Annotated in this window: 58 protein-coding genes (2 of these 58 running past the window's edge); 44 read left to right on the forward strand and 14 right to left on the reverse strand. The window is 36.9% G+C overall.

Features of this window, described 5'->3' with window-relative positions; translation table 11 throughout:
* From glgB to apaG, 7 genes are all read left to right on the forward strand, one after another.
* On the forward strand, positions 1 to 179 hold the 3' portion of the coding sequence (gene glgB / locus AC5YGI_RS10610) for a 1,4-alpha-glucan branching protein GlgB (protein WP_496168269.1). It extends 1,768 nt beyond the left edge of the window; 179 of the gene's 1,947 nt are visible here — the last part of the coding sequence; the start codon falls outside the window, past its left edge; it ends in the stop codon at positions 177 to 179.
* A gap of 3 nt (positions 180 to 182) precedes the next feature.
* A complete protein-coding gene (locus tag AC5YGI_RS10615) occupies positions 183 to 1,589 on the forward strand; it encodes a glycogen synthase (RefSeq protein ID WP_330746581.1) in 1,407 nt (468 codons plus the stop codon).
* Between the two features lie 94 nt (positions 1,590 to 1,683).
* Positions 1,684 to 2,952 carry a glucose-1-phosphate adenylyltransferase gene (locus AC5YGI_RS10620; RefSeq protein WP_330746580.1) on the forward strand — a complete coding sequence of 423 codons (1,269 nt, stop codon included), beginning with the start codon at positions 1,684 to 1,686 and terminating at the stop codon, positions 2,950 to 2,952.
* Between the two features lie 255 nt (positions 2,953 to 3,207).
* The gene (locus tag AC5YGI_RS10625) at positions 3,208 to 4,248 is read left to right on the forward strand and encodes an SRPBCC domain-containing protein (protein WP_202840721.1); all 1,041 of its coding nucleotides are present in this window, start codon (positions 3,208 to 3,210) and stop codon (positions 4,246 to 4,248) included.
* 125 nt (positions 4,249 to 4,373) lie between these two features.
* The gene (locus AC5YGI_RS10630; RefSeq protein WP_330746579.1) at positions 4,374 to 7,190 is read left to right on the forward strand and encodes a 2-oxoglutarate dehydrogenase E1 component; all 2,817 of its coding nucleotides are present in this window, start codon (positions 4,374 to 4,376) and stop codon (positions 7,188 to 7,190) included.
* A 39-nt stretch (positions 7,191 to 7,229) separates the two neighbouring features.
* Entirely contained in the window at positions 7,230 to 8,483 is a 1,254-nt protein-coding gene (odhB, locus tag AC5YGI_RS10635; protein ID WP_110010291.1) for a 2-oxoglutarate dehydrogenase complex dihydrolipoyllysine-residue succinyltransferase, read from the forward strand.
* A gap of 80 nt (positions 8,484 to 8,563) precedes the next feature.
* Positions 8,564 to 8,953 (forward strand): Co2+/Mg2+ efflux facilitator ApaG/CorD, encoded by a 390-nt coding sequence (gene apaG / locus AC5YGI_RS10640; protein ID WP_062675055.1) that lies wholly within the window; start codon positions 8,564 to 8,566, stop codon positions 8,951 to 8,953.
* A gap of 67 nt (positions 8,954 to 9,020) precedes the next feature.
* On the opposite strand, the gene AC5YGI_RS10645 is transcribed toward apaG, so the two are convergent.
* The 3 genes from AC5YGI_RS10645 to AC5YGI_RS10655 form a co-directional block, all read right to left on the reverse strand.
* Entirely contained in the window at positions 9,021 to 9,575 is a 555-nt protein-coding gene (locus AC5YGI_RS10645) for a 3'-5' exonuclease (RefSeq protein WP_062675053.1), read from the reverse strand.
* A gap of 220 nt (positions 9,576 to 9,795) precedes the next feature.
* On the reverse strand, positions 9,796 to 10,773 hold the full coding sequence (locus AC5YGI_RS10650) for a glycosyltransferase family 2 protein (RefSeq protein WP_330746578.1): 978 nt from the start codon (positions 10,771 to 10,773) through the stop codon (positions 9,796 to 9,798).
* A gap of 6 nt (positions 10,774 to 10,779) precedes the next feature.
* Positions 10,780 to 11,664 (reverse strand): lysophospholipid acyltransferase family protein, encoded by an 885-nt coding sequence (locus tag AC5YGI_RS10655; protein WP_227944412.1) that lies wholly within the window; start codon positions 11,662 to 11,664, stop codon positions 10,780 to 10,782.
* 81 nt (positions 11,665 to 11,745) lie between these two features.
* Between AC5YGI_RS10655 and AC5YGI_RS10660 the strand changes: the two genes are divergently transcribed.
* A complete protein-coding gene (locus AC5YGI_RS10660) occupies positions 11,746 to 12,318 on the forward strand; it encodes a thioredoxin family protein (RefSeq protein ID WP_330746577.1) in 573 nt (190 codons plus the stop codon).
* Between the two features lie 82 nt (positions 12,319 to 12,400).
* On the opposite strand, the gene AC5YGI_RS10665 is transcribed toward AC5YGI_RS10660, so the two are convergent.
* A complete protein-coding gene (locus AC5YGI_RS10665; protein WP_496168270.1) occupies positions 12,401 to 13,762 on the reverse strand; it encodes an aldehyde dehydrogenase in 1,362 nt (453 codons plus the stop codon).
* Between the two features lie 190 nt (positions 13,763 to 13,952).
* Between AC5YGI_RS10665 and AC5YGI_RS10670 the strand changes: the two genes are divergently transcribed.
* Both AC5YGI_RS10670 and AC5YGI_RS10675 read left to right on the forward strand, forming a co-directional pair.
* Positions 13,953 to 15,632: a phage tail-like protein gene (locus AC5YGI_RS10670; RefSeq protein WP_496168271.1), complete on the forward strand. Its 1,680-nt coding sequence runs from the start codon at positions 13,953 to 13,955 to the stop codon at positions 15,630 to 15,632.
* A gap of 17 nt (positions 15,633 to 15,649) precedes the next feature.
* Entirely contained in the window at positions 15,650 to 16,159 is a 510-nt protein-coding gene (locus tag AC5YGI_RS10675) for a phage tail-like protein (RefSeq protein ID WP_330746574.1), read from the forward strand.
* Between the two features lie 2 nt (positions 16,160 to 16,161).
* On the opposite strand, the gene AC5YGI_RS10680 is transcribed toward AC5YGI_RS10675, so the two are convergent.
* From AC5YGI_RS10680 to AC5YGI_RS10690, 3 genes are all read right to left on the reverse strand, one after another.
* Positions 16,162 to 17,724, reverse strand: a complete 1,563-nt coding sequence (locus AC5YGI_RS10680) for an MFS transporter (RefSeq protein ID WP_330746573.1) — start codon at positions 17,722 to 17,724, stop codon at positions 16,162 to 16,164.
* Positions 17,725 to 17,997: 273 nt separating this feature from the next.
* Positions 17,998 to 19,044 (reverse strand): HlyD family secretion protein, encoded by a 1,047-nt coding sequence (locus tag AC5YGI_RS10685; RefSeq protein ID WP_330746572.1) that lies wholly within the window; start codon positions 19,042 to 19,044, stop codon positions 17,998 to 18,000.
* Positions 19,045 to 19,049: 5 nt separating this feature from the next.
* On the reverse strand, positions 19,050 to 20,384 hold the full coding sequence (locus AC5YGI_RS10690; protein WP_330746571.1) for a TolC family protein: 1,335 nt from the start codon (positions 20,382 to 20,384) through the stop codon (positions 19,050 to 19,052).
* Positions 20,385 to 20,520: 136 nt separating this feature from the next.
* Between AC5YGI_RS10690 and AC5YGI_RS10695 the strand changes: the two genes are divergently transcribed.
* Complete coding sequence (locus AC5YGI_RS10695) at positions 20,521 to 21,327, forward strand: helix-turn-helix domain-containing protein (protein ID WP_330746570.1); 807 nt, start codon at positions 20,521 to 20,523, stop codon at positions 21,325 to 21,327.
* A gap of 246 nt (positions 21,328 to 21,573) precedes the next feature.
* On the opposite strand, the gene rplI is transcribed toward AC5YGI_RS10695, so the two are convergent.
* The 6 genes from rplI to AC5YGI_RS10725 all read right to left on the reverse strand — a co-directional run bounded on the left by rplI (position 21,574) and on the right by AC5YGI_RS10725 (position 26,848).
* Positions 21,574 to 22,071 carry a 50S ribosomal protein L9 gene (gene rplI, locus AC5YGI_RS10700; protein WP_047429787.1) on the reverse strand — a complete coding sequence of 166 codons (498 nt, stop codon included), beginning with the start codon at positions 22,069 to 22,071 and terminating at the stop codon, positions 21,574 to 21,576.
* A 111-nt stretch (positions 22,072 to 22,182) separates the two neighbouring features.
* On the reverse strand, positions 22,183 to 22,485 hold the full coding sequence (gene rpsR, locus AC5YGI_RS10705; RefSeq protein WP_002979091.1) for a 30S ribosomal protein S18: 303 nt from the start codon (positions 22,483 to 22,485) through the stop codon (positions 22,183 to 22,185).
* A gap of 32 nt (positions 22,486 to 22,517) precedes the next feature.
* Complete coding sequence (rpsF, locus tag AC5YGI_RS10710; protein WP_034695444.1) at positions 22,518 to 22,859, reverse strand: 30S ribosomal protein S6; 342 nt, start codon at positions 22,857 to 22,859, stop codon at positions 22,518 to 22,520.
* A gap of 113 nt (positions 22,860 to 22,972) precedes the next feature.
* The gene (locus AC5YGI_RS10715; protein ID WP_496168272.1) at positions 22,973 to 24,346 is read right to left on the reverse strand and encodes a chloride channel protein; all 1,374 of its coding nucleotides are present in this window, start codon (positions 24,344 to 24,346) and stop codon (positions 22,973 to 22,975) included.
* 303 nt (positions 24,347 to 24,649) lie between these two features.
* On the reverse strand, positions 24,650 to 25,957 hold the full coding sequence (locus tag AC5YGI_RS10720) for a dihydrolipoamide acetyltransferase family protein (RefSeq protein WP_330746567.1): 1,308 nt from the start codon (positions 25,955 to 25,957) through the stop codon (positions 24,650 to 24,652).
* A 63-nt stretch (positions 25,958 to 26,020) separates the two neighbouring features.
* Entirely contained in the window at positions 26,021 to 26,848 is an 828-nt protein-coding gene (locus AC5YGI_RS10725) for an SAM hydrolase/SAM-dependent halogenase family protein (RefSeq protein WP_496168274.1), read from the reverse strand.
* Between the two features lie 133 nt (positions 26,849 to 26,981).
* Here AC5YGI_RS10725 and AC5YGI_RS10730 point away from each other — a divergent pair, with 133 nt between their 5' ends.
* From AC5YGI_RS10730 to AC5YGI_RS10755, 6 genes are all read left to right on the forward strand, one after another.
* A complete protein-coding gene (locus AC5YGI_RS10730; RefSeq protein WP_002979097.1) occupies positions 26,982 to 27,941 on the forward strand; it encodes a PhoH family protein in 960 nt (319 codons plus the stop codon).
* 118 nt (positions 27,942 to 28,059) lie between these two features.
* Positions 28,060 to 28,725, forward strand: coding sequence for a porin family protein (locus AC5YGI_RS10735; RefSeq protein WP_227944317.1), 666 nt, complete (start codon positions 28,060 to 28,062; stop codon positions 28,723 to 28,725).
* A gap of 132 nt (positions 28,726 to 28,857) precedes the next feature.
* Complete coding sequence (locus AC5YGI_RS10740; protein WP_330746565.1) at positions 28,858 to 29,355, forward strand: hypothetical protein; 498 nt, start codon at positions 28,858 to 28,860, stop codon at positions 29,353 to 29,355.
* Between the two features lie 462 nt (positions 29,356 to 29,817).
* On the forward strand, positions 29,818 to 30,474 hold the full coding sequence (locus tag AC5YGI_RS10745; protein WP_114821338.1) for an outer membrane protein: 657 nt from the start codon (positions 29,818 to 29,820) through the stop codon (positions 30,472 to 30,474).
* 76 nt (positions 30,475 to 30,550) lie between these two features.
* Entirely contained in the window at positions 30,551 to 31,213 is a 663-nt protein-coding gene (locus AC5YGI_RS10750) for an outer membrane beta-barrel protein (protein WP_496168277.1), read from the forward strand.
* A gap of 85 nt (positions 31,214 to 31,298) precedes the next feature.
* The gene (locus tag AC5YGI_RS10755; RefSeq protein ID WP_496168279.1) at positions 31,299 to 31,952 is read left to right on the forward strand and encodes a porin family protein; all 654 of its coding nucleotides are present in this window, start codon (positions 31,299 to 31,301) and stop codon (positions 31,950 to 31,952) included.
* 68 nt (positions 31,953 to 32,020) lie between these two features.
* Here AC5YGI_RS10755 and ffh read toward each other — a convergent pair whose 3' ends face one another.
* A complete protein-coding gene (gene ffh, locus AC5YGI_RS10760; RefSeq protein WP_330746562.1) occupies positions 32,021 to 33,382 on the reverse strand; it encodes a signal recognition particle protein in 1,362 nt (453 codons plus the stop codon).
* A gap of 176 nt (positions 33,383 to 33,558) precedes the next feature.
* Here ffh and AC5YGI_RS10765 point away from each other — a divergent pair, with 176 nt between their 5' ends.
* From AC5YGI_RS10765 to AC5YGI_RS10895, 27 genes are all read left to right on the forward strand, one after another.
* Entirely contained in the window at positions 33,559 to 33,930 is a 372-nt protein-coding gene (locus tag AC5YGI_RS10765) for a hypothetical protein (RefSeq protein WP_330746561.1), read from the forward strand.
* Positions 33,931 to 33,989: 59 nt separating this feature from the next.
* On the forward strand, positions 33,990 to 35,087 hold the full coding sequence (gene atpB, locus AC5YGI_RS10770; protein ID WP_496168282.1) for a F0F1 ATP synthase subunit A: 1,098 nt from the start codon (positions 33,990 to 33,992) through the stop codon (positions 35,085 to 35,087).
* Positions 35,088 to 35,147: 60 nt separating this feature from the next.
* Positions 35,148 to 35,339 carry an ATP synthase F0 subunit C gene (gene atpE, locus AC5YGI_RS10775; RefSeq protein ID WP_027384648.1) on the forward strand — a complete coding sequence of 64 codons (192 nt, stop codon included), beginning with the start codon at positions 35,148 to 35,150 and terminating at the stop codon, positions 35,337 to 35,339.
* Positions 35,340 to 35,428: 89 nt separating this feature from the next.
* Complete coding sequence (locus tag AC5YGI_RS10780) at positions 35,429 to 35,926, forward strand: F0F1 ATP synthase subunit B (protein ID WP_110366266.1); 498 nt, start codon at positions 35,429 to 35,431, stop codon at positions 35,924 to 35,926.
* A 2-nt stretch (positions 35,927 to 35,928) separates the two neighbouring features.
* Entirely contained in the window at positions 35,929 to 36,468 is a 540-nt protein-coding gene (atpH, locus tag AC5YGI_RS10785) for an ATP synthase F1 subunit delta (RefSeq protein WP_110010269.1), read from the forward strand.
* A 16-nt stretch (positions 36,469 to 36,484) separates the two neighbouring features.
* Positions 36,485 to 38,062 carry a F0F1 ATP synthase subunit alpha gene (gene atpA / locus AC5YGI_RS10790; protein WP_227944406.1) on the forward strand — a complete coding sequence of 526 codons (1,578 nt, stop codon included), beginning with the start codon at positions 36,485 to 36,487 and terminating at the stop codon, positions 38,060 to 38,062.
* A 76-nt stretch (positions 38,063 to 38,138) separates the two neighbouring features.
* Positions 38,139 to 39,002 carry an ATP synthase F1 subunit gamma gene (atpG, locus tag AC5YGI_RS10795; RefSeq protein ID WP_227944405.1) on the forward strand — a complete coding sequence of 288 codons (864 nt, stop codon included), beginning with the start codon at positions 38,139 to 38,141 and terminating at the stop codon, positions 39,000 to 39,002.
* Between the two features lie 268 nt (positions 39,003 to 39,270).
* Positions 39,271 to 40,629, forward strand: coding sequence for a hemolysin family protein (locus tag AC5YGI_RS10800; protein ID WP_330746559.1), 1,359 nt, complete (start codon positions 39,271 to 39,273; stop codon positions 40,627 to 40,629).
* A 10-nt stretch (positions 40,630 to 40,639) separates the two neighbouring features.
* Positions 40,640 to 40,945, forward strand: a complete 306-nt coding sequence (locus AC5YGI_RS10805; RefSeq protein ID WP_099049883.1) for an ATP-dependent Clp protease adaptor ClpS — start codon at positions 40,640 to 40,642, stop codon at positions 40,943 to 40,945.
* A gap of 210 nt (positions 40,946 to 41,155) precedes the next feature.
* On the forward strand, positions 41,156 to 41,770 hold the full coding sequence (udk, locus tag AC5YGI_RS10810) for a uridine kinase (RefSeq protein WP_002979122.1): 615 nt from the start codon (positions 41,156 to 41,158) through the stop codon (positions 41,768 to 41,770).
* Positions 41,771 to 41,773: 3 nt separating this feature from the next.
* A complete protein-coding gene (locus tag AC5YGI_RS10815; protein WP_002979124.1) occupies positions 41,774 to 42,130 on the forward strand; it encodes an FtsB family cell division protein in 357 nt (118 codons plus the stop codon).
* A 103-nt stretch (positions 42,131 to 42,233) separates the two neighbouring features.
* Positions 42,234 to 43,397 carry a methylmalonyl-CoA mutase family protein gene (locus AC5YGI_RS10820; RefSeq protein WP_330746558.1) on the forward strand — a complete coding sequence of 388 codons (1,164 nt, stop codon included), beginning with the start codon at positions 42,234 to 42,236 and terminating at the stop codon, positions 43,395 to 43,397.
* 173 nt (positions 43,398 to 43,570) lie between these two features.
* Positions 43,571 to 43,852 carry a GxxExxY protein gene (locus tag AC5YGI_RS10825; protein ID WP_330746557.1) on the forward strand — a complete coding sequence of 94 codons (282 nt, stop codon included), beginning with the start codon at positions 43,571 to 43,573 and terminating at the stop codon, positions 43,850 to 43,852.
* Positions 43,853 to 43,885: 33 nt separating this feature from the next.
* Positions 43,886 to 45,034, forward strand: a complete 1,149-nt coding sequence (locus AC5YGI_RS10830) for a class I SAM-dependent methyltransferase (RefSeq protein WP_496168284.1) — start codon at positions 43,886 to 43,888, stop codon at positions 45,032 to 45,034.
* A 140-nt stretch (positions 45,035 to 45,174) separates the two neighbouring features.
* Complete coding sequence (locus AC5YGI_RS10835) at positions 45,175 to 45,429, forward strand: hypothetical protein (protein ID WP_330746555.1); 255 nt, start codon at positions 45,175 to 45,177, stop codon at positions 45,427 to 45,429.
* Between the two features lie 157 nt (positions 45,430 to 45,586).
* A complete protein-coding gene (locus tag AC5YGI_RS10840) occupies positions 45,587 to 46,966 on the forward strand; it encodes a dipeptidase (protein WP_330746554.1) in 1,380 nt (459 codons plus the stop codon).
* Between the two features lie 210 nt (positions 46,967 to 47,176).
* Positions 47,177 to 48,097 (forward strand): T9SS type A sorting domain-containing protein, encoded by a 921-nt coding sequence (locus tag AC5YGI_RS10845; protein ID WP_330746553.1) that lies wholly within the window; start codon positions 47,177 to 47,179, stop codon positions 48,095 to 48,097.
* A 211-nt stretch (positions 48,098 to 48,308) separates the two neighbouring features.
* Positions 48,309 to 49,232 carry a T9SS type A sorting domain-containing protein gene (locus tag AC5YGI_RS10850; protein ID WP_330746552.1) on the forward strand — a complete coding sequence of 308 codons (924 nt, stop codon included), beginning with the start codon at positions 48,309 to 48,311 and terminating at the stop codon, positions 49,230 to 49,232.
* An 80-nt stretch (positions 49,233 to 49,312) separates the two neighbouring features.
* The gene (locus AC5YGI_RS10855) at positions 49,313 to 50,020 is read left to right on the forward strand and encodes an SDR family oxidoreductase (RefSeq protein ID WP_330746551.1); all 708 of its coding nucleotides are present in this window, start codon (positions 49,313 to 49,315) and stop codon (positions 50,018 to 50,020) included.
* A gap of 198 nt (positions 50,021 to 50,218) precedes the next feature.
* Complete coding sequence (locus AC5YGI_RS10860) at positions 50,219 to 50,965, forward strand: electron transfer flavoprotein subunit beta/FixA family protein (RefSeq protein WP_047429867.1); 747 nt, start codon at positions 50,219 to 50,221, stop codon at positions 50,963 to 50,965.
* Between the two features lie 40 nt (positions 50,966 to 51,005).
* Positions 51,006 to 51,953: an electron transfer flavoprotein subunit alpha/FixB family protein gene (locus tag AC5YGI_RS10865; protein ID WP_227942253.1), complete on the forward strand. Its 948-nt coding sequence runs from the start codon at positions 51,006 to 51,008 to the stop codon at positions 51,951 to 51,953.
* Between the two features lie 190 nt (positions 51,954 to 52,143).
* A complete protein-coding gene (locus tag AC5YGI_RS10870; protein WP_330746550.1) occupies positions 52,144 to 52,743 on the forward strand; it encodes a bifunctional nuclease family protein in 600 nt (199 codons plus the stop codon).
* A 22-nt stretch (positions 52,744 to 52,765) separates the two neighbouring features.
* Complete coding sequence (locus tag AC5YGI_RS10875; protein WP_137904919.1) at positions 52,766 to 54,148, forward strand: nucleoside permease; 1,383 nt, start codon at positions 52,766 to 52,768, stop codon at positions 54,146 to 54,148.
* A gap of 298 nt (positions 54,149 to 54,446) precedes the next feature.
* On the forward strand, positions 54,447 to 54,851 hold the full coding sequence (locus tag AC5YGI_RS10880) for a hypothetical protein (RefSeq protein WP_110010253.1): 405 nt from the start codon (positions 54,447 to 54,449) through the stop codon (positions 54,849 to 54,851).
* Position 54,852: 1 nt separating this feature from the next.
* On the forward strand, positions 54,853 to 55,263 hold the full coding sequence (locus AC5YGI_RS10885) for a hypothetical protein (protein WP_330746549.1): 411 nt from the start codon (positions 54,853 to 54,855) through the stop codon (positions 55,261 to 55,263).
* 56 nt (positions 55,264 to 55,319) lie between these two features.
* On the forward strand, positions 55,320 to 56,498 hold the full coding sequence (locus AC5YGI_RS10890) for an acetyl-CoA C-acyltransferase (protein WP_227942249.1): 1,179 nt from the start codon (positions 55,320 to 55,322) through the stop codon (positions 56,496 to 56,498).
* Positions 56,499 to 56,793: 295 nt separating this feature from the next.
* Positions 56,794 to 57,671, forward strand: partial view of an MFS transporter gene (locus tag AC5YGI_RS10895; protein WP_330746548.1) — the 5' portion only. Its footprint extends 613 nt past the window's final position; the window shows 878 of its 1,491 coding nt (coding positions 1-878); it begins with the start codon at positions 56,794 to 56,796; its stop codon lies off the right edge, out of view.

A 57,671-nucleotide genomic window follows, 5' to 3' on the forward strand; every position in this document is an offset into this window, starting at 1 on the left:
CAGATGATGAAAAGTACAGTGGAAGCGGAGTAGAACCTGAAATCCTGGGAGAGAAGTATGAAGAATGGAGAAATTATCCAAAAACAATGACCGTGAAGCTGCCGCCATTGGCCGGAATAGTTTTACGTCAGAAGAAAGATAAAAAATATAAATTACACAGAATTAAACATAAGAGATAAAGAATGGTTATTTATCATTTAAGTACAGAATGTTATCCCGTAGCAAAAGTAGGCGGTCTGGCAGATGTGGTGGGAGCGTTACCAAAATATCAGAATAAAATAGCAGGAGTAGAAGCCAGGGTCGTAATGCCGTGGTACAACAAATCCTTTGTATATGATCATGAATTTGATCTGGTTTTTGACGGGTTTATTCATCAGTCAGCCAATATGCTGCAGGTTCAGGTATTGAAAGAGAAGACCAATGTTCTGGGATTTGAGCTGTATATGGTAAGAATTCCGGGATTATTGGACAGGGACAACCCTTATGGATACCAGGATGAAAACTTCCAGTTTCTGGCTTTCCAGCATGGCGTTTTGCATTGGCTTTCTGCGATGAAAATCCGCCCTGATGTACTTCATTGCCATGATTATCATACCGGTCTCGTTCCTTTTATGGTAGAAAACTGTTATGAATTTGAATTCTTAAAAGGAGTAAAAACAATAGGAACTATTCATAATGGCGAATATCAGGGCATGATGAGCTGGACTATGGCACAATATATGCCTTCTTTCGATGCATACAAATGGGGACTGATGGATTGGAACGGATTGATGAATCCTCTGGCCAGCATGATCAAATGTGCCAATGCTTTCACTACTGTTTCGGAAGGATATCTTGAAGAACTCTTCATCAGCTTCCGCGGACTGGAAAGTCTGGTTCGCCAGGAATTCGGAAAAGCGTACGGAATCATCAACGGTATTGACACAGAAGTCTGGAATCCGGAAACCGATCCGATGCTGGATTTTAATTTTAACAGTACAAATGCAGTCGCTCAAAAGAAAAAAAATAAAGAAAATCTCTGTAAAGAATATGGATTAAAACCCGAACTTCCCTTATTTGCTTTTATCGGAAGATTCGCTACAGAGAAAGGTGCAGATCTGCTGCCGGATGTTGTATGGAGAAGTATTAAGCAGAGTTATGGCGCTTTAAATATTATGATTCTCGGATCAGGAAATACCTACATAGAAAATAAGCTGAAAGAATACGATTATACGTATACCAATTTTGCATTGGATCTCGGATATAAAGAGCATCTTTCCCATAAGATATATGCCTCGGCAGATTTTCTTCTGATGCCTTCAAGAGTAGAGCCATGCGGACTGAACCAGATGTATTCTATGAGATACGGCACCGTTCCTGTGGTAAGATATACAGGAGGGCTCAGAGACACGGTGGAAGATATTTCAACCGGCGGAGCAGGACTGAACTTTACTTATCCGGGTGTAGATGATGTTGTACATGCGATGAACAGGGCATTGGCGATTTATAATCAAAAAGGGGTTATGGAAGATCTTATCCATGCCAATATGAATTTTGATTTTGCATGGGAGAAATCTGCAGAAAAATACATAGCTTTATATAATAGCTGATTTGAATTTAATATGAAAACAAAGAATGCTTTAAAGTAGCAGTAAACACTAAAAACAGAACAGTAAACTTAATAAAATAAAACGCAAGATATTTATGAATCGAAATGTAATCTCTATTGTTTTAGGAGGAGGCAGAGGAACAAGATTATTCCCGTTAACGTATACGAGATCTAAACCGGCTGTTCCTATTGCAGGAAAATACAGACTGGTAGATATTCCTATCTCAAACTGTCTGAACTCAGGATTGAATAAAATTCTGGTGTTAACGCAGTTTAATTCTGCTTCTCTCAATTCACATATTAAAAATTCTTATCACTTTGACATCTTCAGCAAAGGCTTTGTCGATATTCTGGCAGCCGAGCAGAATGTGGAAAATGACAGCTGGTACCAGGGTACTGCAGATGCTGTCCGCCAGTCGATGAAGCATCTTGAAAAATATGATTACGACTATATCCTGATTCTTTCAGGAGACCAGCTGTATCAGATGGATTTCAGGGAAATGCTGGATTTCCATATTGAAAACGGGGGAGATCTTACCATCGCTACCATTCCGGTCAATGCAAAAGATGCCACCGGTTTTGGAATCTTAAAATCCGATGACGAAGGAAATATCACTTCTTTCCATGAAAAACCGGATTTTGATATGCTGGGAGGTATGAAATCCGAAGTTTCAGAAGAAAATAAGCGCACCGGAAAAGAGTTTCTGGCTTCCATGGGAATCTATATTTTCACAAAGAATATTCTTAAAAAGATGTTTGATGAAGGAGCAGGTGATGATTTCGGAAAAGATATTATTCCAAGTTCCATTGGAAAATACAAGACATTAAGCTATCAGTATGAAGGCTACTGGACGGATATCGGAACGATTGAATCTTTCTACGAAGCCAATCTTGACCTCTGCCTTGATCTGCCGCAATTTAATCTTTTTTCTTCATCTCCGATCTACACCAGAGCAAGGATGCTTCCGCCGTCAAAAATCAATGGTTCCTATGTAAGCAAAGCTGTTTTTGGGGATGGATGTATCATTATGGCAGATAAAATTGAAAATTCCGTGATCGGAAACAGAACCAGAATTGACAAAGGAAGTACCATCGTGAATTCCTATGTTATGGGAGCTGATTTCTACCAGAATACGACAGAAATTGTCATCAATGACAGAGGAGGACGTCCCAATATGGGAATCGGAAAATACTGCTATATAGAAAAAGCAATCCTGGATAAAAACTGTTATATTGGGGACAATGTGAAGATTATCGGCGGAAAACATATTCCGGATGGAGATTATGGAACCTATTCTGTTCAGGATGGGATTGTGGTAGTAAAGAAAGGCGCTGTCATTGCCCCCGGAACACATATCGGGTAAGAGAAGGGAAGTTGGGTGCTGGAAGATGGAAGTTATTGAAGAACGGAGTATAAAAGTAGACTCTTCATATAAACGTCAGGTTTATTGGGTAAGTTCGGATGTTTTAATCAAAAAAAATAGTAATGATCTGCACAATAGTAACTTCCAGCTTCCCTCACCCCGCTTCCAGCCTATAACAAGGTTAATTATTGTTAAACATATAATCAGAGTGATCAGCATATTGGTCACTCTTTATATTTGTATTATTTTTGTACGATGCGTATTTTTAAAATCTTAGCGGTAATTATTATCCTTTTGGGAGGAGCTTATGCTGCTTCCATGTACTATTTTGTGGACGAAAGTAAAAACTTTACGATTGAAAAAGAGATTGATTATCCCGTGGATAAGGTTTTTGCCCAGTTTAATAATCTTCAGAATTTTACAAGATGGAATAACTTTTTTACCAGCTCACCATCCATAGATATTGATTATTATACGCCTTACGAAGGACAGGGAAGTGCCATCAGCTATGCAGACCCTAAAAATGATACTGATGGAGAAATGTTCATCAGGTATGAGAACCTCAATAAGACATTGAAATACCAGCTTTTTGAAGATAAAAACGAAAATCCGACATTGGTTGATGTTAAATTCAAACCGGTTTCTGCAGAAAAAACAAAAATTATCTGGTATGTTCACACCCCCAAATTAGCGGTCTGGAGAAGAGTGCAAAATTTCTGGACTGAAGACCGTTTTGCTGAAAATATCAACAAAAGTATGGTGAATCTTAAAAATTCTTTAGGAAATAAAGTAGAAAAAGATAACCAGATGGCGGCTATCAAATATGATAGTCTAATGGTGGAAAATGAAGAAGACAAGCTGTTGTTGGGAATTAATGTAAGTACTTCAAACAAGAAAGATGCTCTTTACAAAAATATCGTCATGAATTATAACAAAGTCTATAATTTTGTGACGATGGATCTCGGGAAAAGAGACGATGAATTCGGGTACCCGATCCTGATTACAGACGCCGATAATTACAAAGACAAAGAGGTTTCTTATTTCCTCGGAATTCCACTTTCCAAGAAAATCGGAGTGTCTGATAATAATTTCAATTTTAGGTCCGTAAATCCGTCTCAAAATTATGTAATTTACTACAAAGGGAACTACGAGGGGCGAATTCGGGCAATCCAGCAGCTCATTCAGAAAGCCAAAAAAGACGAGATGCGCTTCGGAGATATCCGCCAGACCTTTATTGAACGTCCTATGGAAGGTCAGGAGGTAAACGTTAAGCTCTCATTATCAGTGTATAAGTGATTTTTTTTTAATTTATTTTTTCTTAAGTTTTTTTAACGGTTTCAGACTGTTCTAACTCGGTTTTTTTTATTAAATTTGAAGATTAATTCTACAAATAAATTTTAATAAATAGATAAACTGTAATAATGGACAGATTTTCATTCCTAAACGCAGCTCATTCTCAGTTAATTGAGGATTTATACCAACAGTACTTAAAATTCCCGGACTCTCTTGAACCATCATGGAAAGCTTTCTTTCAAGGCTTCGATTTTGCTTTGGAGAACTACGGAGATGACGATAACACTCAATTTATTCAGGCGTCAGCCAACGCTGCCCCGGCAGTTCAGCAACAGATTTCTCAGGCAGTATCCAACGGAGAAGTTCCTGAGCACATCAAGAAAGAATTTAAAGTAGTAAACCTTATTGAGGCTTACAGAACGAGAGGACACCTTTTTACAAAGACTAACCCGGTTAGAGAAAGAAGACATTATACCCCTACTTTAGACATCGAAAACTTCGGCCTTTCTAAAGAAGATTTAAATACAAAATTCAACTGTGCGGTTGAAACCGGAATGAAAGAGCCTGCTACGCTGGCAGACCTTATCAAGCATCTTGAAAACATCTACTGTGATTCTATCGGGGTAGAATACATGCACATCAACAACGTTGAAGAAAAAGATTTCATCAAAAGATGGCTTCAGGTAAATGAAAACCACCCAAGTCTTTCTGCCAACGAAAAAACAGAAATCTTATTAAAATTAAATCAGGCGGTAGCTTTTGAAAACTACCTTCACACAAAATTTGTAGGACAAAAAAGATTCTCATTAGAAGGAGGTGAAACATTAATCCCTGCTTTGGATCAGCTGATCTCAAGATCTTCTCAGTTAGGAGTAGATGAAGTGGTATTAGGAATGGCTCACAGAGGAAGACTGAATGTCCTTACCAACATTTTCGGAAAATCTTACAAGCAGATTTTCTCAGAATTTGAAGGAAAAGAATTTGAAGAAGATGTATTCTCAGGTGATGTTAAATATCACTTAGGATCCTCTAAAAAGATCAAAACAGCTTCCGGAGAAGAAGTGTCTATCAACCTTACTCCGAACCCGTCTCACCTTGAAACGGTTGCTGCCCTTGTAGAAGGTATCTGCCGTGCAAAAGTAGATGACAAATACAAAGATTATTCTAAAGTATTGCCAATCATCATCCATGGTGACGGTGCTATTGCAGGACAGGGAATTGCTTATGAGGTTGCTCAGATGATGACGCTGGAAGGATACAGAACAGGAGGTACTGTTCATATCGTTGTCAATAACCAGGTTTCATTTACAACCAACTATATGGACGCAAGATCTTCAACATACTGTACAGACATTGCGAAAGTTACAGAATCTCCTGTAATGCACGTAAATGCTGACGATGCTGAAGCGGTTGTTCACGCCATCCACTTTGCTGCTGACTTCAGAGCGAAATTCGGTAAAGACGTTTATATCGACCTTTTAGGATACAGAAAATATGGTCACAACGAAGGGGATGAGCCAAGATTTACTCAGCCTAACCTCTATAAAACCATTTCAAAACACCCGAATCCAAGAGAAATTTATAAAGATAAATTGCTTAAGGACAGCATTACTTCAAACGATGTAATCGCTAAAATGGAAACGGAATTCAAAGCGCTGCTGGATAAAGATTTTGATGCTTCCAAAGAGATTGAGAAAAACGTTATGGATGTGTTCATGGCTGAAGATTGGGTAAATTATCCAATTGGTAAGAGAGGAGCAGTTCAGTCTCCGGTAGACACAAAATATGATCTGGCAAAACTGAAAGAACTGGCACTTAAAATGTCTACACTTCCGGCAGACAAAAAGTTCATCAATAAAATTACAAGACTTTTTGAAAACCGTATCAAAGCTATTGAGGCCAACTCATTAGACTGGGCGTTAGGAGAGTGGTTAGCCTATGCAACACTTCTTGTGGAAGGTCACAATGTAAGAATCTCCGGAGAAGATGTGGAAAGAGGTACATTCTCTCACAGACACGCTGTAGTAAAAACAGAAGATACAGAAGAAGAATATATCCCGTTAAGACACGTTTCTGAAAACAGATTTGATGTATTCAACTCTCACCTTTCAGAATATGGTGTACTTGGTTTTGATTACGGATATGCAATGGCTTCTCCAAATACATTAACCATCTGGGAAGCTCAGTTCGGAGATTTCGTGAACGGAGCTCAGATTATTGTTGACCAGTATCTGGCAGCTGCAGAAGAAAAATGGAAAATCCAGGACGGATTGGTAATGTTATTGCCTCACGGTTCAGAAGGTCAGGGAGCAGAGCACTCTTCAGCAAGATTGGAGAGATTCCTTACTCTTTGTGCTAACGAAAACATGGTAGTAGCCAATATTACTTCACCTGCCAACTATTTCCACTTATTGAGAAGACAGTTGAAATGGTCATTCAGAAAACCATTGATCGTAATGAGCCCTAAATCTCTGTTGAGACACCCTAAAGTGGTTTCTCCGCTTGAAGATTTTGCAAACGGTGCATTCCAGCCGGTATTAGACGATCCTGCTGCAGATCCTAAAAAAGTAGAGAAATTAGTTCTTTGTTCAGGTAAACTGTACTTCGAATTATTGGCGAAGAAAGAAGAACTGAACTGTGAAAACATTGCTTTGGTAAGATTCGAGCAGTTATATCCGCTTCAGACAGATGCTATTGAAGCGATCTTCAACAAATATGAAAACAGAAAACAACTGGTGTGGGCTCAGGAAGAACCTGAAAACATGGGGGCATGGTCTTATATCCTGAGAAACTTCAGAGATACAGGAATCCAGGTAGTTGCTCCGGTACCAAGCGGTGCTCCGGCTCCAGGTAGCCACAAAATGTTTGAGAAAAACCAGAATGCAGTGATCAACAGAGTTTTCGACAGAGACGATGCTCCTGCAAAAAGACCCGTTACAGCTTAATTTAAATAATAATCAATTAAAAAATAAAAAATACTCGATATGTCAGTTTTAGAAATGAAAGTTCCTTCACCGGGCGAATCAATTACAGAAGTTGAAATTGCAACTTGGCTTGTAAAAGATGGTGATTATGTAGAAAAAGATCAACCTATCGCCGAAGTGGATTCAGATAAAGCAACTCTTGAATTGCCTGCAGAACAAAGTGGTGTAATCACTTTAAAAGCAGAAGAAGGTGATGTGGTACAAGTAGGTCAGGTAGTTTGTTTAATTGATATGGATGCTAAAAAGCCGGAAGGTGCTGCACCTGCTGCTGAAGCTCCAAAACAGGAAGAAGCTCCGAAAGCTGCTGAACCTGCTAAACAGGAAGCTCCAAAACCTGCTGCTCCGGTAGCTGCACCACAAACTTATGCAACAGGAGCTCCATCTCCGGCTGCTAAGAAAATCCTTGATGAAAAAGGAATGGATGCTGCTCAGGTTTCAGGAACAGGAAGAGACGGAAGAATTACTAAAACTGATGCTGAATTAGCAGCAGTACCTGCATTAGGAGGAAGCCCTCTTACTGCAACAGGTTCAAGATCTACTACGACTACTAAACTTTCAGTTTTAAGAAGAAAAATTGCTCAGAGACTAGTTTCTGTGAAGAATGAAACAGCGATGTTAACTACTTTCAACGAAGTTGACATGTCTGAAATCTTCAGATTGAGAAAACTATATAAAGAAGAATTTGCTCAGAAACACGGAGTTGGACTTGGTTTCATGTCTTTCTTCACAAAAGCTGTTACAAGAGCATTACAAATGTATCCTGATGTAAACGCATCTATCGATGGTGATTTCAAAGTAAACTATGATTTCTGTGATATCTCAATTGCGGTTTCAGGTCCTAAAGGATTAATGGTTCCTGTATTGAGAAATGCAGAAAACATGTCTTTCAGCGCTGTTGAAGCCAACATCAAAGATCTTGCTACTAAAGTAAGAGACGGTAAAATTACAGTTGATGAAATGACTGGTGGTACTTTCACCATTACAAACGGTGGTACTTTCGGATCTATGATGTCTACACCAATCATCAACCCTCCTCAATCTGCAATCTTAGGAATGCACAACATCATCCAGAGACCGGTTGCTGTTGACGGACAGGTAGTAATCAGACCAATGATGTATGTTGCAATGTCTTATGACCACAGAATTATCGACGGTAAAGAATCTGTAGGATTCCTTGTAGCGGTAAAAGAAGGTATCGACAACCCTGTTGAAATTTTAATGGGAGGTGACGAAAGAAAAGGCCTTGGATTATAGTTTTTAATAAAATTATAACATAATATATGATCTCGCCTTAAAAAAGGCGAGATTTTTGTATTTATTAAGAAAATACTACAATGATGTTTTCAAAAATGACTTCCAATATCAAAGTTTCAGTAATCCCTGAATATGATAGTAAAAACAGTTATCCATCCGAAAACCGTTACGTTTTTAAATATAATATCACGATAGAAAATGACGGAAGCTTTCCTATCAAAGTATTGAAAAGAAAATGGTTGATTTTTGATGTCGGATTCGGGTACACAGAAATTATAGGCGACGGAGTGATCGGATTGACTCCCGAGATAGGAACCAATGAAAATTTTGCTTATTTTTCCAATGTAATGCTCCGTTCCGGAGTGGGGAATATGAGCGGAAAATACCTGGTTAAAAACATGGAGACACAGGAAACTTTTGAAATTGATATTCCAAAATTCAATCTGTTGTCTGAAGTGTTGAGTAATTAATAACAGATGTCCTGTCAGAAAGTACAGGTTTTTACAAAGAACCCGGGTTCTATTGTTTGTAAGATAACTAAAGCTTTTTAATTTTTGCTTTCATATACTCATTTACTTCATCATTACTGGTGAGGAAGAGTTTTTCAAATGCCAGTAGAGATATTTTGGCACATACTTCCGCATCAGCTCCTGCTCTGTGATGGGTAAAATCAATTTGATGATATTCTGCTAATGGCTTCAGCCCATATTTAGGAAGATAATTCCATGATTTCTTGGCAAGCTGAATACTGCAAAGATAGTTCAAGTTGGGAGTAAACATTCCGTAATGCTGCAGGCATCCCCTTAAAACAGAGGCGTCAAAGCCTGCATTATGAGCAATCATAAGACTTCCGTACATCATATCCTGAGCTTCATACCATATTTCATCAAAGGTAGGGGCATCTTTTACATCCTCCGGCTGAATTCCATGCACCGCAATGTTAAATTTACTGAAATAGGGAAAACTCGGCGGTTTGATCAGCCAGGTCTTTGTTTCTACAATTTTAGAATCCTGTACAATACAAATCCCCATCTCACACGCTGAACTTTTCTCGTGTGTTGCCGTTTCAAAATCTATTGCACAGAAATCCATTGTTTTTTTATTATAAGTTGTTAGTTGTTATTGGGTTGATAGTTGCTGGTTCTATAGTTTAGAGTTTAAAGTTTAAGGTTAATTGAAGTTATAAATTTTTACTCTAATAAATCTTAGTTCATGATAAGTAAGAAAGTTGTAATTTTCCTAATCCCTAATCCCTAATCCCTAATCCCTAATCCCTAATCCCTAATTCCTATTACCTGCAACCTATAACCTCTCATCTGCGACCTAAAAAATGCTTAAAAATCAGCCATTTTGATTGATAAAAATCCTTCTTCTGATGACTTTGGCGAAGTTTCCAAGTTCCCGGAATGTGACTATAAAACGCAAAGTGAGCTCTCAATACAGCCCACAGATGGGAAATGCCATACTTAATTCCAAAATACACTCCGGCGATGCCATCTAAGCATAGTCTGATTAAAATTATCAAAATTACCTGTGGAAAGGGAAGATTTTTGAGCATCATGGAAAGATTATTTCTCATGTTTAAATACGTCTTCTGTGCACTCTGCTTGTTAAGTGTTCCACCACCTACATGATAAACTTTGGAGTTTCCGGTATAATAAATCTTTTTTCCTGAATTAATAAGCCTCCAGCAAAGATCAATTTCCTCCTGGTGAGCAAAAAATCTGGCATCAAAACCATTCTGCTCCCAAAAATCTTTTGAACGGATAAAAAAACAGCACCCTGATGCCCAGAAGATCTCTGTTTCATCGTTATACTGGCCTTTATCTTCTTCCAGATCATCAAAAACCCTTCCTCTGCAGTAAGGATACCCAAGATTATCTATCAATCCGCCGGCAGCTCCGGCAAATTCGAAATAACTTCTGTTATGAAAAGATAAAATTTTGGGCTGTACTGCGGATATAGCAGGGGTGTTTTCTAATAGTTCCAACACAGGTTCTGTCCAGTTCTCAGTAACTTCTACGTCAGAATTGAGAAGACAGTAATATTCATGTCTGATGGATTTTAATCCTTCATTATAGCCGCCTGCAAACCCATAGTTCTGATCATTTTTAATAATATGTACCGTGGGAAAGTTCTTTTGTAGAAACTCAACAGAATCATCCGTAGAAAGATTGTCTATCACATAGATGTCCGCATTCTGAGAAAATTGAACTACACCCGGAAGAAATTTCTCAAGCCAGTTTCTGCCGTTCCAGTTTAAGATGGCAACTGCCAGTTTTTTCTGCATGTCAACCTATTTTTTTTCGGAATCAAAGTTTTTGATAGAGTCCTGATATTTCCATTTTCTGTGTGACCAAAGGTAATTGTCAGGATATTTGTGTAAAGTGTTTTCCAATAATTTATGAAATTTTCTCACGACCTCATTTTCTGTAAACTTTTCACCATCCGGATATATTCTGTGATAATTAACCTGATAATAGCCGCGTTTTACCTTTTTCATTTCACAATAAATGAATACAAGATCCATTCTTGTGGCCAGCCTGTCATAACCTATGAAAGCAGGAGTACGTTGGTTCAGAAATTCTAATCCGTAAGTGACATGAGCATGGTGAGGCGTTTGGTCAGCGACAAACATATAAGCTGAGTCACCGTTGTTTTTAGATCTGAAAATATTCAGAATAACCTCATTGGCTTCCAATGCCTCGTTTCCAAATTTGTTCCGGACTTTCTTCATCTGATTTTCCCAGAAATCACTGTTTACTTTTCTGTAAACCGGATGACAGTGCGCCTGAGGAATAATTCTTGCCAGTGCATTGATCCATTCCCAATTGAAAACGTGCCCTGCCAAAAGAATAATATTTTTTCCTTCCGCTTTAGCCTCGTGAAATAAATGCTGATTGATGTGCTGCATTCTCACTCTGGATTCTGTTTCCGAAATGCTGAAAGATTTAATCGTTTCTACCAGATAATCTGAAAAATTAAGGTAGAATTTCTTTCGGATCTTTTTAATTTCTTCTTCAGATTTATCCGGAAAAGAGTTTCTAAGGTTTTGAGTAATAACCTCTTTTCTGTATCCCACAATATAATAATTCAGGAAGAAGATAACATCCGAAAAAACATAGAGTATTTTCAGCGGAAGCTTTGAGATCAGGAATAATATTTTGATTAGAAAATTCATAAAACACGCAAATTTAGTGATAATAAAATTATGGTTCTATTTTTGCTAAAGGATATATGTTATTTTTTTTACTTTTATATTATGAAAAAATTGATAATATTCGCTTTCCTGGGATTAAGTACTTTTGCTTTTTCGCAAAATGCAAAAAATTCGCCCGAAAAAGGAAAACAAAAAACAGCACTTACAGTGCCTGCAGAGGAGGCTAAATTAGAAGCTCAGAAAAAGGCAGCTGAAGAAAAGGCTAAGCTTCCTAAACCTTATGACCCAAAAGCTGATGCTCAGGCTGATATTAATAAACTGGTTGCCCAGGCTAAGAAAGAAGGAAAGAATGTGATGATCCAGGCTGGTGGAAACTGGTGTATCTGGTGTCTTCGTTTTAATAATTACGTACAGACTACTCCTGAACTGAAGGAATTAGTAGATAAGAATTATGTATACTACCACCTGAACTTTTCTCCGGACAATAAGAATGAAAAGGTTTTTGCCCAGTATGGAAATCCGGGTGAAAAATTTGGTTATCCGGTTTTTATCGTTTTGGATAAGGATGGGAAAATGATTAAGGTTCAGCAAAGTGATGTTCTGGAAGAAGGAAAAGGGTACAGTAAAGAAAAAGTAAAAGAATTTTTTACTACCTGGGCCCCAAAGAAAGGATAAAAATATAAAACTGCTTCAGAAATGAGGCAGTTTTTTTATTTTCTGGTTAGTATAAGGGTATAAAAATACTAATCCGTACAAATTATAATAGCTTTTTAATCCAGCTTAATTTTTTATCAGAATAAGGCGGATATTTGATATCCGGTTCTCCCCAGGTTGCTTTTTCAAGAACTGCTTTTGGGTGTGAAAAGGTTTCAAAACCATATTTTCCGTGATAATTCCCAATCCCTGAATTGCCCACTCCTCCAAAAGGAAGATGATCATTGCTTAAATGCATCACGGTATCATTGATACAGCCTCCTCCGAACGACAATTTACGGGTGAAGTTTTCTTTTTCTTCAGAATCATTGGTGAAAAAATAAGCTGCCAGCGGTTTCTCGAGTTCTAAAATGGAGTTGAGTGCTGCATTGTAATTTTTAAAACTGATGACTGGCAGGAGAGGTCCAAAAATCTCTTCCTGCATGATTTCGTCATTCCAGTCTATATGATTCAGAATAGTAGGCTCGATATAGAGCTTTTCTTCGTCAAAATAACCTCCGGAATAGACTTTCTCTTTATCAATAAGACGTACCAGGCGTTGAAAATTCCTTAGGTTAATAATTCTTGTATACTGTTCAGAATCCTGATCATATCTGAACTCTTTAATATATTTTCTCAACATTTCCAGAAACTGCTCCTGAATGGTTTCTTCTACCAACAAATAATCGGGAGCGACACAGGTTTGTCCGGCATTGAGAAATTTGCCCCACACAATTCTTTTGGCTGCTATTTCGAGATTGGCATTTTTAGTGACAATAGCCGGAGATTTTCCGCCCAGTTCAAGGGTTACCGGAGTAAGGTGCTCTGCTGCTGCCTTATAAACAATCTTTCCGACTTTTGTACTTCCGGTAAAGAATATTTTATCAAACCTTAGTTTTAAAAGAGCTGTGGTTTCATCAATACCACCTTCATACACATACAGATATTCAGGCGGAAAGTTTTCATTGATAATGGAGGCCATTGCTTTCATTGTATTTTCAGCGATTTCACTGGGCTTCAGAATACAGCAGTTTCCGGCAGCCATTGCCGCAATAATGGGAGAAAGTGATAGCTGATAAGGATAATTCCAGGCTCCGATGACGAGTACACAGCCAAGCGGGTCAGCGTAAATTTTACTGCTTCCCAATTGGTTAACAAGATTGGTTCTGACCTTTTTAGGCTTTGAAAGGGATTTTAGGTTCTTAAGATAATAATTGATATCATTCAGAATAAAAGATAATTCGGTAGTGAAAGTATCGAATTTTGATTTTCCAAAATCTTTGTTAATCGCTTCATACAGCTTATTTTCATTGGAAATAATAAGGCTTTTAAGCTTTTCAAGATACATTTTCCTGAAAGCAATGCCTTTGGTTTGCTGTGTTTTGAAAAAATCTCTTTGCTTCAGTAGAATACTCTCAATTTCCATCGGTGACTTTTATATTATTAAACGTTCTTATTTTCTGGATCGTATAGGTTGGAAATTTATTAATAATATTTAAATATTGATTTGAATAAAATCATCTTATATTATTTTTAAATTAATATAGTGATAAATATTATGAAATTCATTATTTGGTGATAAAAATTTTGTAGTTTTATTTATATAAAATCTAAGGATGAGAAAATTACTCTATTTATTCCCTTTATTCTTTTATTATTTCAGTTACGCACAATGTACAGGCTGCGGTGTTCAAAACCCTACCGATCCCAATTATCATTTTCCTGATAATACAACAGTCTGCTTTACTTCCGATATGACATTCAATAATCCGACGTTCGGGACAAATGCTAAGATTTGCGTTGCTTCCGGTGTTACCTTGCAGTTTCAGAATAGTATAAGCGGAGCGGCCAATGCTCCTGTAAGCCTTGAAGTGCATGGAACACTTAATTTTAATCAGACCATAACAAGTGTTGCCAATCTCAATGTTCATGTTTATAATACCGGAAATATAACAGTAGGAGGAGGGAATGGAAATCTCACCATAGACGGACAGATTAATGAAATTGTCAATGAGGGACTTATAGAAATGGGAGTTTTGCAATTAGGAGATAATTCCACCAATAAGATTGATAATTTTGGAAATCTGAATATTAACGGCAACCTGAATATGAGCAGCTCTGCTACCACTTTATTCAGGAACGAAGGGGGCGGATTGATATTTATTGGCGGCAACTACGGGAATAACGAACAGAGTGTGTATGTCAATTGTGGAACCATAATCTCTCAGAACGGATTTAATATTAATGGCGGTAAAATTATCAATACTGGAATTTTTACAGTCGGGGGAGATATTAATTTGTCCGGAAGCAGCAGCGAAATTTACAATTTTGGACTTTTTACCTCTACGGGAAATATAAATAATGCCCCTGCTGATGCGGTTATTTATAATGAAGGGGAACTGGCGCTGAACCAGTATCAGGGAGGGAATGCTGCCATTCAGGGACCTGCTTCATCCACAAAAAAAGGATATATCGTGTTGCAAAATCCTATTCAGGTGGGAAATGTGGCTGTAGGACCCAATCTTGATTTCAGAAGAACAACAGGTGTTTCTGACCCGGGCACGGTTTTCATGAACAGTAATCCAGGTCTTCTGACGAATGTTACCTTTGATTGCGCTTCTACCAACAGCTGTAGTGCGCCTTTGATTATTAATCCCGGATTTTGTCCTGCCATTAATGGAGATTTTCCCCCAATGGCGGTAGATGATACCTATACTATTGCTGCAGGAGGATCTTCTGTGGGAATTGTACTGGATAACGACTTTGAAACGTATGGCGGAGCACAGGCAACCCTTTCCAATGTTATTTTATCTCAGGTATCCACCTCAAATCCCAATATTTCATTGAATACTACGGATGGACATATTCTGGTAGCTCCGGGAACGCCTCCAGGCAATTATACTTTAGTCTATCAGATCTGTCAGACGGCTTCTCCGTCAAATTGTGATACGGCAACGGTAACCGTTACGATTCAGGGGACTGTACCTTGTTATAAACCTGCAGCTACAGCAGGAACTGTTCTTTCTCCGGATTTTGGAATCACTTCATTAAGCAGGGCAGATAAAGGAGGAAGCAACTGGCCGGGTGTACGAAAAGGTGCGTGGGCTGTACTGGAATCAAAAAATAAAGGCTTTGTTCTTAACAGGCTTACCGATGCTCAGGTAGCAGCCATTCCACAGGCAGATCTTAAAGAAGGAATGATGGTTTACAATACCACACAAAATTGTCTGCAGGTTAATATTGACGGAACAGCTGCAGGCTGGAAATGTTTCAATACCCAAACCTGCCCGGATTAACAAAAAACTGAATCGTTATGAAAAAAATAGCCTTAATCATTATAATAACAGCTTCCGGAATTTTGAATGCACAGGTTGCTTTAGGGAAAACTGTTTTAGAATCGGCTTCATCATCTATTGAATTCGGGAGTGAGAACCGCGGGATTGTTCTTCCCTGGGTAACTAATACCTCGGGCATTCAGAATCCTGAGAATGGTACTCTGGTTTTTGATACTTCGGATATGAAGGTGAAAGTGTATCAGAATACCCTTTGGAAAGATCTTTCCGTAGATACAACAGGTACTGCGGATACAAGTCTGCAGGATAGTCTGGCAGATCAGCCTGATGCAAAAGTTTCCGTAGGCACACCATCTTCCGTTTCAGGAATTCTTGTGCTTGAAGACAGTAATAAAGCCATGATTTTACCGAAAGTAGCTTCTCCTCATCTCAATATTATTTCTCCTGCAGCCGGCATGATGGTTTATGATACCCAGAAAAAGCAATTAGCAGTTTTCAACGGAACTGTGTGGTCTTTTTGGGGCGAGTAATTCTACATAATATTTCGTACTGCTATTTTTACAGGATGATACAACAGCAGCCCAATTGCAGTAATAAGAGCCAGCCAGAACAGACCCGTGAAAATTTCCATATTGGAAAGTAGAATTGACTGAGCGGTTATTTTAGCTTTAAAAGCACCGGCTGTCATGGATAAAGAATCGTTAACCGGTAGTTTGGAAATATTGGCTCCAAAGATTTGATTCCACTGATTATAGAAGACAGGATTCGTATCTGTGAGATTAGCGCTAAGACTGTCGGAATGTTTTAATGTTAAAAATAACATCAGATTTTGCATCAAAGCATAACCGATAGCGGTTGTCCAGAAACGGGTGGTGGTTCCCAGCGCGGTAGCATTGGATACATATTCTTCCGGTGTTCCTGAAATTAAAAAGAAAACAAGCGGCGTAAATAACAATCCCTGAGCAGCTCCCTGCAGAAATAAGGGCGGACAGATGGTAGAAAGGGTAGTGTCAGGATAAAAAGTATAGGTAAACCATGCACAGTCAATGGCCAGTAAAAGAAATCCTGTAAAGAAAACAATCCTTGAGGAAATTCCCCGAACCAGACAGATTCCTGACAACAAAATACCCAAAAGAGTTCCTGCCACATTCCAGTACTGGATGTTCACAATATAATCCCAGGGCCATTTCCATACGGTAGCCATGATGCTGTAGACATTATTCAACCCGGAACGGATCAGATAAAAAATGAAAAACAGGATCATTCCCGCAATGACATTTTTGGAACTGAAAACTTCGAAATGGAACAACGGTCTCTTGGAATTTCTTTGTTTCAACATAAATAACCCTCCGGAAAGAAGAAATATAAACAGACACATGATAATGGTATCAGATTGGAACCACATCAGTCTTTTTCCATAAATAATGGCATAGCCGCCAGCCTGCAGGCATACCCAAAGCAAAAACCAGCTTGTAATATCCAATTGGTACAAAGGTTTTTTAGGAAAGAATCTGTTTCTGTTGAACAGAGCAATACCGATGATCAGTACAAACACATGGAAGTAGACCATCATCAGAACCATATGTTGGAAATCATAATCTTCAATACTTGACTTTAACAGGGAAGTCGTAATAGTTCCTCCGGTCAGCATAATCGTATACATAAAAAGATATGCTAAGACTTTGGCGTGCTTTGTTTTTAATTCTGCAATAATTAAAGGCAGGAAAATAGCACCTTCCAGCAAACCGAAAATTCCTTCCAAAAACCGGATGACCAATATGACATGATAATCATTGGTGACTGATAAAACATAAAGAATAATCACCGAAATCGAGGCCATCAGCAAAACATAGTATTTCACGCTGAAATATGCCATAAATCTCTGTAATACTAAAAGGGTAACCACAAATGTCCCGTACATCAAAATCATTAAATACTGGATGTCATCTGAATCGACATCCATAAAAGAAGATGTGAAGGCGCTGTTCGAATGTAAAAGCGACAACAACATCAGGTGGGGAAACAATGCCAGTATAAGAAGTGGCAGTTTCAGCCATTGTGGTACCCATTTATGATAAACTGAATTGTGTTGCATAATTTTTATGGTGGATAAAAAGCAAAAAATCGTTTTTCTGCTGTTTAATCTGAATGAAAAACGCGAAAAGACAAAGGGCAAAAGGGTGTAAAAGTAAAAGGTAAAACGGCCAATATGCTTAAAGAAAAAATTGGCAGATTTGCTATTTTGCGGTTTGCCTTTTCGCTAAAAAAATAATTTAATTTGAAAATTTGAAAATGAGAGAATTTGAAAATGGTAATAACACCTGATATTTTTATACTCTATAACCCTAAAATGCTCCCACTCTCAAACTTAAATCTTCTTCGCACTCACCAGAACATTCATTCCGGAAAGCAGCTTTTCATTGTTTTTGTTATTATCAAGGATAATTTTTACAGGAAATCTTTGTTCTATTTTTACAAAATTTCCGGTGGCATTATCCGGTTTTACCAAGGAAAACTGGGAACCTGAAGCAGGGGAAACGGAAATTATTTTTCCTTTAAACTCAACATCGGGATAAGCATCCGCAGTAATAATTACTTCCTTGCTCTGATCAATCTGCCCAAGCTGTGTTTCTTTGTAATTGGCTATGATCCATTTCTCTTTGCTGACCATCTGTACCAAGGCCTGACCTTCTTTAATCAACTGCCCCTCCTGAATGGTCTTCTTTCCGACCCATCCGTCATAAGGAGCCGTAATTACAGTATAAGAAAGATAAAGCTTCGCATTGTTAAGACTGGCAGAACTCTGCTGGATCTGGCTTTTTACGGGAGCCACTTTGGTTTGTTGTTCGTTCGCTCCTGCTTTTACGGCATTTTTCTGCTGTTCCAATGCCAAAAGATTGGCTTTTGACTGTTCATAAGAAGCTTTTACATTCTCAAATTCCTGTTCGGTAGCAGCATCTTCTGCCAAAAGGTTTTTATATCTTTTAAAATCCTGCTCCGTTCTCCAGATATCAATTTTTGCAGAGGCAATTTTAGCATCAATAATCTTTGTATCACTTTCTTTGGTGCTGACACCGCTTTCAATAGTGCTGATGGTTGCTGTATTGGCATGAAGATTCGCTTCAGCCATGTGTACCTGATTCACAAACTCTCTGTTGTCGATGACAATTAAAGTGTCGCCTTTATGTACAAACTGATTTTCGCTAAACCGTATCGTTTTGATGAAACCTGATACCTTACTGGATACAGGTGTGATATATTGCTCAATCTGTGCATCATTCGTTGTCACATTCTTTCTCGAAAAAAGATAAAAACTTATCATTCCCGTGATTCCGCTGATGATCAGAATCCAGGCCAGTAAAGTAATGGACTTGTTGATTCTTTTTTCCTTTTGTGTCAATTGTTTCTGTGCCATAGTTTTTATAAGTTTCCAATCGTATATTGGAGTTGGTAATATTTAAGTTGTCTGTTGATTTTAACGGAAATAAGATTAGATTCAGCTTCCAGATAAGCATTGTCTGCATCTATCAGTTCAGTGATGAGACTTAGTTTATTGGCATATTTTGTTCTTACAATGCGGTAGTTTTCTTTAGCCTGATTAATCGCTTCTTCAGCAATTTTTACCTTCTGGTCTGTCTCTTCAAACTTTTTATAAGCCTCATAAACATTGTGTCTTACATTTTCCTCGTTTTCTTCAATCTGAAGTTTGGCAAGATCAATATTTTCCCGTGCTTCCTGCATTCTGTATTTATTTTTGTACAGATTTTCGATAGGATAGGTAAGGTTTACACCTACCATTCCCAAACGATACGCATAAGGTTCCGGAGGGAAAAACATCATGTTCGGATACTTTAGAAAATATTCTCCGCCAGCCGTAATTTTGGGTAAATAATTCGCTTTGGTGATCTTTTGATCCAGTTCCTTAAGAGAAAGATTTTTATGGGTGATTTCAACAGATTCATTTTTGTTTAAAGCTGTTTCTGTAAGCTCATCAACATAGGGAATGGCAGCATTGTCTGAAATAAGATCTTCTGTATTGACATGCATTTCCTGATTTTCCGGAAGCGAAAGAATTGTTTTCAGTTTGTGCTCTGCAATCTGAATATCGTTATCCAGTTCCGTCCAGCTCATTTTATGATTGGAAAGCTGTAAAGAAGTTCTTAAGACTTCATTGACCGTTACAACACCATTAGCTTTCAATGCTTTTACCTGCCTGATGTTGACGGAATCTTCCTTCATTTTATCATTAATAAGGCTCTGCTGCTCTTTTAAATGATGAATCTGTAGAAAAGCCGTAATGATGGACATTTTAAGCTGTCTTTCGTCCAGATGAGTTTTTAAAGCTGAAATTTCAGTATCTATAGCCGCTTTCTTTTCCGTATTTTTAATTTTTCCTCCCATGTACACCGGAATGGAAGCGGATAATGTAAAATCATACATTCCATTAATCACATCGTACTTGGTCGCTTTATTAAATACGCCATTCTGATGCTGGAACAGGTTGGTTACCTGATTATAGCTCGTATGAAATTCAATATCCGGGAGTTTCTCCATCTTGAGGTCTTTCTCTTTGGTCACGGACATTTCCTGTTTCAGATGACTGATCTGTATGTTTTTATTATTTTTCAAACCAATTTCTACAGCTTGCTGCAAGCCGAGATGCTGGTAATCGATCATCTGTGAATGTAAAAAACTGCTCAATAATAAGCACAACGCAATGCACATATACCGGCATGCGTTAAATATGATATTCATAAATTAATTAAAGGATTTTTGCTAAAATGATTTTGATGCAGCAAAGTTACGATGATAAGCTACAGACCCTATTTGTGAAAACAGAAAAATATTTGCTCATTTACGCCAATTTAAAAATTCTTCTTACCTTTAGAGTATGAACGACAGCCATTTTAAAGCGGTAGAAGAAGATGATGCCGAATTTTACATCTATCATGTTCTTACCGGAAATGTAACCACAGAGATTCATTATCACAGTTCTGCACAATTAGTCTATGCAGAAGGCGGTATTGTGCATGTTTTTACGGATCAGAAACACTGGTATCTTCCTGCCAGGTGTTTTATGTGGATTCCTGCCGGTACACCTCATTATATTTTTTCAACCAGCCCCAAAGTCGATTTATATAACTTTTATTTTAAGAAAGAAGAAAATGAAAGTGGCTTTTTTGATGAAATCAATATTTATTCTGTCAATAATCTCCTTCGTGAGATGATTTTCTATACTAAAGACTGGGATGGAAAAATCACAAAAAATGATACCTCAAAATATTATTTTCTCAAAGCTCTTAAAGGAGTTTTACAGGAAAAGAAACATAAACATCTGGCATTTCCGATACAGCACCCTTTTCCAAAAGATGAAACATTGCTGAAGATTGCAAGATATATTCATGCTAACCTTGAGAAACCCCTCACGATTGAATCTACGGCAAAAGAATTCGGAATGAGTACAAGAACCCTTTCCAGGAAATTTAAAGAGATTCTGGGCATGAATTACGTTCGCTTTCTGAGAGCGTTGCGAATTACCCGTTCCCTTGAACTGATGCTGGAAGGGAAATACAATATGTATGAAATTGCCATGATGGTAGGGTACAACAGCCTCTCGTCTTTCAGTAATATCTTCAAAAAGGTAATCGGAATGGCACCTACGGAGTATCAGCATAAATTGAGAGGGGATAAGTTGTGAGTTGGAGGGTTACGGGGTGCGTGTTACGAGGTAACGGGTTTTATAGTGCGGGATAAACTTTCTTGCCTGTTCTTACAGGTAAGGTTGCGAAAAAGTTAATTTAACGAGTAATAGCTGTTAAGATTTCCTACATTCCCCTTCCCTGAAGGGGTGGATTTTTGCAAAGCAAAAAGACGGGGTAGTTCAATAAAAAACCACCTCAATAAATTGAAGTGGTCTGTATTGTGAGAAATTCTCAGTTGCTTATTAAGCTTCTTCAGTTTTAGCTTCTTCTTTTTTAGGAGCTGCTTCCACTGGAGCATCAGATACGATATCAAACTCGTAGTTGTACTCAACATTTCTGTGAAGTCTGATAAGAGCTGCGAATTTACCAGTTCTCTTGATCGTGTTACCAGGAATTTTGATGTATTTTTTCTCTACAGAAACACCAGCTTTTTCTAAAGCAGCAGATAGATCAGCATTGTTGATAGATCCGAATAATTTGTCACCAGCACCTACTTTTGCAGGGATCGTGATAGAAGTTTTCTTCAATTGCTCAACTACAGCGTTAGCAGCAGCGATTAATTTAGCTTCTTCTTCTTTTCTAGCTTCTAATGTAGCTTCTAAAGCAGCTTTGTTTTTAGGTGTAGCTAAAAGAGCAATTCCTTGAGGAATTAAGAAGTTTCTAGCATAACCTGGCTTTACGTTTACTGTATCAAACTCAAGTCCTAAGTTTTCTACGTCTTTTTTTAGGATAATTTCCATTGTTGTTGTCCTTTTTTAGATTTTAGTTTTATATCTAAAATCAAGTTAGAATTAATGATGTATTCAGCAACAAAAGAAGAGGAAAAGCCTCTTCTCTTATTTATTTTTGTCTTATTTCAATAAGTCAGCTACGTATGGTAGTAAAGCAAGGTGTCTTGCTCTTTTGATAGCAGCAGAAACTTTTCTTTGGTATTTTAAAGAAGTTCCAGTGTATCTTCTTGGTAAAATTTTACCTTGCTCGTTTACAAATTGTAATAAGAAATCAGCATCTTTGTAATCAACGTGCTTAATTCCGTATTTTTTGAATCTACAATATTTCTTTTCAGATTTTGTATTGATATCAAGCGGAGTAAGGAATTTTACTTCTGATTCTCCTCCTGCTGAGGCTTGTTTAGCCATTTCATCTATTGCCATGTCTTGTCTTTTTTAAAAAATAGGGTTAATAATTAAGCTTTAGCTGCTTTTACTTTAGCTCTTCTTGTTACAGCGTACTCTACAGCGTGCTTGTCAAGTTTTGTAGTAAGGTAACGGATTACTCTTTCGTCACGCTTAAATGCTAATTCTAAATCAGCAACTACAGTACCTTCTCCTTTAAATTCGATTAAAGTATAGAACCCATTCTTTTTCAATTGAATCGGGTAAGCTAATTTTTTTAATCCCCAGTTTTCTTTAGCAACGATTTCGCAGTTCTTTTCTTTGATTAGATCTACATACTTGTTCACTGCTTCCTCTACCTGTGCCTCAGATAGAACGGGAGTTAAAATGAAAACAGTTTCGTAATTGTTCATAATGTTAAAAAATTTGTTAATTATTTCGAGGTGCAAAAGTAGAAAATATATTTGTTATATGCAAGAGGATTGGTGAAATAGTTAGCGTTTCCTTAGAATGTCTATTCATCTTTTTATAGATTTCTGGATTCAGTTTCATCATTGGATCTGATTTCCGTCAGAAAATTCACCTTCAAAACATCATACAAAGAATGTCTGCTTACCAGGATGGAAGCAATAGAAGAAACCATTCCGGCAAGCATAAGGTGGAATATCAATGAATGTCTGTCTGTCATTTCCAGCACAATAATCGCTGAAGTAAACGGTGCTCTTGTAATTCCGGTAAGGAAAGCAACCATTCCGCCCAGAATCACCACATTAGTTTCGTTGGGTGTTAAATGAATAATTCCTGAAATAACAGAACCTATACTTGCTCCCGCAGTAAGAGCCGGAGCAAAAATTCCACCGGCACCTCCGGAAGTAAAGGAAAGGGCAGGACCCAGCATTCTGAGAATGGGAACATACCAGTCTTCATGTTTATCTTTAGTAAAAAGAACACGCTCCATAATTTCTTTTCCTGATCCCAGAACTTCTCTGTTGATGAAATAAGCGATGGAAGCAATAATTAAGGCACAAATGATCAGAAAGACCACGTTGGCTTTATCTGTTTTCAGTTTTTTCTTCTTCCAGCTATTGATTTTAAGCATGGTGACCGATAGCTGGCTTGCCAGAATGCCGGCAGTGGCAGCTACCAGTATAATAGGAAACATCACCATTAAAGAAACATCATTGGTTTTAGGATAGCCGAGATATAAATAAGATCCCGCTAATGTTTGAGCGGTAAGACCTGCAATGATTACTGCTGTAAATAAGGCTGTTTTAAAGTAATTGATATGGGTTTTTGACAGCTCTTCCACAGCGAAAACAATTCCTCCCAACGGAGTATTGAATGCTGCTGCAAGTCCTGCTGCCGCTCCCGTCATAATCATGTTTTTTTTGGAAATCTTTGGCCACCATTCGGGAAGGTATTCATTCACTTTTCTGAAAACTGAACCTGCAATCTGAATCGTTGGTCCTTCACGTCCAACAGCACCTCCTCCGATTACAAGAATGACGGAAGAAAGTATTTTGAAAAAAATGATTTTAATACTTAAAAGATTCCGGATTTTCCTATGTTCTTTCGGATTGGCCAGTTCTACCGCCGCCATCACCTGAGGAATCCCGCTTCCTTTGGCATTCGGCGCAAATTCTTTCACCAGCCACCAGGAAAGTACAAATCCAACAGGTGCAATAATAAAGATCATCCATGCGTGCCAGTCGAAAATAAAATTCATGAGGTGTTCACCCCATGCAAATACCTGTGCGTACATCACGGCAAAAAAGCCTGTTATGACAGATCCTATCCAAAAGGGAATGGCCTGAAGCAGATTATGCTTAAGCTGTTCATTCCGGATATTGTCGAAGGAATTTTTGAGAGATCTTTTTATGAGGGCGAAAATTTTCAGCATTTGTCAGTTTAGAGATGTAAAAATACGTGATCTTCTATAATGAGTATCTATTTCAAATAATATTTGTTTTAAAATTAATACTAATACCTTAAACTTCCAAAAAATATTTAAGTGTTAAATTGTCATATTGATAAATAAAAGCTGTTTTTATTAAATTTTCATCGCTTGCTTTGTGTAATTTTTAATCTTATGAGTTTTAATAAGTCTAATTAATAAAAACAAAAAACCTTCGATTTAACCGAAGGTTTTCATTTTATATGATCAACAATAAGCAAAAATTACTTATTACTGATTATTTATTACTTATATTTCTGTGTTCAGATCCCAGTTTTCAAGGTAGTCGTGAACGTGCTTCAGCATCATTCCTCCCAGGGAACCGTCTACCACTCTGTGGTCATAAGAGTGAGACATGAACATTAAGTTTCTGATAGCGATTACGTCGCCATCAGCTGTTTCAAGAACTGCAGGCTTCTTAACGATCGCTCCGATGGCTAAAATAGCTACCTGAGGCTGAGGAATAATCGGTGTTCCCATAAGGTTTCCGAAGCTTCCTACGTTAGAAATTGTATACGTTGCCCCTTGAGTATCTTCTGGTCTCAATTTCTTGTTTCTTGCTCTGTAAGCTAAGTCATTGATTGCTTTTGCAAGCCCTGAAAGAGATAACTGATCCGCATTTTTGATAACAGGAACGATAAGGTTTCCGTCCGGAAGGGCAGTCGCCATACCGATGTTGATGTTTTTCTTTTTAATGATGTTTTCACCATTGACAGAAACATTGATCATCGGGAAATCCTGGATGGCTTTCACCACAGCTTTAACAAAAATAGGCATGAAAGTCAGTTTTTCACCTTCACGTTTTTCGAATACAGCTTTGTTTTTATTTCTCCATTTTACGACGTTGGTAACGTCTGTTTCAATGAAAGAAGTAACGTGTGGAGCAATTTGTTTTGCTTTCACCATGTTTTCAGCGATGATTTTTCTCATTCTGTCCATTGGAATGATCTCATCACCTGCACTTACCGGAATAGTAGCTGCCGGAGCTGATACTGCAGGTTGTGGAGCAGAAGCTGTCTGTACCGGAGCGGCCTGCTGAGCTGGCTGGCTTCCTCTGTTGGCAACATAAGCTAATATATCTTCTTTGGTAATTCTTCCTTCCAAACCGCTTCCTTTGATAGATTTCAGTTCAGTTTCAGAAATTTTTTCCTGTTGTGCGATAGATTTTACAAGTGGAGACAGATAAAGATCTCCTGAGAATTCTACGTTTGAAGCAGCTACTGTTTGCAATGGCTCTTCAATCGCTTTTAAAGTTTCAGCATCCGGAGCAGCTGCAGGAGTTTCAGTTTTTACTTCTTCTGAAGCTGAGCCTTCTCCTTCAATTTCTAAAATAGCAATGGCTTCACCTACTTTTGCAACTTCATCTTTTTGCTTTAAAATTTTCACAATTTTCCCCGAAACTGGTGTCGGTACGTCTGAATCTACTTTATCTGTTGCAATTTCTACTACGGAGTCATCCTCCTTTACGTTATCACCTTCATTGAATAACCAAGTGATAATTGTCGCTTCCATAACCCCTTCTCCCATGGAAGGAAGCAATAATTTGTATTCTGCCATTTTTGATTTTTAGATTTTGACAAATATATAAAAAAAATCGGTTTTTTTAAGAAATATATAATCTTAGCTGAATTCGATATAAATATTTTCTCCCACATTCAGTCCAAACAGGCTTTTAGCGCCGTTTTTCTTGCTTCCTTTGTAGATGGTAAGCTCCAATAACTGACTATCATTGAAGATGGCCGCAGACTGTCCGTGAAATTCGGTCTCCCTTTTCCAGTCTGAAACAACTTCCGTGTGGCTGGAAAATATTCTTGAAAGGCTTAAATTTCTGAATTTTATGGTAAAACTGTTGTAACCTTTACTGATGTTCTCAAAAAAATCTTTATTGATATTTGATATTATATTTCCGAAATTATCAATATAAGTCACTTCGCCAATAATCATCCCTTCCGATTCATTATAAACCGCCCGCGGGACCATCAGCTGTTTTGCTGTGCTGATTTTTCTTCCTATAACTTCAGGAAGTCCGCCATTGGCAAGATGTACTGCTGCAGGAACAAAAATGTCTGTAGAAGTGAAGTTGATAACGTCATCAAAACGGTTATTCAGCGTAAGCTCGTAGATGGCTTCCGGTTTTATATCAAAAAATATAAGGCTCAAAAGGCCGTTGTCTGCCGCCAGGAAGTAAGATCCGTCTGCTTTATAGAGGATGTTCTTTCTTGATTTGCTGTAAAAACTGTCTACAGAAAGAATGTGAATGCTTCCTTTGGGAAAATATTTATAAGCATTTCTTACAATATATGAAGTCTGTATAAGATTGAATGCCTGGATTTCGTGGGTGATATCAATAATATTAACCTCAGGGTTTAGAGACAGAATTTTGCCTTTCACAGCGGCAACTCTGTAATCTAAATTTCCGAAATCCGAAGTAAGGGTAATAATTGACATGAGCAATTTATAGAATAGTGTAGTATTGCAAAGTTATTTAAAATAAAAAGAAAGCCCGAAAGATTGTTGAAAAGAATTTGATATAAATTTGAAAAAAAGCTTTAATTTTAAAATCTAAAAATAAAAATACTGCATGTTTGAATTAACATATGATTTGGAAGATATCGACGCGAAAATCTTCTATGGAGTTAATAACCAATATTTCAACTTAATAAAATCAAGCTTTCCAACCATAAAAATTACAGGAAGAGATCATTTTATCTTTGCCATGGGAAATCAGGAAGCTTTAGACATACTGAAGCAAAAACTTGACGATATTGTCAGTTTTATCTCCAAAAACAATTCAATAGGACTGAAAGATGTTGAAAATATATTGAATATTAAAGACGAAAACGAAAAACAATTGGTATTCGATCAGGATATTATCGTAAAAGGAGTCAACGGCAAAGTAATTAAGGCTAAAACGACCAATCTTAAAAAACTGGTAAAGGAAACAGAAAAAAAGGATATGGTTTTTGCCATCGGCCCGGCAGGTACAGGAAAAACATATACCAGTGTGGCATTGGCAGCGAGGGCTTTAAGAGATAAAGAAGTGAAAAGAATTATTCTTACCAGACCGGCCGTAGAAGCAGGAGAAAGCCTTGGATTCCTTCCTGGTGACCTTAAAGAAAAGCTGGATCCGTATTTACAGCCTTTGTACGATGCACTTCGTGATATGATTCCCCATGAGAAACTGGAAGGTTTCATGGAGAAGAAAGTGATTGAAGTAGCACCATTGGCTTTCATGAGAGGACGTACTTTGGATGATGCTTTTGTGATTCTGGATGAAGCACAGAATACCACTCATGCCCAGATGAAAATGTTCCTTACCAGAATGGGAATGAATGCCAAGTTCATTATCACGGGAGATCCAAGTCAGATTGACCTTCCGAAAAATCAACAGTCCGGACTAAAAGAGGCTATGAGAATTTTAAATGGAGTAAAAGAAATAGGGTTTGTACACCTTACAGAAGAAGATGTGGTAAGGCACCCGGTGGTAAGAAAGATTATCCTTGCCTATAACGACGAAGAGAAAAGATTAAGGAACGACTAGTAAAAATGGGTAAAAGTTTCTATTAACCTTTTATTAACCTTAAATAAGTTGGTTAAAATTTGTTAATTTGAAAAAAATAGTTAGCTTTGCACACCTTAAATGTAAAAACTAACTAAACATGAAAAAACTTTTACTTGTTGCAGCAGTCGCTGCTATGGGAATTTGTGCCAACGCACAGGAATTTCGATTTGGTCCAAAAGCCGGATACTCTTACTCTACAGTTAAATTGAAAGGTGACAATCAGTCTGAAACTTCAGATCCTTTACATACATTTTATATCGGTGGTATCGCTGAATATAAACTGAGTGATAAATTTGCCCTACAGGGAGAACTGTTATATTCTCCGCTTGGAGGAAAGGTAAATGTGGCTGAAGCTGATCCGGAAGATCCGACCACCTTTTTAAATGTAAAAGCAAAGCAGACTTATCATACTTTATTAGTTCCTATTTCTGCCAAGTATTTTATTACTGAAGGATTATCAGTTTCTGCAGGGGCCAGCTTCGGAGTGATCCTTTCTGCAAAGCAAAAGCTTACTGCTGATTTTGGATTCGGAATTCCTGGATTCGAGATTGATGCTAATGACGAAAGAGATATTAAAGATCAAATGAATACTTTGAATATTGCTCCATTCCTTGGTGCTGAATATGCATTGGAAAACGGATTGTTCTTTGATGCGAGATACAACCTTGGAGTTTCTAACCTTGCGAAACACGCTGAAGGGAATGAAAAGTTAACCAACAGCTTCGTACAGGTAGGCGTAGGTTTCAAATTCGGAGGAAACTAATTCTGAAAATTTAATTTTAAATGATCATAAAAGCAGGGCAAAATTTGTCCTGCTTTTTCTGTTATAAGGCAATTTTATTCTAATGATGAAAATAATTAGTATTTTTGCAGGGTAAAATTTAAACTTAAAAAAATGAAAAAACTATTATTACTAGGTGCTTTTGCACTTTTAGGAGGTGTTGCTCAGGCACAGGAAGGTTTCAAATTGGGTGGACATATTGGGGTTCCTGTATCTGATGCAAGTGATGTATCTTCATTTACATTAGGAGTGGATGCTGCTTATATGTGGAATATTGCCAAAGGTTTCGACCTTGGTGTAACAACAGGATATTCTCATTTCTTTGGAAAAGATAACTTTGATGATTTCGGATTTATTCCTGTAGCTGTTTCAGGGAAATATAAGTTTAAAGGTGCTCCTATTTTTGTAGGATTAGACCTTGGATATGGTATTTCTACAAAAGATGGGGTAGATGGAGGTTTCTATGCACAACCTAAATTTGGATACCAGATGTCTAAAGGAGAGTTGTATATCGGATATCAGTCTATCAGTAACACACGTGATTATGGTTGGTACAAACATAATTGGAACGTAGGAGCTGTAAACTTAGGATTTAATTTCTTTTTGAAATAAGAAAAAGCAATTGCATATGAGAACTCCGGCCGAAGGCCGGAGTTTTTTGATTATTTAGATAAAGACTTTATCGATTTTTCTCTCAGTAATTTCTTATAAAGAGGATTTTGAACGGATTGGAAAAAAGAAAAAACAACCTCAAATAATAAACGTTTGTTTAAGTTTTAAGAGTTAATGGCTTTGAAATAAGCATTTTAAGTTAATAGGCTTTAGCATTTCACCTGAATTTATGGGCTTTTGGTAAAAAATACAAAATTTAAAAAACTAAATATATTCAGCTCTTGTTGAAAAAAAGTGATTTTTTTATTCATAAAATTGTGAAAAACTTAATAACATCTCTTAACTAGGATTTATTTTTATAAAACCCTATATTTTAGTAATGATATTAATCACATTAACAAATTTTAATATTACTGGGGACCACTGTAAATTTGCCCTCAGAAAGTATTAAAATTTTTTACAATGAAAAAAATATTATTAGCGGGTGCTGTTGCACTTTTTGGTTTATCAAACGCTCAGATTGCTAAAGGAACTACATATTTATCAGGATCTGTTGGTTATTCTCAAGTAGAAACGAACAACGGTAACCTTAAAACTGAAAACTTCAACGTATTACCTACAGTTGGATATTTCGTTAACACTAACTTAGCAATCGGATTAGGTGTAGGATACCAAACTGAAAAAACTACAGCTACTACGACTACTACCATCGGAAACGCTACAACTGTAAGCGAAAATGTAGTTAAGCAACCAGCTTTCGTTGTTGCTCCATTCGTAAGAAAATACTGGACTTTGTCTGACAAGTTGTATATCTTCGGACAATTAGCAGTTCCAATGCAGTTCGGAAAAACTGAAACTGAAACTAGCTCTGTAACTACAGCTGGAAACACTACAATTTCTAACTCTACTTCTACTGAAGCTAAATACACTCAAATCGGTGTAACTGTTAAGCCAGGTTTAGATTATTTCTTAAACAAAAACTGGTCTATCGAAGCTACTATCGGTGAGTTCGGTTATAACAACTACAAGCCAAAAGATGGTGATGCTACAAACAACTACAACTTCGGATTGAATTTATCTTCTGTAACTTTCGGAGTTAAATATGTATTTGCAAAATAATAAACAAAGCATATAGCAAGAAAGCCCTGAGAAACCCTTAGGGCTTTTTTTTCTATACAAAACTAATATAATAATCATGAAAAAAATCGTATTGATGGGCGCTGTTGCGCTTTTTGGTTTATCAAATGCACAGATTGCAAAAGGAACTTCTTATCTTTCAGGACAGGTAGAATATTATCATAATGAAAAGAATGAATTCGAAGCCAAAACAAAGGATGATGTGATCAGAATTCTTCCAACAGCTGGATATTTCGTTAATAACAATTTAGCAGTAGGACTTGGGATAGGCTATAAAAGTGCCGTTACAAAATATACGGTAAGTGGTTTTGGATTCCTTAATACAATTGAAATAAAAAATACAGATAACGCATTTGTTGTTGCTCCCTTTGTGAGAAAATACTGGACTTTATCTGATAAATTATACATCTTCGGACAATTACAGGTTCCATTGGAATTTGGTAAGGAAAAACTGGATTTTAACAGTGAAGATGATGGCGGAGACCCAATACTTTCTGCTCCGTTTACAGAAAAAAATAACTATACTACCATTGGAGTGAATATTAAACCGGGGCTGGATTATTTCCTGACTAAGAACTGGTCAATTGAAGCTACAATAGGAGAATTCGGATACAATACTTATAAAAAAGATCTGGAAGGGGCGAAAAGAACTAATGATTACAAATTGGGTATCAATTTAACTTCCGTGACTTTTGGAGTGAAATATGTATTTGCAAAATAGTAAACAAAGCATATCGCAAGAAAGGCCTGAGGTTTCTCAAGTCTTTTTTTGTATTTTTGCGAACATTTTTTTAATACAATAAATCATGAAAAAAATTTTATTAGCGTCTGCAATCGCTTTATTTGCAGGTTTAAATGCACAAACTACATTCGGTGTAAAAGCAGGTTATGCTTTGTCAACATTAAATTCCGATGCCAATAGCGTCAATTTTGAAGGGATAGGAGCAAGTCTTAAATCCAAATCCGGTTTTTATATCGGAGGTTTGGTTGAGCATAAACTGAACGATAAATTTGCGTTACAGGGAGAAGTGGAGTATGCTAACCTGGGAGGTAAAGCGGTAGTAAAAACTTCCGGAGTTACTGTGACGGAAAAACTGCATTTTAACAGAATTGTTATTCCTGTATCTGCAAGGTATTATGCAACTCCTGAACTAGGGCTTTATGCCGGTCCATATGTAAGTTTCAGAACCAATACAAAAGCTAAAATTGAAGTGAGTGGGGCGCAGTCTAATCCATCTGCTATCAACGAAGGTGAAAAATATCTTGAAAATTATTTTGATAATGGACTGAAGTCTACAGAATTCGGTTTGTTCCTGGGAGCTGATTATGATGTATATAAAGGATTATTTGTAGATGCACGTTACAGTTTTGGTCTTACCAATATGATCAAAAATCCTGCGGATGGAGAAAAATTAAAAATGAATTTCTTCCAGTTAGGAGTAGGATACAAGTTTAAATAAACAGATACCGTATAAAAATAAAAACTCTCAGAATTTCTGAGAGTTTTTTATGAATGATTTTGTCTTTCTTATTTTCCAAACATTCCACCCATTCCAGGCATATTCGGCATTTTGCTCATCATCTGCATCATTTGCTTTCCTTGAGGTCCTTGCATCATCTTCATCATTTTACCCATTTGATCGAACTGTTTCATTAATTGGTTCACATCTTCGATTTTTCTTCCGGCACCTTTAGCAATTCTTCCTTTTCTCTGTGTATTAATGATAGAAGGTCTTCTTCTTTCTTCAGGAGTCATAGAATAGATAATGGCTTCAATGTGTTTGAATGCATCATCACTGATTTCTACGTCTTTGATCGCTTTTCCAACTCCAGGAATCATTCCCATCAAATCCTTCATATTACCCATCTTCTTGATCTGGTTGATTTGCTTAAGGAAATCATCAAAACCAAACTCGTTTTTAGCAATTTTTTTGTGAAGTTTTTTAGCTTCTTCCTCATCAAACTGCTCCTGAGCTCTTTCTACTAAGGAAACAACGTCTCCCATTCCCAGGATTCTGTCCGCCATTCTTTCCGGATAGAAAAGATCTAAAGCTTCCATCTTTTCTCCTGTAGAGATGAACTTGATTGGTTTTTCAACAACAGAACGGATCGTTAAAGCCGCTCCACCACGAGTATCACCATCTAATTTCGTTAAAACAACTCCGTCAAAGTTCAAGGCATCGTTGAATGCTTTTGCTGTATTTACAGCATCCTGACCAGTCATTGAGTCTACTACGAAAAGAGTCTCCTGCGGTTTGATGAAATAGTGTACGGATTTGATCTCGTTCATCATCTGCTCATCAATGGCTAAACGACCAGCCGTATCCACGATTACAACATCATGGTTGTTGGCTTTTGCAAAATTGATCGCGTTTTCAGCAATGGTAGATGGGTTAGTAGCACCTTCTTCAGTATAAACAGGAACTTTGATCTGTCCTCCCAATACTTTCAGCTGGTCAATCGCTGCAGGACGGTAAACGTCACATGCTACCAGTAAAGGTTTTTTATTTCTTTTTGTCTGTAAATAATTAGCAAGCTTTCCTGAGAAAGTGGTCTTACCGGATCCCTGAAGACCGGCAATAAGGATTACAGTAGGTTTTCCTGAAAGATTAATTCCTTCCTGAGAACCTCCCATCAGGTCTACCAGCTCATCATGAACAATTTTCGTCATCAGCTGTCCCGGAGTAAGGGAAGTAAGAACGTTTTCTCCTAATGCTTTATCCTGAACTCTCTTTGTAAGATCTTTCGCAACTTTATAGTTAACGTCGGCATCTACCAATGCTCTACGGATCTCTTTTACGGTTTCCGCAACATTGATTTCAGTAATTTTTCCTCTTCCGGAAATATTGTGTAATGCCTTGTCTAATTTATCCTGTAAACTATTAAACATATTTATTGTAAATTATAGGTTTGCAAAAATAAGGAATTTTTAGGATATCCAAAGTGTTTGAATCCGTAATATTATATATACACGTAATATTATTACAAAGAAGAAAAATGATAAATATCAAATCATAGTATAATACGATAGAAAAAGTCTATTTTTGCGATCAATTAAAATATAGAATGAAAATTAATCCCAATATTCTTGTTGTCGTTTTATTCTTTCTGACCTTCCTGGTGCATTTTTCCCTTTGGAAATTTGTTTTTCACCTGGATGAGATAGTGATCATTAAATTTTACCTTTTTCTAAGTGTCATGTTTATGATGATGATCACTCTTGTTATCTTAATTAATAGAGTAGCGCCTCAATTTTTAGGATTGTCTGTTATTGGTTTGATCCTTTTAAAATTTGGTTTAATGTATTTAATCAGAAAAAAACTGAACTTTGAAGTGATTCCCGGCTACAAATTCCATTTTATCATACCTTATTTTGTCCTGACAGCACTGCTTACATACTATGCGATCGGGTTAATTAATCATGATAAAAAACAGTAAAATTATTTATTGAAACTAGAAAAATTATCATATTTTTGCACAACGAAAAAAACCTATCAATGTTTAAGAAATTCGCAGTTTTATTTTACAGTATTTTTGTATTAAACTTAGTGTCTGCACAGCATGGTGAGGCCACCACTGGTGAGGCTCCTGCTAAAGAGCTTTCAGAGAAAGACAAAGTAACTAAAGAAAACAAAGAGTTCATCGATCATCACTTATTGGATGCTCATGATTTCACATTGATGGTTGACAAAGATGGTCATCATATCGGTTTTCCTCTTCCTGTTATTTTTTATGATAATGGTTTCCACTCTTTCATGAGTAACAAAGAAGGTTTTATGCATGGAGAGCCAACTGAAGTAGATGGAGCTTATTATGTATTACATCATGAGAAAATCTATAAGACTGATGAGAAGGGAACAATTACTCTGGATAAAGATCATCACCCAACGCAAGAGAAAGTTTTAGATCTTTCTATTACAAAAAGTGTATTGGTTATCATCTTCGTAGCTGTTTTCATGTTTGTGTTATTTGTTGGAATGGCTAAATCTTATAAGAAGTCAGCGGTTCCTACAGGAGCAGCAAGATTCTTAGAGCCTTTAGTGATTTTTGTAAGAGATGAGATCGCTCTTCCTAACATCGGACATAAGTATAAGAGATTTATGGGTTATTTATTAACGGTATTCTTCTTTATTCTTTTCCTTAATGTTTTAGGATTGATGCCTTTCGGAATTAATGTTACAGGTAATATTACAATGACATTCTTCTTGGCTATCCTTACGTATCTGATTACGACATTCTCAGCGAACAAAGATTATTGGAAGCACATCTTCTGGATGCCAGGTGTTCCGGTTCCAATGAAATTCATTATGTTGCCAATCGAATTATTAGGAACTATCACTAAGCCATTCGCTTTGATGATCCGACTTTTTGCCAACATGACAGCAGGTCACATCGTAGTAATGACTTTGATTGGATCTATCTATATCTTTAAAAACTGGATCGCAGGAGTAGCATTCCCATTCTTAACATTAGTAATTTATTTACTTGAAGTTTTGGTAGCATTCCTACAGGCTTATATCTTCACAATGCTATCTGCTTTATTTATCGGAATGGCTGTAGAAGAACACGAGCACGAACATCACGCTGCTCACTAATTAAAAGTTAAAAAGAGAAAATTAAACAAATATTAAAACAATTTTTTAAAATTATATATTATGGAAATCCCTAGAATTATTGGTGCAGGTCTTATCGTACTAGGTGTAGGTATCGGTCTTGGTAAAATCGGAGCTGCTGCTCTTGAAGCTATCGCTAGACAGCCTGAGCAATCTGGAAAAATCCAAACTGCTATGCTTATTGCAGCTGCACTAGTTGAAGGTGTTGCATTTGCTGCGTTATTCGCATCATAAGCCAAACAAAACAAAAACATTGTTGCAGCGGTTGGCTGCAGCAATGTTAATTTTAAAAAAAAAGTAATAATTATTTATACATTTATATAATGGAATTAATTCATCAGTTTTCATCAGGACTATTTATTATCCAGTCTGTTATTTTTCTAGCATTATTGTTTTTGTTAGGTAAATTCGCTTGGAAGCCTATTTTAAAGTCAATCGACGACAGAGAAACATCTATTGTTGACGCTCTTAATCAAGCTAAATTAGCTAGAAAAGAAATGGAAACTTTAAAAGAGGATAACGAAAGAATCATTCGTGAAGCTAAAATCGAAAGAGACGCGATCCTTAAAGAAGCCAGAGAAATTAAAGACAGAATCGTAGGGGAAGCTAAAGATGCTGCTAAAGCTGAAGGAGACAAAATGATCGAAGCTGCTAAACAGACTATCAACGCTGAGAAAAATGCTGCAATGGCAGACATCAAAACTCAGATTGGTACTTTATCTGTAAACATTGCCGAGTCTATCTTGAAGCAAAAGCTAGATAACAGCGAAGCTCAAAACGAATTAGTTCAAAATTATTTAAACAAATCAAACCTTAACTAAGAATGCTTACATCTAAAGTAGCTAAAAGATACGCACAAGGTTTACTTGACTTCACCAACGAAGCTGGGCAAACGGCTACTGTATTTTCTGAAATGAAAGATGTAGTAAAGGTAATGGCTGGATCTAAAGATTTAAACAGATTTTTCCTTACTCCTTACATCGATTCTAAAAAGAAAATAGAAGTAGCAAACGAAATATTCAAAGGTTTATCTGTTTCTTCTCAAAACCTGATCAGATTGGTTATTAAGCACGGACGTGAAAGCCAATTGAAAAATATTGCTCAGGAATTTATCAACAAAGTAGAAGACCTTAGTGGTGTACAAAGAGTAACGCTTACTACAGCAACTCCGCTTTCAAAAGAGAACCTTGACCAGATTTTAAGATCTACAAATCTTGTAAATGCTGATTCAAACTTTGATCTGAAAGTAAATGTGAAGCCTGAAATTCTTGGAGGATATATTCTGAGAGTAGGTGACCAGCAGGTAGATGCGTCTGTGAAGACAAAATTGAACCAAGTTAAAAAAGATTTCCAATTAAATTAAGAAAAACAACCATACAATGGCAGAAATAAATCCGGCAGAAGTATCTGCGATCTTAAAACAGCAATTGGCCAACTTCGATACTCAATCAAACGTTGAGGAAGTAGGTACAGTTTTAACCATCGGTGATGGTATTGCTCGTGTATACGGGTTAGAAAACGTACAATACGGAGAGTTGGTGAAATTTTCTAGTGATGTAGAAGGTATTGTACTTAACCTTGAAGAAGACAACGTGGGGGTTGCTCTACTTGGTGAAAGTAAATTAGTAAAAGAAGGTGATACAGTAAGAAGAACAAACAGAATCTCTTCTATCAAAGTAGGAGAAGGTATGTTAGGAAGAGTAGTAGATACTCTTGGTAACCCAATCGATGGTAAAGGTCCTATTACTGGGGATTTATACGAAATGCCATTGGAAAGAAAGGCTCCTGGAGTTATCTTCAGACAGCCGGTAACTGAGCCTTTACAGTCTGGTATCGTGGCAATTGATGCGATGATCCCTGTAGGAAGAGGACAAAGAGAGCTTATCATTGGTGACAGACAAACAGGTAAAACTACTGTTGCTATCGATACGATCATCAACCAAAAAGAATTCTTTGATGCTGGTCAGCCAGTATATTGTATATATGTTGCTATCGGTCAGAAAGCTTCTACTGTAGCACAAATCGTTAAAACACTTTCTGATAAAGGAGCTTTAGCATATACGGTTATCGTTGCAGCTAACGCATCAGATCCGGTTCCAATGCAGGTATATTCTGCAATGGCAGGAGCTTCTATCGGTGAGTTCTTCAGAGACACTGGTAGACCGGCGCTTATCGTTTATGATGATTTATCTAAACAAGCTGTTGCTTACCGTGAGCTTTCTCTACTATTGAGAAGACCACCGGGCCGTGAAGCTTACCCTGGAGACGTTTTCTACCTTCACTCAAGACTATTGGAAAGAGCTGCAAAAGTAATCGCTGATGACGAAATTGCTAAGCAAATGAACGATTTGCCAGAGTCTCTTAAACCAATCGTAAAAGGAGGAGGTTCATTAACAGCCCTTCCGATTATCGAAACTCAGGCTGGTGACGTTTCTGCGTATATCCCTACAAACGTAATCTCTATTACAGACGGACAGATCTTCCTGGAGTCTGATCTATTCAACTCAGGGGTTCGTCCTGCAATCAACGTAGGTATCTCTGTATCAAGGGTAGGAGGTAACGCTCAGATCAAATCAATGAAAAAGGTATCTGGTACATTGAAACTTGACCAGGCTCAATATAAAGAATTGGAAGCGTTTGCTAAATTCGGTTCTGACCTTGATGCTTCTACTTTAGCAGTAATCTCTAAAGGAGAAAGAAACGTAGAAATCCTTAAGCAGCCGGTAAATGCACCACTTCCAGTAGAAAGTCAGGTAGCAATCGTATATGCCGGAACAGAAAACTTAATGAGAAACGTTCCTTTGAACAAGATTAAAGAATTCCAACACGAATACATCGAGTTCCTTAGATCTAAGCACCCGGATACAATGGCTGCTATCAAGGCTGGAAAAATCGATAACGATATTACAGGTGTTCTTAAGCAGGCAGCTAACGATTTAGCTTCTAAATACAACTAAAAAATTCAATGTTTAAGGTTTGAAATATAGTGTTTTAAACCTTAAACTTTAGACCTTAAACTTTGAACCCAAATTAATGGCAAACTTAAAAGAAATACGAGGCAGAATTACGTCAATTTCATCTACGATGCAGATTACACGTGCTATGAAGATGGTTTCCGCAGCGAAACTTAAAAAAGCACAGGATGCAATCGTGATGTTAAGACCTTATTCTGAAAAATTACAGGAGCTTATCCAGAATGTAAATTCTAGCTCTGATCCTGATCAGATTTCTGTATATGCTCAGAAAAGAGAGGTTAAAAGAGTATTATTCATCGCTGTTACTTCAAACAGAGGTCTTGCGGGAGCTTTTAACTCTTCTATCGTAAAAGAGCTTAACCTTCAGTTTCAGAACAACGCTCAGTACGAGATTGAAGTTCTTCCTGTAGGTAAAAAAGTATATGATGCTGTAAGAAAAAGCCGTACGGTATATACTAATGGAAGCACTGTATATGATAATCTGAACTTTGATGCAGTTGCTCATATCACTGAAGGGGTAATGACGAGTTTCAGAGAAGGTAAATTTGACGAAGTGTATGTTATCTATAACAAATTCGTTAATGCTGCTACTCAGGAAGTTACTACAGAACAGCTTCTTCCTATCTCAATGCCGGAAAATACTGAGCCGCAGGTTGAAACGGATTATATCTTTGAACCTAACAGAGCTGAAATCCTGGATAACCTGATTCCAAAGTCTATCAAAACTCAGGTTTTCAAAGCGATCTTAGATTCAGTAGCATCTGAGCACGGAGCGAGAATGACGGCAATGCACAAAGCAACAGACAATGCTCAGGCTTTAAAGAACGATCTTGTGATCTTCTACAACAAAGCAAGACAGGCTGCAATTACCAACGAAATTTTGGAAATTGTTTCCGGAGCAGAAGCTTTGAAAAATTCATAAAGAATTATTTTACTATACCCATAAAAGCACCGAAATTATCGGTGCTTTTTTGTTTTTGGAAAGCTGAAACTGCTGTTTACCACTTAAAAATATCGTTTCTGTTGAAAAATGAGTCGTTGTTTCAATTGTTTTTTTTATTTGAAAATAGCGGTATTTTATAGTGTCATTTTTTCTTCCGAAAATTCCTTCATCGAAATAATCTATCCCGGATTCAGGTTATTTTTATTTTACATATCTTTGTACCTAATAAAATTTATACAATCTCTAAATGGACTCGGACATAGTCAGGCTTTTGCTGGCCTTATTTCTTGTTTTACTCAATGGCTTCTTCGTAGCCGCAGAATTTTCAATTGTTAAAGTTCGTTACTCTCAAATTCAGCTAAAAGCTGCAGAAGGAAACTCTATGGCTAAGCAGGCAGAACATATCATCAAGCATCTTGATGAATATCTTTCCGCTACACAATTAGGAATTACATTGGCTTCCCTTGCCCTTGGTTGGGTAGGAGAAAGTGCTTTGCACCACGTGGTTGAAAGCCTCTTTCATTCGTTTAATATAGACTTGACACAAACAACGATTACCACCATTTCAGTGGTAACCAGTTTTGTATTGATTACCATCATGCACATTGTGTTTGGTGAGCTTATACCAAAATCAATCGCTATTAGAAAATCTGAATCAACGACAATGGCAACAGCGGTTCCGTTGAGAGTTTTCTATACGATTTTTAAACCGTTTATCTGGTTGATGAATTCCATGTCAAATGGTTTCTTAAGACTGGTAAAAATTCACCCGGCTTCGGAACAGGAAATTCACTCCACAGAAGAACTTCAGCTTCTGGTAAAGCAAAGTGCAGACAGTGGAGAAATTGAAGAAGAGAATTATGAGATCATCAAAAATGCATTTGATTTTACAGATCATTCTGCAAAACAGATCATGGTTCCAAGACAGAATATTACTTCCATAGACTTTGAGGAAGATGTCAATGATATTATCAACAAAATAATGGACAGCGGTTACTCTCGTATTCCTGTTTATATTGATTCTATTGATAATGTGATCGGAATTTTCTACACAAAAGAAATTATAAGAGAATTTGTGAAGAGAAAAGGAGATCTGGATCATGAAGATCTTAAAGACTTAATGCGTGACGCCTTCTTTGTGGTGGAAAGCAAAAAAGTCTCAGACTTACTGAAGACTTTCCAGCTTAAAAAACAGCACATCGCCATTGTTATTGACGAATTTGGTGGAACTGAAGGAATTATTACACTGGAAGATATTCTGGAAGAACTGGTAGGAGAAATTCAGGATGAAGAAGACGATGAAGAAAAAATCGTTGATAAAATAGCGGATAATACCTATTGGGTACAGGCTACACAGCCTTTGGAGGAAATCAATGAATTCCTTCCCAGAAAACTTCCTCTTTCCGAAGAAAGCGAGTACAACTCACTGGCCGGATTTATTCTTTATGAGCTCGAAGAAATCCCTGAAGAAAACCAGGAGTTTGATCTTGCAGACTATCACTTTAAAATTCTGAAAATGAATAACAAGAGTGTTGAACTGGTGGAACTTGTTTATCAGGAACCTAATGCGATTGATAATCTGGCAGACAAAATAGGAGAAGTTTAAAAGAATAAAAATGAATTTTTATAACAGCATAAAAGATTACGAAAATCCAAAACGTCAGTACGAAGAAGAAGTACTTGTTCTGGATGATACGGATGAAGTTTATAAACTGGTACTGCATAACGATGATATCCATACATTTGATTATGTGATAGACTGTCTGATCGAAATATGCAAGCATACGCTGGAACAGGCAGAGCAATGCACGATCCTTGTTCATTACAAAGGCAAATGTACCGTAAAAACAGGCTCAATGGATGTTTTGAAGCCTATGCATGAAAAATTAATTTCGCGCGAATTAACAAGCGAAATCGTATAAAATAAAAAACCGGCAAATGAATTGTCGGTTTTTTTTATTAAATCCCAAAAAGAAAGTTGAGTAATACCAATAAATCATAAAGACCTGTCAGTTTTCAGAATGTATTTTAATCTTTAAATCCTTTAATCTTTTAATTTCTCAATACTCTTACATTGTCATATTTTATCTAAAATAGTATATTTGTACCAACTATAAAGAAACAAAAAAACAATGCTTGTAATAGGAATTGCCGGTGGTACAGGATCCGGCAAAACTACAGTTGTTGATAAGATACTTCAGCAGCTTGATATTGAGGGAATGAATATCCTCTCTCAGGATAATTATTATCACGACAACCAGGGTCTTACATTGACGGAAAGAGAAGCTCTGAACTACGACCATCCGAAATCAATAGACTTTGACTTACTGATAAAACATGTAAAAGCTTTAAAAAACAATGAGCCGATTGAACAGCCGATTTACAGCTTTGTTACACATTCCAGAACAGGAGATCATGTCACTGTAGAACCTAAAAACGTATTGGTAGTAGAAGGAATTCTTGTTTTGACCAACAAAGAATTGCTGAAAGAATTTGATCTGAAGGTATTTGTTCATGCAGATTCTGACGAAAGACTGATCAGGAGGATCAGGAGAGATACCCAGGAAAGGGGAAGAGATCTGAGCGAAGTATTGCACCGTTATCAGACCACATTGAAACCAATGCACCAGGAATTTATCGAGCCTTCTAAAAATGAGGCCGATCTTATTATCCCTAATATGAAACAGAATTCCGTAGCCATTGATTTTTTAACTACTGTTATTAAAAACTCGTTGAAAAAACATTAAAAAATGGAAGAAAACAACCTTATCAAAGACATTCAGCCGAAATCTGAAACATTCAAACTTATCCAGAAATATGTTTTGAACAAGTATACCATTACGATCTGTCTGTTTTTGGTATGGATGATTTTTTTCGATAAAACTTCATTTCTTGTTATTAATGAACTGAATGGTGAGATTCATAAGTATGAAGAGCAGCTGGATTACTATAAAAAAGAGTACGAAAAAAATGATGCTTTTTATAAGAAACTGATGAACAACAAGTCAGAAAAAGAAAAATACGCAAGAGAAAATTATTTTATGAAAAAACCGAATGAAGAAATTTTCATTCTGGTGGTAGACAGCACAAAAGTGGCTAAAAAGTAATAAAAGTTGAATAGAATTATGTTGATGATGAAATGAATTTTTAGTTTTTAAATTTCACTTACAAAGCAAAATTCACCATTAACAATTCACAAATAAAAAACTAATGTCAAATACAGATATACTTTCAAACTGGGAAAACCTGGTCAAAAAACAACTTAAAACAGAGGATATCTATCCCGTTTTAGAAAAACAGAATCTGGAAGGAATAGAAGTGAAGCCTTTTTACACTGAAGTTCAGAAGCCTTTGGTAAACCTGCCAAGAGTTGAAGAAAGTACCCATCTGGTTGCAAGATACCACGAAAGTCTGGAAGAAGAAGTATTTGCATTTATGCTGGATCAGAATGTAGAAAATCTGGATCAGAAAACCATTTTTGTGAATAATAAAGATCTTGCAGGGCACATCAGTCCTAAAGAAGAAGACCAGTATTTTTCACTGATTGATGTTTTTAATGAAAAAGAAGGAAGTATTGATGATCAGCTGGTAAAAGAATTACTTTCAAAAGATTTTAGAAGAAATATCTGCGTAGATATCTCACTGCATCAGAATGCCGGAGCCGCTATCTATCAGCAGCTTGCAATTGCCCTTGCAAAAGCTAAGGAGTTAGCAGAAGTTTATGGAGCTGAAATTTTAAATAAACTGATTTTCAGAATAGCTGTAGGAGGAAGTTATTTCTTTGAAATGGCTAAGCTGAGAGCTTTTAAGATTATTTTCAACCAGCTTTCAAAAGAATACGGACTGGATGAAGTTCCTTACATCTTTGCTGAAACTTCGTTAAGAAATAAAGCTGTTTCAGATAATGAAAATAACCTGATCCGTTCTACGTTGGAGCTTGCTTCTGCCATGATTGGCGGAGCAGACGCTGTTTTCTCCAACAATTATCTTGTAGACAGAAGTACGGATAACTCGGAAGAGATCTCTTTCAAACAACAGATAGTTCTGGCCTATGAAAGTATCATCAACGTATTTGAAGATGCTTCCAACGGAAGTTATTATGTGGAAGATATCACCCGGCAGTTTGCAGAAAAAGCATGGGCTTTATTTGTTGAGATTGAAGAAGCAGGCGGATATCTTGAATTGTTGAAACAGGGAGTTATTCAGAAAAAAATCTATGATCATGCGATTGAAGAGCAGCAATGGATTGAAGAAGGGAAAATAAAGCTTATCGGAGTGAATCTGTACCCTAAATTAGACGTTAAAAAGTCCATCACGGATCTTTACAGCGAAAAAGAAATAAAAGCCGTTCGCTGGGCGGAAATGTTTGAATAAATTTAATTGCTCCCACAGATTTCTCAGATGACACAGCTTTTTACAGTGCAACTGTAGAAACTAAATTATACACAAATGAATGAAAATGAGATAAGCTTTTATATCAGGAAATCTATTTTTTCTGTATATAACGGGTTGGGACCAGGTTTATTGGAAAAGTTTACGAGAAAGTTTTGGCACTTGAATTAAAAAATAACGGTTTAAGCGTTAAAACCCAAGTTCCAATACCCATTACGTTTAAGGGAGTGTTTATTGATTCAAGCTTTATTGCAGATATAATTGTTGAAGACAAAGTTATTATTGAAATAAAATCAATTCCTGAAATAATTAATGTTCATCACAAGCAGCTCTTAACCTATTTAAAATTGACCAAACTGAAATTAGGAATATTGGTTAATTTCAATACTGATTATATTGATAAAAGTATTATTCGAAAAATAAACGGAAACATTTAATAAGCATAATAATCTGTGCAATTTGTGAAATCTGTGGGAAGTAAATTACTAAACAAAGAAATTCAAAACTATATCAATGCAAATCTGAAAACAGATTTACATACGCTATTATTAAAAAAATCACCATTTCCGGAGATTTCTATGCAGGAAATTGTACAGCAGATCAAGGGAAAACAGGTCGCAGAAAGAAAATTCCCTTTTCTTTTAAAAGAAGGTATTCTTTTTCCGCCACAGCTTAATCTGGAACAGTCATCATCAGAAAAAACGGCGCTTTATAAATCTGAAATTCTGAAAGGAAAGAAATTCATTGATCTCACAAGCGGTTTTGGTATTGATGCTTATTATCTCTCCCGAAATTTTGACGATATCACTTTGGTAGAACAAAATACCGCGCTTTTAAATATTGTTGAAAATAACTGGAACGTCCTGGGCCGTAAGGCAAAATTTATCAACAGAAAACTCGAAGATTTTCTGAATGAGAATCAGGAACACTTTGATGTCATTTATCTTGACCCGGCCAGAAGAGACGAGCAAAAAAATAAAGTTTTTCTTTTGGAAGATCTGTCTCCTGATATTCTTGAAATTCAGGAAAAATTATGCTCTATATCCGATCTTGTGGTGATAAAGCTTTCCCCGCTAATTGATCTTAAGTATCTTGTTTCGGTGCTGCCAGGTATTTCAAGAGTGGATATTATTGCTCTGAAAAATGATGTGAAAGAAGTTGTCGTATTTCTTTCCAGCGAAAATACGGATGAGATCATCTGTAACTGTGTGAACCTTGAAAGCAATGAATCTGTCTTTAGCTTTACATTTGGGGAAGAAGAAACTGCAGAATCGGAATATTCTGAACCGGAAAAATACATTTATATTCCCAACCATTCTATTTTGAAGGCGGGAGTCTTTAATTTGATTTCCCTGAAATTCGGATTGAAAAAACTTCATCCCAACAGCCATCTTTACACTTCCACTGAAAAGATTGAAAATTTTCCGGGAAGGATTTTGGAAATGGAATCTGTTGATTCTAAAAGTATTAAAAAGAAAGGGCAGTTTAATATCATTGCAAAAAATTACCCTTTAAAACCTGAAGAAATTAAAAAGAAATACGGTTTAAAAGACGGAGGAGATCAGTATCTTATTTTTACCCAATCCAAAAAAGGGAAAATAATATTAAAATCAGTATAAAAATGTTGCCGAAAAAAGCAGGATTTCTTACTTTTGGGCAATCAAAAATTGAAGCATGTAATCGCTTGCTGTTTGGAGAGTCAGAATAGATTAAAAATAGCGCGGTTCCATATTACCTTTTAAAAAAAATAATTTTACATATGAAAAAATTAGTTATCTGTTTAGCGATTGCAACGGTAGCGGTAAGCTGTAAAAAAGTTCCGCAAGGAGGAAACAAAGCTACTTTGAAACTTGAAGAAGGAGTAGAAAGATATTCTGACGCTCCTCAGGGAGAAGCTCACGGACATGAAGCTGCTGCTGCAGTGCATAAAGAAGAAGCTGCTGCTCCAAAAACAGACAGTACTGCTGCTGCAAAACCTGCTGAAGCTGATAAAGCTCCAAAAGCTGAACACTAATTAGAAGTACAAAATATATAAGTGCCCTGTTTCTGCAGGGCATTTTTTTATTAAAAAGAGGGCTATAGGGTTCATTAGCATGGGATTGGGAAAATCCTTTCTTTTTGTTTGTCCCTGCCAGGCATTTTTTTTAATTTTAACAAAATAAATTTTTACAATGCAAGAGACATTAAATTACATCAACGAAAACAAACAGCGTTTCGTGGATGAATTATTTGAGTTATTGAGAATTCCTTCTATTTCTGCGGATCCGGCGTATAAAGATGACGTTTTGAAATGTGCAGATGTAGTGGCGGCGCACCTTAAGACTGCTGGAGCTGACAATGTTGAAGTTTGCCAGACAAAAGGATATCCAATTGTTTTCGGGGAGAAAATTTTAGATAAAAGCTTACCTACAGTATTGGTATACGGACACTACGATGTTCAGCCGGCAGATCCGTTGGAATTATGGACAAAGCCACCTTTTGAGCCTTATATTGAAAAAACTGAATTACACCCTGAAGGAGCTATCTTCGCAAGAGGTTCTGCTGATGATAAAGGACAGTTCTTCATGCATCTGAAGGCTTTTGAGGCCATGATGAAAACCAATGCTCTTCCCTGCAATGTTAAATTTATCTTAGAAGGTGAAGAAGAAGTGGGTTCTGTAAGCTTAGGAGACTGGGTAAACGAGAACAAGGAGAAGTTAGCTTGCGATTGTATCTTAATTTCCGATACCCATATTTACAGCAATGAACAACCTACTGTAACAACAGGATTAAGAGGTTTAAGCTATGTAGAAGTAGAAGTGGAAGGTCCAAACAGAGATTTACACTCAGGCCTTTACGGTGGAGCGGTTCCAAATCCTATCCATGTCCTTTCAAGAATGATCGCTAATCTGATTGATGAAAACGGTCATATCACTATTGATGGGTTCTACGACAATGTAGAAACTGTTTCAGATGCTGAAAGAGCTGAAATGAACAAACTGAAAGACAATCCGGAAGAATTCAAGAAATCAATCGGATTAAGCAATATCGAAGGTGAAAAAGGATATACTACTTTAGAAAGAACTTCTATCCGTCCTACTTTAGACTGCAACGGAATCTGGGGTGGTTACACAGGAGAAGGGGCAAAAACAGTAATTCCTTCAAAAGCTTTTGCTAAAATTTCAATGCGTTTGGTTCCTTACCAGACTCCTCAGGAAATCACGGAAAAGTTCACGAAATATTTTGAAAAAATCGCTCCGGATACAGTAAAAGTAAAAGTAACTCCTCACCATGGAGGAATGCCGTACGTTTTACCAACCAATACAAAAGAATTTGCTGCTGCGAAACAGGCAATGGAATCAGCATTCGGAAAAGAAGTTCTTCCATACAGAGGAGGAGGAAGTATTCCGATTACAGCCATGTTTGAGCAGGTTTTAGGAGCTAAGTCTGTATTGATGGGATTCGGATTGGATTCTGATGCGATCCACTCTCCAAACGAGCATTATGGGCTGTTCAATTTCTATAAAGGGATTGAAAGTATTCCATTGTTCTTTGAGAATTATTCAAAGTAATTGATCAATATTACAATATCATAAGGTATTTCTGAAAAGAGATACCTTATTTTTTTGCTTTATATTATTCTGTTATCAACTGCCGGCAAAGCCTTTTTAAGAGTTTTAAAAATTAAATTCACTGAAAATAAAAGGGTTAATTTTTATTTGCAATAAGTTATTTCACTATTCATTGAAAGTTTATATTTTTAATACAAAACTTGATTTACTATGAAAAAATACTACTCAATTGCAATTTTGCTATCTTCAATATGCATTTTAGCCCAGCAGACCATTTCCTTTGAGCCTAATGAAGGATATAACACCGGAGATATCAATGGTCAGGCAGGCTGGATCAGTACTCCCACAGGAGGTATACCGCAAAATGTTACTCATCAGACCATCAGCATGGATAAAGCCAGTGATGGAAGCCGTTCCCTTAGAATTGTAAAAGAAAATACATATGGAACCCAGAATGATCCGATCATAGGAGGGTTTTATAACCTTCCGGCACCGTTGGTTTCCAACAATTTTTCTGTATCATTCGATATCAGTATATCACAGTTCAACGGCTCTGATTTTGGTTTTCAGGGCGTAAACAGTATTGATGACCAGTCTGTGGTGAGATTGGATTTTGAAAAAACAGGATCGGTAAAGATTTTAAACACGGTTTCAGGTATACCGGATCTGATTTCCCTGCCTTCAATCTGGATACCTAACACCTGGTTTCGGTTAAAAATAGTTGGAAGCGCCACAGATGTGCGGTATTACCTTAATAATGTGCTGATCTACACAGGAACAGCCGCCAATTCTTTAAATATAGACCAGCTTCGTTTCGTTCATAATAATTCATTGGGATCAGCTTATATCGATCATATCAAAATTAATAGTGAACTGGGGGTAATGGCGGTACATGATTCTAAAGTAAATACTAAGGAAATTGCGGTTTATCCTAATCCCGCCCATGATTTTATCAATATTAATACAGCCACCAAAGTAAAAAGTATTGACCTCTATGACGAGACAGGAAAACTCATAAAGACGGAAATAAACAACAATAAAATAGAGGTAAAAGGCTTAAGCGCAGGAATATATAGTGTCAATGTTAAAACCGAAGGAGGAAATTTTACAGAAAAAGTGATCATCCGATAAATTATTTCTTACCTCTGGAAACATGGGATCTTTTTAGCGTTTTAATGTATTCATGGATGATTTTTCGGAATTGATCTTCTTTCTTGGATTTAATATCTTTACTATTTTTGATTAAAAATATTATGTTAATTTGTTAATACGTGTAAAAAATTAACGTGTTTTGCTTTTTAGGTTTAAAACGTATATATTTGCTTTAAACTAAAAAAATATCATGAAGAAACTTTACATTTTCGCAATTTCGTTGATTTCAATATCATCTTTTGCACAGCAGACCATTTCTTTCGAAGCCAGCGAAGGATATACAGCAGGAAACATTAATGGACAGCAGGGTTGGGTTACGACCAACGACGGAGGAGTGCCGCCGGTGTATATTACAAGCCAATTGGTATCATCTGAAATAGCAAGCCAGGGATCAAATAGTTTTAAAATCACTCCGGATCCAGCGTATGGGCCGCAACAGAACCCGGTAATGGGTGGATTCTATACCTTTGCGACACCCCTGACATATAACAGCTTTACGCAATCATTTGATGTAAGACTTACCCAGAAAAGTACATCAAGTTCAGATTTTGTGTTTAGAACAGTAAGTACAACAGGGGCAGGAGGGATCGTTACTTATATTGATTTTTCTTATGATGGAAGCATTCTGATTGCAACAGCGGGTTCAAATAATTTAGTCAATACCAACCAGACCTGGAATGCCAATACTTGGTACAGGGTAAAAATAGTTTCTACGGCTACGGGAATCCAATATTTCCTGAATGATGCTCTGATCTATACAGGACAGCCATTCAGCAACAATAATATTAACAGAATGGATTTTGTACATGATAACTATGGAGGTTCGGCCTATATCGATAATATCAAAATCAATAATGAAGCAGCGTTATCTACGAAAGATGCCGTTAAAAATGATGTGAAACTGTCCATCTATCCAAACCCGGCTACTGATGTGATAAAAATTACAACGCCTAACAAAATCAAACATGTTGAAGTATATGATATGTCAGGAAAAAGAGTGGATGTAACACTCAATGGTGATCAGGTAAACGTTAGAAATCTATCTGCCGGAGCTTATTTATTGAATGTGGAAACAGAAGGAAGAAACTTTACAGAGAAGTTCATCAAAAAATAATTACTGATAAATCTTAGTATCTGCAAAACGCTCCAATTGGAGCGTTTTTGTTATTTTAGAGAATTAAAAATTTTAATCATATGTCAGATCATAAAACAGCTTATATAACAGGCGGAACCAAAGGAATAGGTTTCGGGATTGCGAAAATTTTAATTGAAAACGGCATTTCTGTAGCATTTTCAGGAAGAAAAAGAGAAGATGTGATGAAGGCGGAAGAAGAACTTAAGCAATATTCAGAAAATGTTTTGGGAATTGTTTCTGATGTAAGAAGTCTCGAAAGCGAACAGGAAGCTGTAAAATATACCGTTGAAAAGTTCGGAAGGCTGGATTATGTTATTGCTAATGCAGGATTAGGGATTTTTAAGCCCGTAGATGAACTTACCGCAGCAGAATGGAATGATATGATAGATACCAATCTTACAGGGGTTTTCTATACTTTAAAAGCCTCTGTAGAAGAGTTGAAAAAGACAGAAGGCTACTATATTACCATTTCCAGTCTTGCAGGTGCCAATTTCTTTGAAAACGGAACTGGATACAATGCTTCCAAATTCGGAGTGGTAGGCTTCACTCAGGCTGCCATGATCGATTTAAGAAAATACAATATTAAGTCTACTGTAATTATGCCTGGATCAGTAGCCACTCATTTTAATGGAAATATTCCGTCTGAAAAGGATAATTGGAAGATTCAGCCCGAAGATATGGGGAATCTTGTGCTGGATATTTTAAAGATGAACCCAAGGGTTTTGCCGAGTAAAATAGAGTTTAGGGCAACAAAACCAGCGAAGTAACTACATCTAATGTATTGAATAATAATTTACTAAGTATTATGCATGCATAATATATTTTTTATTTATATTAGCAAAAATTAATTCAAACAAAATCTCTGCATAAACTGTCACAATTTTATGCATCAAAAGGGAAAAAATAAAATAGACACATGAAACCTTAAGGTTACATATGACCAATAAAAAAATTAAGAACAACATATGAAAATATTAGTTTGTATTAGTAGTGTTCCGGATACTACTTCCAAAATTAACTTTACAGCAGACAAATCTGCTTTCGACAAAAACGGAATTCAGTGGGTAATCAATCCTCTAGACGAATTTGCGTTGACAAAAGCGGTTAAACTTCAGGAATCTCAGGGAGCAACAGTAACGGTAATCAACGTAGGTGATGCTGCTACAGAGCCTGTAATCAGAAAAGCTTTGGCAATTGGAGCTAACGATGCGGTAAGAGTAAATCTTGACCCGAAAGACAGCTATTCTACAGCAAAAGAAATTGCAGCTGTGGCTCAGAACGGAGGATATGATCTTATCCTTTGTGGAAAAGAATCCATCGATTATAACGGAGGTTCTGTTCCGGGAATGGTAGCTCAGCTATTAAACCAGCCTTTCGTAAACGCTTCTGTAGGACTAGACGTGAACGGAAGTGAAGCTACAGCAGTAAGAGAAATTGAAGGAGGAAAAGAAACTATTTCAGTAAAATTACCGGCAGTTATTGCAGGTCAGAAAGGATTGGTAGATGAAAAAGATCTTATCATCCCGAATATGAGAGGAATTATGTCTGCAAGAACAAAACCTTTGCAGGTAGTAGAGCCTTCTTCTTCAGAAGTAAAAGTTCAGGGAGTATCTTATGACAGCGTTCCGCCAAGAGCCGCAGTGAAAATGGTTTCTCCTGATAATCTGGATGAGTTGGTAAGATTACTTCACGAAGAAGCTAAAGTAATCTAATCTTTAAATTTTTCAATCTTTAAATCTTAAATGTAAAACAATGGCAGTATTCGTATACGCAGAAAATATAAACGGAGTTTACAAAAAAGCAGCTTTCGAAGCAGTTTCTTATGCTAAAGCTATCGCTGATAAGGCGGGAGATACCGTTACGGCAATCTCTGTAAACCCAACTGATTCTTCAGATTTATTATACAAATATGGAGCATCAAACGTTATCAATATCAAAGACGAAGGTCTTAAAAATTTCTCAGCAAAAGCATTTGCACAGGCTGTAAGTGAAGTAGCAGATGGAAATATTATCGTTTTCCCTCACACTACTGACGCTTCTTCCGTAGCTCCTATGCTTGCTGTGATGAAGAACTATTCTTTAATTACCAATGCATTGGAAGCTCCAGAAAGCCTTTCTCCTTTCCAGGTAAAAAGAAGAGCATTCTCAGGAAAAGGTTTCATGCACGCAAAAGCAGAAGGAAGCGGAGTAATCGTTACTGTTTCTCAAAACGCTTTCGGTGTTAAAGAAAATGCAGTGTCAGGTTCAGAAGAAGTGAAAAACTTATCTGTTGCCAATGAAGATACTAAGGTGATTTCTCACGAGCAGAGTTCAGGTAAATTAGACCTTAAAGAAGCTGAAATTGTTGTTTCTGCAGGTAGAGGTATGAAAGGACCTGAAAACTGGGGAATGATTGAAGATCTGGCAAACGTTTTAGGAGCAGCTACAGCTTGTTCTAAACCGGTTTCTGATATCGGATGGAGACCTCACACGGAACACGTAGGACAAACAGGTAAAGCAATTTCTCCGAATCTTTATGTTGCAGTAGGAATTTCAGGAGCGATTCAGCACCTTGCGGGAGTTAACTCTTCAAAAACTATCGTAGTAATCAACAGTGATCCTGAAGCACCGTTCTTCAAGTCTGCTGACTACGGAGTAGTAGGAGATGCTTTCCAGATTATTCCTGCACTAACAGAGAAAATTAAAGCAATTAAAGGATAAGAAAGTGAATTGTGAATAGTCAATTCGCTTTGCTCGTCAATTTTTTAATGAAATAATTCACTTGCGAAGCAAAATTCACTATTGACGTTTGACAATCATCAACAATACAGATAAAAGCTCGGCTTTCCGGGCTTTTATTTTTGCGTAAAAAAGTGAAAACACAACAAAAAATTAATCTATATTTGTAGCTATGGATTATAAGCAGCTAATTATTCGCGGAATATCGTACAGCCAGACCCAGTCGGGGGCGTACGCATTGTTACTGGAGCATGAAGAAACACACATAAAATTACCTGTTGTTATAGGAAATTTCGAAGCTCAGTCTATCTCTCTCGGATTGGAGAAAGATATTCATCCACCGCGTCCTCTTACTCATGATTTATTTACAAAATTTATAGTTTCTGCCAATTATGAGCTGATTTCTGTCATTATCTATCAGATTGTAGACGGAGTTTTCTTCTCCAATATCAACTTTAAAAATAAAGTAACCGACGAAGAACTGATCCTTGATGCCAGAACTTCCGATGCCGTTGCAATGGCCGTAAGATTTGATGCGCCTATATTTACAACACAGCAGGTTTTAAATGAAGCCGGAATTTTACTGGAACTGGAAGATGTTTCAAAAGAAGATCAATCTTTCTCAGAAACTGTACAGACAGAAGATAACTTAAAATCTCTTTCAATGGAAGAACTTCAGAAATTATTGGATGAAGCCGTTAAAGAAGAAGACTATGATACCGCCCTTGAAATCCAGGAAGAAATCAAGAGGAGGAAAAAGAAAATTGACTAAAGAGATACTTTTTTTATAAACTATGAATTTAAAATTACGACTGACCATCCTCAGTTTTCTCCAGTTTTTTGTTTGGGGAGCCTGGCTGATTACGATGGCTAACTTCTGGTTTGGTACAAAGCATTGGGACGGGACTCAGTTTGGAGCTGTGTTCGGAACAATGGGAATAGCTTCCATCTTTATGCCAACCATTACTGGAATTATCGCTGACCGCTGGGTAAATGCGGAGCGCATATTTTCAGTATTACACATTCTTTATGGGGTTATTCTTTTTATACTGCCTCATTCTGCAGATCCGAATTCCTTCTTTTCGGTAATGCTCGTGGCCATGTGTTTCTACATGCCTACCATCGCATTGGCCAATTCAATTTCTTATACAATCCTGAAAAATAACAATCTGGATGTGGTGAAAGACTTCCCGCCGATTCGTGTATGGGGAACTATTGGTTTTATTGTTGCCATGTGGATCACCAACCTTAGTGGAAATAAAGCAACAGAAGGTCAGTTTTATATCGGAGGTGTTGTAGCAATTTTCTTAGGAATTTATGCCCTTACACTTCCAAAATGCCCACCACAAAAACTGATTGATAAAAACTCACCATTATCCGAGCAATTAGGCTTGAATGCATTTAAGCTTTTTGGAAACTATAAAATGGCATTATTCTTTATGTTTTCAATGCTTTTGGGAGCTGCGCTTCAGCTTACCAATGCCTATGGTGACGTATTCTTAAGTGAATTTGCTAATTTCCCTAAATATGCAGACTCATTCGTGGTACAGAGATCTACCATCATTATGTCAATTTCCCAGGTTTCAGAAACCCTGTTTATTTTGGCAATTCCTTTCTTCCTGAAGAAATTCGGAATTAAAAAAGTAATGCTGATGTCTATGCTGGCCTGGGTATTAAGGTTCGGTTTCTTTGCGTATGGGGTGCCGGACGGATTTGGACTTTCGTTAATCATCCTTTCGTGTATTGTATACGGAATGGCTTTCGATTTCTTTAATATCTCAGGATCGCTTTTCGTAGAAACAACTACTGACAAAAAGATACGTTCTTCAGCTCAGGGATTATTCATGATGATGACGAACGGTTTTGGAGCAGTTTTCGGAAGTTATGCCGCAGGATGGGCTATTGACAAGTTCTTTACCCATAAGTTTTCTACAGCTTCAGATCTGTCTGCTTATCTGCAAACGACACCTGATAATCCTACTTTCCTGAACATTTTAAAGAACAGCTTCAATGCAGCTGTGAATACAGATGGAACTCTTTCTTCTATAGTAATGGTGAAAGACTGGCAGCAGATATGGCTTTCTTTCGCAATCTACGCATTAATACTGGCGATTTTCTTTGCGGTATTGTTCAAGCATAAACATAACCCGGAAGATGTATCCTCAGTGAAACATTAATTGAAACTTATTTTTATTAAAATATTAAATTGCATTTTTGAAAAAAGATGCAATTTTTTTATATTCCAATATCCTTTTATCAAATAAAGCTTTGCAGAAGAAAATTATGGACTTCAGATGGATATAGAACAGTAAATGTTAATTTTTAATTTGATAATAAATTGTATTTTTCTTTATATAATAATTAAAAATATTGAATCATTTTTATGACTAACAAGTGTTCGGGTGCAGAATTTCTATTTTTAAATCACCCTATTTAAAACTGTGTTTTTTTTTGTATTTTGGCACTTTAGTAAATATGAAAAATATTCAGTTATTAGGATTACTGTTAGTAATTGTAGGTAGTTTTCTACCCTTGGTACATGTACCTGTAATAGGGAACTGGAACTATTGGAAGCTTGATCATTATCTGGCTATCGCATGCTGGATTTTCTCCGCATGTGCCGTTTTTGGGATCGTAAACAATAGTGCAAAAATTGTAAGGTTCTTTGGTATTCTCCTTATTCTTCTATTCGGATTTACCTTAGTTGCTGTGAAAATGCAGTCGCTGCAATACTTTAGCTTTTTACCATTCAAATCCTGGCAGGAAACTTTTGCAGGGATCGTTAAGCTGAAATGGGGTTGGGCTGTAGAGTTTTTAGGTGCTTTTCTGATGGTTTTTGCAGGAGGAAATAAAAAAGTAAATAACAGAACACAAATATAATATGAACTTTTTAAAAATATTTTCAGCAGGAATTTTGTTGACGACCGCTGTACAGGTGCATGCTCAGACAACAGAACAGAAAAAACCGGATAATCCGCCTAAGTGTACTAACATAAAAGAAGGAAAATTTCTAAGACCCAATTATCCGGAATCAATATGGCATATGACCATTAAAGACAATGTTCAAACCGAATATTTCAATAATGGAAAAGATTATATCAAATCGACATTGGTTTTTGTGGATGACTGCAATTATAAAGCAATCGTGATAGAGAAATCCGATAAAAATGATCCTGCACAGATAGGAGACGTCTTCAATAATAAAATAGTCGCTACTCAGGATAATCTTCTGAAAGTGAATACCAAAATTGAAGGGACTCAATTTGACGTGGTATATATAAAAGTGAAATAAATTCTAACTATAAAACGGGATTTTTATTCCGTTTCAGCTAAATAAAAATTATATACATGAAAGAAGTATTCATTGTTTCCGCGGTAAGAACACCTATGGGGAGTTTTATGGGAAGCTTATCAACAGTTCCGGCTACAAAACTGGGAGCAACTGCCGTAAAAGGAGCATTAGATAAAATTGGTTTAGATCCTAATATTGTTCAGGAAATCTATATGGGGAATGTTCTTCAGGCTGGAGAAGGCCAGGCGCCGGCTCGTCAGGTTGCTATAGGAGCAGGTCTTTCAATCAATACACCTTCTACTACAGTTAATAAAGTTTGTGCTTCAGGAATGAAGGCTGTAACAATGGCAGCGCAGGCGATCAAAGCTGGTGATGCTGATGTAATTGTTGCCGGAGGTATGGAAAACATGTCTTTAGTTCCTCATTATTACAATGCAAGAGTGGCTACAAAGTTAGGCGATATCAAGATGCTTGACGGAATGGTACTTGACGGACTTACAGACGTGTACAATAAAGTACATATGGGAGTATGTGCAGAAAAATGTGCTACAGACTATAATATTACAAGAGAAGATCAGGATAACTTCGCTATCGAATCTTACAAAAGATCAGCAAAAGCCTGGAGCGAAGGTAAATTCAGCGAAGAAATTGTACCGGTTTCTATCCCTCAGAGAAAAGGAGAGCCTGTGATTTTTGCTGAAGATGAAGAATACAAAGCAGTCAACTTTGACAGAATTTCAACACTTCCTACCGTATTCAAAAAAGAAGAAGGAACAGTAACAGCAGCAAACGCATCTACTCTGAACGATGGTGCTTCTGCATTAATCCTTGTTTCCAAAGAAAAAATGGAAGAACTTGGATTGAAGCCTCTGGCAAAAATCGTTTCTTATGCTGATGCAGCACAGGAGCCTGAAAACTTTACAACAGCTCCGGCAAAAGCGTTACCTATCGCGCTTAAAAAAGCAGGATTAGAAGTTTCCGATATCGATTTCTTCGAATTCAACGAAGCTTTCTCAGTGGTAGGACTGGCAAACAACAAGATTTTAGGACTGGATGCTGCTAAAGTAAACGTAAACGGAGGAGCGGTAGCATTAGGGCATCCACTGGGAAGTTCAGGTTCAAGAATCATCGTTACATTGATCAATGTATTGAAGCAAAATAATGCGAAATACGGAGCTGCTGCTATCTGTAATGGTGGTGGTGGTGCTTCTGCTATTGTAATTGAAAACTTATAATTGATAAGTACATAACCGCATTTTGTGGTTTAAAATATAAAAATCGGGGTTCAAAAACCCCGATTTTTTAGTTACAGGGTCTGAAAATTACCATTTCAGCCAGATAATTTATCGACATAGATATAGCAGGCCGTATACCTTCAACAGATATGATTTAACCTCTGATGGTATAAAATAGGATTAAAACTTTGCTGAATTATTTCAATACTTTAAAATTATTATTTTCAAAATAATATTAAAAACTGTAGAATATTCCGTAGTTTTTCTATTTTTGTGCTACTAATATATATTTGAAATGTCTGAAACTGAGAATCGACAGCCTAAAAACATAAAGAATAATCCGAAAATTATGAAAGCCTGGGCTGTATATGACTGGGCAAATTCTGTTTATTCCCTGGTGATTACCTCTACCATTTTCCCCATTTACTACTCAATTCTTACTACTGCTTACGAGAAAAAGGAATATGTAGCGGAAACAAAAACATGGATTGATGTTCCGGTAAGGCATATGATCAGAATTTTCGGTGAGGAATATCAGCCGGATGCCGTGTATGGATATTCTCTCACGATATCATTCTTTATCGTAGTATTGTTATCTCCGTTTTTGTCTTCTCTGGCCGATACCATCGGAAACAAAAAATCTTTCCTGCAGTTTTTCTGCTATCTTGGTGCCACATCTTGTATGGGATTGGCTATGTTTACGGGAATGCATAACGTATTTTTAGGACTTTTATTCAGTATTACAGCCAGTGTAGGTTTCTGGGGAAGTTTAGTCTTTTACAACTCTTTCCTTCCGGATATTGCCACACCGGACAGACAGGACGCTCTTTCTGCAAGAGGATATGTTTACGGATACATCGGTTCCGTAGTTTTGGTCGTAATCTGTTTGGTACTGATTCAGGTTTTTGCGAAAGGAGCCGCGCAGCAGTTACTGTTTACGAGAATCAGTTTCCTTTTAACAGGAGCATGGTGGTTCGGGTTTTCTCAATATACCTTCAAGCACCTTCCTCAGTTTGGGGATGTGAAAGATAAACTGCCTAAAGATTTAGTACTGCTGAACTATAAGAATATCTTCAAAAAACATGAAGAACAGGGAGGATTCTTTGAAGTATTTAAAGATAACCTGAGCTTCTATAAAGATATTGCAAAAGAAAGTTTCCACGAACTGTTTAA

The organism is Chryseobacterium sp. CS3K3.1 (genome assembly GCF_059515165.1).

Excerpts from the sequence above, each read along its gene's own strand:
- AC5YGI_RS10725 (WP_496168274.1), bottom strand. The coding sequence starts at position 26,848 with ATGTCAATTATTACCCTTACTTCGGATTTCGGAAATTTAGATTACAGA.
- rplI (WP_047429787.1), bottom strand. The coding sequence starts at position 22,071 with ATGGAAATTATCCTAAAAAAAGACGTAGAAAACTTAGGACTTGAGTTT.
- AC5YGI_RS10680 (WP_330746573.1), bottom strand. The coding sequence starts at position 17,724 with ATGCAACACAATTCAGTTTATCATAAATGGGTACCACAATGGCTGAAA.
- AC5YGI_RS10885 (WP_330746549.1), top strand. The coding sequence starts at position 54,853 with ATGAACTTTTTAAAAATATTTTCAGCAGGAATTTTGTTGACGACCGCT.
- AC5YGI_RS10890 (WP_227942249.1), top strand. The coding sequence starts at position 55,320 with ATGAAAGAAGTATTCATTGTTTCCGCGGTAAGAACACCTATGGGGAGT.
- AC5YGI_RS10860 (WP_047429867.1), top strand. The coding sequence starts at position 50,219 with ATGAAAATATTAGTTTGTATTAGTAGTGTTCCGGATACTACTTCCAAA.
- AC5YGI_RS10765 (WP_330746561.1), top strand. The coding sequence starts at position 33,559 with ATGAAAATTAATCCCAATATTCTTGTTGTCGTTTTATTCTTTCTGACC.
- AC5YGI_RS10615 (WP_330746581.1), top strand. The coding sequence starts at position 183 with ATGGTTATTTATCATTTAAGTACAGAATGTTATCCCGTAGCAAAAGTA.
- AC5YGI_RS10735 (WP_227944317.1), top strand. The coding sequence starts at position 28,060 with ATGAAAAAACTTTTACTTGTTGCAGCAGTCGCTGCTATGGGAATTTGT.
- odhB (WP_110010291.1), top strand. The coding sequence starts at position 7,230 with ATGTCAGTTTTAGAAATGAAAGTTCCTTCACCGGGCGAATCAATTACA.
- AC5YGI_RS10870 (WP_330746550.1), top strand. The coding sequence starts at position 52,144 with ATGGATTATAAGCAGCTAATTATTCGCGGAATATCGTACAGCCAGACC.
- AC5YGI_RS10695 (WP_330746570.1), top strand. The coding sequence starts at position 20,521 with ATGAACGACAGCCATTTTAAAGCGGTAGAAGAAGATGATGCCGAATTT.
- AC5YGI_RS10730 (WP_002979097.1), top strand. The coding sequence starts at position 26,982 with ATGTTTGAATTAACATATGATTTGGAAGATATCGACGCGAAAATCTTC.
- AC5YGI_RS10670 (WP_496168271.1), top strand. The coding sequence starts at position 13,953 with ATGAGAAAATTACTCTATTTATTCCCTTTATTCTTTTATTATTTCAGT.
- apaG (WP_062675055.1), top strand. The coding sequence starts at position 8,564 with ATGATGTTTTCAAAAATGACTTCCAATATCAAAGTTTCAGTAATCCCT.
- AC5YGI_RS10745 (WP_114821338.1), top strand. The coding sequence starts at position 29,818 with ATGAAAAAAATATTATTAGCGGGTGCTGTTGCACTTTTTGGTTTATCA.
- AC5YGI_RS10875 (WP_137904919.1), top strand. The coding sequence starts at position 52,766 with ATGAATTTAAAATTACGACTGACCATCCTCAGTTTTCTCCAGTTTTTT.
- AC5YGI_RS10845 (WP_330746553.1), top strand. The coding sequence starts at position 47,177 with ATGAAAAAATACTACTCAATTGCAATTTTGCTATCTTCAATATGCATT.
- AC5YGI_RS10690 (WP_330746571.1), bottom strand. The coding sequence starts at position 20,384 with ATGAATATCATATTTAACGCATGCCGGTATATGTGCATTGCGTTGTGC.
- atpB (WP_496168282.1), top strand. The coding sequence starts at position 33,990 with ATGTTTAAGAAATTCGCAGTTTTATTTTACAGTATTTTTGTATTAAAC.
- AC5YGI_RS10715 (WP_496168272.1), bottom strand. The coding sequence starts at position 24,346 with ATGCTGAAAATTTTCGCCCTCATAAAAAGATCTCTCAAAAATTCCTTC.
- AC5YGI_RS10740 (WP_330746565.1), top strand. The coding sequence starts at position 28,858 with ATGAAAAAACTATTATTACTAGGTGCTTTTGCACTTTTAGGAGGTGTT.
- AC5YGI_RS10630 (WP_330746579.1), top strand. The coding sequence starts at position 4,374 with ATGGACAGATTTTCATTCCTAAACGCAGCTCATTCTCAGTTAATTGAG.
- AC5YGI_RS10800 (WP_330746559.1), top strand. The coding sequence starts at position 39,271 with ATGGACTCGGACATAGTCAGGCTTTTGCTGGCCTTATTTCTTGTTTTA.
- AC5YGI_RS10720 (WP_330746567.1), bottom strand. The coding sequence starts at position 25,957 with ATGGCAGAATACAAATTATTGCTTCCTTCCATGGGAGAAGGGGTTATG.
- AC5YGI_RS10685 (WP_330746572.1), bottom strand. The coding sequence starts at position 19,044 with ATGGCACAGAAACAATTGACACAAAAGGAAAAAAGAATCAACAAGTCC.
- AC5YGI_RS10620 (WP_330746580.1), top strand. The coding sequence starts at position 1,684 with ATGAATCGAAATGTAATCTCTATTGTTTTAGGAGGAGGCAGAGGAACA.
- AC5YGI_RS10675 (WP_330746574.1), top strand. The coding sequence starts at position 15,650 with ATGAAAAAAATAGCCTTAATCATTATAATAACAGCTTCCGGAATTTTG.
- AC5YGI_RS10655 (WP_227944412.1), bottom strand. The coding sequence starts at position 11,664 with ATGAATTTTCTAATCAAAATATTATTCCTGATCTCAAAGCTTCCGCTG.
- atpG (WP_227944405.1), top strand. The coding sequence starts at position 38,139 with ATGGCAAACTTAAAAGAAATACGAGGCAGAATTACGTCAATTTCATCT.
- rpsF (WP_034695444.1), bottom strand. The coding sequence starts at position 22,859 with ATGAACAATTACGAAACTGTTTTCATTTTAACTCCCGTTCTATCTGAG.
- atpE (WP_027384648.1), top strand. The coding sequence starts at position 35,148 with ATGGAAATCCCTAGAATTATTGGTGCAGGTCTTATCGTACTAGGTGTA.
- rpsR (WP_002979091.1), bottom strand. The coding sequence starts at position 22,485 with ATGGCAATAGATGAAATGGCTAAACAAGCCTCAGCAGGAGGAGAATCA.
- AC5YGI_RS10660 (WP_330746577.1), top strand. The coding sequence starts at position 11,746 with ATGAAAAAATTGATAATATTCGCTTTCCTGGGATTAAGTACTTTTGCT.
- AC5YGI_RS10780 (WP_110366266.1), top strand. The coding sequence starts at position 35,429 with ATGGAATTAATTCATCAGTTTTCATCAGGACTATTTATTATCCAGTCT.
- AC5YGI_RS10650 (WP_330746578.1), bottom strand. The coding sequence starts at position 10,773 with ATGCAGAAAAAACTGGCAGTTGCCATCTTAAACTGGAACGGCAGAAAC.
- atpH (WP_110010269.1), top strand. The coding sequence starts at position 35,929 with ATGCTTACATCTAAAGTAGCTAAAAGATACGCACAAGGTTTACTTGAC.
- AC5YGI_RS10815 (WP_002979124.1), top strand. The coding sequence starts at position 41,774 with ATGGAAGAAAACAACCTTATCAAAGACATTCAGCCGAAATCTGAAACA.
- AC5YGI_RS10755 (WP_496168279.1), top strand. The coding sequence starts at position 31,299 with ATGAAAAAAATTTTATTAGCGTCTGCAATCGCTTTATTTGCAGGTTTA.
- AC5YGI_RS10840 (WP_330746554.1), top strand. The coding sequence starts at position 45,587 with ATGCAAGAGACATTAAATTACATCAACGAAAACAAACAGCGTTTCGTG.
- AC5YGI_RS10805 (WP_099049883.1), top strand. The coding sequence starts at position 40,640 with ATGAATTTTTATAACAGCATAAAAGATTACGAAAATCCAAAACGTCAG.
- AC5YGI_RS10855 (WP_330746551.1), top strand. The coding sequence starts at position 49,313 with ATGTCAGATCATAAAACAGCTTATATAACAGGCGGAACCAAAGGAATA.
- AC5YGI_RS10850 (WP_330746552.1), top strand. The coding sequence starts at position 48,309 with ATGAAGAAACTTTACATTTTCGCAATTTCGTTGATTTCAATATCATCT.
- AC5YGI_RS10665 (WP_496168270.1), bottom strand. The coding sequence starts at position 13,762 with ATGGAAATTGAGAGTATTCTACTGAAGCAAAGAGATTTTTTCAAAACA.
- atpA (WP_227944406.1), top strand. The coding sequence starts at position 36,485 with ATGGCAGAAATAAATCCGGCAGAAGTATCTGCGATCTTAAAACAGCAA.
- AC5YGI_RS10880 (WP_110010253.1), top strand. The coding sequence starts at position 54,447 with ATGAAAAATATTCAGTTATTAGGATTACTGTTAGTAATTGTAGGTAGT.
- AC5YGI_RS10835 (WP_330746555.1), top strand. The coding sequence starts at position 45,175 with ATGAAAAAATTAGTTATCTGTTTAGCGATTGCAACGGTAGCGGTAAGC.
- AC5YGI_RS10625 (WP_202840721.1), top strand. The coding sequence starts at position 3,208 with ATGCGTATTTTTAAAATCTTAGCGGTAATTATTATCCTTTTGGGAGGA.
- ffh (WP_330746562.1), bottom strand. The coding sequence starts at position 33,382 with ATGTTTAATAGTTTACAGGATAAATTAGACAAGGCATTACACAATATT.
- udk (WP_002979122.1), top strand. The coding sequence starts at position 41,156 with ATGCTTGTAATAGGAATTGCCGGTGGTACAGGATCCGGCAAAACTACA.
- AC5YGI_RS10750 (WP_496168277.1), top strand. The coding sequence starts at position 30,551 with ATGAAAAAAATCGTATTGATGGGCGCTGTTGCGCTTTTTGGTTTATCA.
- AC5YGI_RS10645 (WP_062675053.1), bottom strand. The coding sequence starts at position 9,575 with ATGGATTTCTGTGCAATAGATTTTGAAACGGCAACACACGAGAAAAGT.
- AC5YGI_RS10820 (WP_330746558.1), top strand. The coding sequence starts at position 42,234 with ATGTCAAATACAGATATACTTTCAAACTGGGAAAACCTGGTCAAAAAA.
- AC5YGI_RS10865 (WP_227942253.1), top strand. The coding sequence starts at position 51,006 with ATGGCAGTATTCGTATACGCAGAAAATATAAACGGAGTTTACAAAAAA.